The organism is Streptomyces sp. NPDC001663 (genome assembly GCF_042893105.1).
Lineage (GTDB): Bacteria > Actinomycetota > Actinomycetes > Streptomycetales > Streptomycetaceae > Streptomyces.
In genome coordinates, this window is record NZ_JBIAUR010000008.1 from 329,801 (window position 1) to 386,467 (window position 56,667).

A 56,667-nucleotide genomic window follows, 5' to 3' on the forward strand; every position below is an offset into this window, starting at 1 on the left:
AGATCACCCGGCGGCGCAGGTCGGGGCGGAAGACGAAGCGGGCGCCGCTCTGCTCGAAGTACTTGTCGCGCAGCTCCGGCTCCAGCTGTCCGAGCGCCTTGGCCGGATACAGACCGGAGCGGGCGTCGCGCAGCGCCTCGTCGTCGACGTCGGTGCCGTAGATCTTGACCCGTTCGAGTGTCTCCTCCAGGCCCAGTGCCTCGGCGAACATGATCGCCAGCGAGTAGGCCTCCTCGCCGCTGGAGCAGCCCGCGCTCCACACCCTGATCTCCTCGTCGGACCCGCTCTGCGCGAGCAGTTCGGGCATGACCTCGCGCTGTAGGAACGTCCAGGCGTCGGGGTCGCGGAAGTAGGACGTGACGTTGATCAGGATCGTGTTGAACAGCGCGTTGAACTCGTCCGCGTTCGTCTCCAGGCGGTCGCGGTAGTCGGTGTACGACGTCACGCGCGCGTCCGCCATGCGCTTACGGATGCGCCGGCCCAGCGAGGACCTCTTGTAGCCGGTGAAGTCGAATCCGCGGGTGTCCCGCAGGAAACCGAGGAGCTCCTCCAGTTCCTCGTCGGTCTCCAGGTCCGGTTGTCCCTCGCCCATCGCTGCTGCCACCACTTCTCTGCTACTGCCTCTTGGTCCCGACCAGTCCGCGGATCACCGCGGCGATCTCCTCCAGAGGTAGCACGAAGTCCACTGTGCCCGTACCCACCGCCGCCTCCGGCATGCCTCTGAATTCGGCTGTCGCCGGATCCTGGACGATGACGGTGCCGCCGCGCGACTTGACGGCGTCCACGCCCATCGCGCCGTCCCGCCCGGTCCCGGTGAGCACGCACGCGATGGCCCTCGGCCCGTACGCCCCCGCGACCGACTCGAACAGCAGGTCGGCGGAGGGCCGCACGAAGTGCACCAGCTCGCTGTCGGTGAGGGTGAGCAGGCCGCCGGGGCGGACGAGCAGGTGCCGGTCGGGGGGTGCGATGTAGACCATGCCGGGGCTGGTCTGCTCGTGGTCCTCGGCGAGTTTCACCGGCAGCGGCGTACGGCGGCCCAGGACCTCCGCGATGACGGTGCGGTGGCGGGGGTCCAGGTGCTGGACGATCAGGACCGGCACCGGCAGGTCGGCGTCCAGGGCGCCGAGCAGGGTGCTCAGGCCACCGATGCCGCCTGCGGAGGAGGCCATGGCGACGACCTCGAAGCCGTCGGGCAGGGGTGCGGAAGGCTCCACTCGCCCAGCGTAGGCCCGGACGTCACACTTCGGGCGCCGCCGTGACCACACCGGCGGCCACCGCGGCGCCCAGGGCCGCGTGGTCCTGCACCGTCTGGTCGGCGTAGCCGAGGGCGAAGTCGGCGACGGCCTGCTCGAAGGTGTCGGCGCCGCCCAGGTAGGCGGCGATGGCGATGCGGTCGCCGGAGCGGGCGTGTGCGCGGGCCAGGGCGGTGCCGCACAGGCGGGCGTAGGCCAGGAGGGTGGTGGGGTCCATGCCGGCGACGTCCGCGGAGCCCTTCATGTCCCGCAGCTGCCGCCAGTAGTAGGCGCGGCCCTGGGGTCCGCTCATCCAGCCAAGGAAGATGTCGCTGGCGGCCTGCAGCAGCCGCTGACCTGCGACGACCCGATGCCCGGGATGGACGTAGGGCCCGTTCGGCAGATGCTCCTCCAGTACGGACTTGCGGGCCTCCTTGATCTGCAGGAACAGCGGGTCGTCGGCGTCCCGTCCGGCGAGCAGTACGACGAAGCAGCGCAGGCCGACGCTGCCGACGCCGACGACCTTGCGGGCGGCGTCGACGAAGCGGTAGCGGTCCAGGAGCAGGCGGCGCTCCTCGGAGAGGGTGGAGCGGTAGTCGCTGAAGATCTTGCGCAGGGAGGCCATGTCGGAGGCGCCGGCGGGTTCGAGGAGCGGCGGGTCGTTGATGATCCGGCGGCGCCCGTCGACGACCTCGGTCAGCTTGCCGAGGGCGTGCAGGCTGGTGCGGCGGCGGGCCCTGGTCAGGCTGGAGGCGACCTGCCGGCGGCGGCGCGCGGAGCGGGCCAGTGGCAGCAGGCTCTCGGCGTCGATGCGCTCGTACCAGACCTCGAGCTCGCCGCGCCGGGCCAGCCGCCGCAGGGTCGTGCGGTACGCGGCCGCCGATTCCACGGCCGCCCGGCGGACCTTGTCCTCGGCGTGCCCGTTCTCGCGGGCGGCCACGGCCACGCTCGCCGCGAGGCGCTGGACGTCCCACTCGAAGGGGCCGGGGAACGTCTCGTCGAAGTCGTTGAGATCGAAGAGCAGCGCCCGTTCCGGGGAGGCGTACAGCCCGAAGTTCAGCAGGTGGGCGTCGCCGCAGAGCTGCACGGTGAGCCCGGTGTGCGGCCGGGAGGCGAGGTCGGCGGCCATCACGGCGGCCGAGCCGCGCAGGAAGGCGAACGGCGACGCGGCCATCCGCCCGTACCGGATGGGCAGCAGCTCCGGCAGCCGGTCGCGTCCCTGCCGCTCCAGTACGGCGACGGGGTCGGACCGGTCGACGGGCGGGACCCAGTGGCCGTGGGCGGAACGGGGCACGCGTTTGCGGGCGGCCTTGCCGACCTCGGCACGGACCACGGGCGTGGTCATCGCACCCACCGACGCATGCCGCGCTTGCCCATCACGCCTCCGGTTCCGTGGCCGCCCTCTCCTGATCGCAGTGAAGGCGGGCCCGGGGGTGTGCGCATGCCGGGTACGGCGATCGGGTGACGGCCCGTTGTCAGTGGGGTCCTGCAAGATGGGGGCACGGGTGATGTGACGGGGAGGCCGGGATGGGCGAGGGCATGCGGTACATCGGGGTGGCCGAGCGGCGGGCCCGGCTTGCATTGCGGCAGCGGCTGGCTCCGGTGGCGCGGGCGGGGAGCCCGGAGGAGGTCGCCGGCACGCTGGTCGCGCTGCACGGGTCGGACCCGGCGACGGTGCATCTGGCGGTGGGCGCGCGCCTCGCGGACTCGGCGCAGACCGTGACGGAGACCGAGCGGGCGCTGTACCGGGACCGGACGCTGGTGCGTATGCACGGCATGCGGCACACCGTGTTCGTGTTCCCGACGGACCTGACCGCCGTCGTGCACGCCTCGACCGGCCTCACGGTCGCCGGGCGCGAACGGGCCTCGCTGCTCAAGGACATGGCGAAGGCCGGGGCACCGGACGCGGCCTGGCTGAAGGACGTCGAGGAGTCCGCGCTGGCCGCGCTCGAGCGGCGCGGGCAGGCGACCGCGGCCGAACTCGCCGAGGACGAACCGCGGTTGAGAGAGCAGTTCGCGTACGCGGCCGGCAAGAGCTACGCGGGCGTGCACACCGTCTCCACCCGGCTGCTGAGGGTGCTGGGCGTGGAGGGCAAGGTCGTACGGGGACGGCCGCTCGGCTCGTGGACGTCCAACCAGTTCCGCTGGGCCGTCGCGCCGCCGCACCCCGAACTCGACGTGGCCGAGGCGCAGTCGGCGCTGCTCGGCCGCTGGCTCGCGGTGTGCGGACCGGCCACGGAGGCGGACCTGAAGTGGTGGACGGGCTGGAAGGTCACGGACGTACGGCGTGCGCTGGCGGCGATCGGCGCGCAGGCGGTGTCGCTGGACGAGGGCACGGGGTACGTCGTCGACGGCGACGTCGCTCCGGTGGCGGGTCCCGCCCGGCCGTGGGCGGCCCTGCTGCCCGCGCTGGATCCGACGGCGATGGGCTGGCGGGAGCGGGACTGGTATCTGGCCCCGGAGTTGCGGCCGCCGCTGTTCGACTACAGCGGCAACGTGGGACCGACGGTGTGGTGGAACGGCCGGGTGGTGGGCGGATGGGCCCAGCGTCCCGACGGCGAGATCGTCTGGCGCCTGCTCGACACGGACGGCGTGGGGCGTGAGGCGGAGGCGGCGATCGCGGCCGAGGCGGAGCGGCTGCGGGAGTGGGTGGGGGCGACGAAGGTGACGCCGCGCTTCAGGACACCGCTGGAGAAGGAGCTGGTGGCCTAGGAGTCGGGGCGCGCCGGGTACCCCGCAAGCAGGGGGCACCCGGCGCCACGCTCACCGCGTGTACCGCATCAGCGCCCGCACCATGTGGCACGTCGTGTCCGACGGCGGGTGCACGCCGATCAGTTCGGCCGTGGACCGTATCGTCTCGTTGCGGGCCTGGTTCGGCATGTAGACCCCCGAGTCGAGCAGCGCGATGGCGAGCCGCATCGCCTTGAGGCGGCGGTTGTGGCTGACATACCACTCGCGCGGCCGGCCCGGCGGCAGCGGACGCTTCTCCACGGGGTCGTACGGCAGGTCGAGCAGGACGGGGTGCTTGGCGGTGGACTGGGTCGGCTTCGGCTTCAGTGCGGCAGCGGGCACAGGCATCCTCCTGTCGCGGTGAGGGTGTCGGAACGGGGGCTTCGGCGACCCCCCAACACCCTCGAACACTTCTTCTAGTGTACCGCCCGGCACTGACAATCGCCCCTGGCCACAAGGCCTTTCGGGGCTCCTCAGGGGTACCGTGGGCCACATGGAGATCTGGATCAACCCCGCTTGCTCGAAGTGCCGCAGCGCCATCAGCGTGCTCGACGCCGAGGGCGCCGACTACACCGTCCGCCGCTACCTGGAGGACGTACCGACCGAGGACGAGATCAGGGCCGTACTCGAGCGTCTCGGTCTGGAGCCGTGGGACATCACCCGCACCCAGGAGGCGGCGGCGAAGGAGCTCGGCCTCAAGGAGTGGGCGCGGGACGGGACTTCGCGCGACCGGTGGATCAAGGCGCTGTCCGAGCACCCCAAGCTGATCCAGCGCCCGATCATCACGGCGGACGACGGCACGGCGGTGGTCGGACGCTCGGAGGAGGCCGTGCGGGATGCCCTCTCCCGTTAACACCCGTGTGACGTACGTTACTTCAGTGACTTCTGCGACCGCTGAGTAACCTCGTTCGGTATCTCGTACATAGCGGCGTACGCTCCCCTACCTCGCAGGAGGCGCGCATGTCGCGTAGGAGAAGTCTCGGTACGAAGAAGAAGATCGCGCTGCTGGTGAGCGCGGCGGCGGTGGCGGGAGGCGGGGCCTTCGTCATGGCGAGTACCTCGAACGCCGCGCAGAGTCCGGGGCCCAAGACCCTGTCCGCCGCGGACTCGAACGTGTGCCAGGGGCTCGCCACCGCCCTCGGCAACAACCAGAAGTTCATCGACGGGCAGAAGGCCAACCCCGACGCCCAGTCCGCGGCACGGATCGCCAACCGCGAGGCCGTCATCGCACAGATCAAGGTCCAGCAGAAGGCGTCCGGTTGCGCCGTTGGGGAGTCGGCTCAGGACTCCCAGGCGACGCAGCCGGCGCAGAACGGTGCGGGACAGCAGGCGGGCGGTGCGCAGCAGTCCGCGCAGCCCTCGCAGACGGCCTCCGCGGGAAACGGGAACGCGGGTGGCGCTGCCGCCTCGGGGCAGCAGGTGTGCAACGGCTCCACCGTCACCCTCTCCGGCGAGGGCGGCGCACCTGCCGCCTCCAGCAACCAGTTCCCGGCCGGGACGACGCTGAAGGTCACCAACCTGGACAACAACAAGTCCACGACGGTGAAGGTCACTTCGGTCTCCGGCAGCTGCGCCCTGCTCAACAACGCGGCCTTCGAACAGGTCCGGGAGCCCGGCAAGTTCCTCATCCGCCGTGCACTGATCGAGAAGGTGGGGTGAGGCTCAAGGACTCAGGAACTTTGTGAGGCGGCGGCCCAGTTCGGGGGGTGCGGCCTGCGGCAGCGCGTGGTGCGAGACGTCGGGGACCACGTCCACCTCCGCGCGCGGCAGCAGCACACCCGCCCGTGCCGCCACCTCGTACGTGTCATGTGTCCTGCTGTTCCCGGCCAGGAGCAGCAGGACCGGCACGTTCAGCCCGCGCAGTGCGTCCGGTGCCGGGCGCGGACCGGTCACCGGCTTCGACACGGAGGGGAAGCCGGCGGCCGCCTCCTGCAGGCGGAGCCAGTCGGGGTCGAGGGGGGCTCTCCCGCTCTCCCACTCCAGGAAGGCACGGACGCGGTGCGGCGCGGGCCGCAGCAGCATCGGCAGGGCGTGCAGGAGATACGCCGGCCGGTAGCCGGCGAAGCACTGGGTGGGGTCCAGCAGGAAAAGGCGGCGTACACGCGCGCGTGCCTGCAGGGCGTGGTGCAGTGCGATCCAGGCGCCGTACGAGTGCCCGCCCAGGTCCGTTTCCCCGAGGCCGAGGTCGTCGAGGACCGCGTCCAGCCAGGCCACCAGGTCGGCGACCGTACGGGGGTGACGGTCGCCGGCCTCGGCACTGCGGCCCGGGGCGCCGATCAGGTCGACGGCGAAGACCCTGTGGGTTCGGGCGAGTTCGGCGGCCTGCGCGTACCAGGACGCGGAGGTGGCCCCTCCGCCGCCGGGCAGCAGGACGACCGGGGGGCCGTGGAGCGGACCGCATGCGTTGACGTGCGTCACGCCGAAGGGCGTCGGCACGGTCACGGCCTCGCGCTCGGCGGGCCACTTGGCCATGACCTTGTCGTACGCGGCCAGGAAGCCGTCCATGTCGTAGGAGCTACGAGCGCTCACGACACCTCCTCTATTATCTCGTTCAGCGAGATACTTGTTGAGCGAGATAATAGTAGGAGGCCGATGTGCGCAGCCCCCAGGGGCCCGAGATGGAGGTCGTGCACCTGCTCCGTGCGGTGACCGTCGAACTCGGCCTGCACAGCGCCCGGTTCGCGAACCGCAACGGCATGCACCCCACGGACGTACGGGCCCTGATCGCCCTGATGGACGCCTCGCGTGCGGGTGAGGAGATGACGGCCGGGCGGCTCGGTGCGGTGCTCGGGCTGAACTCGGCCGGGACGACCGCACTCGTGGACCGGCTGGAGCGGGTCGGGCATGTGCGGCGGGTGCGCGGGGAGGCGGACCGGCGGCGGGTCGTGATCGAGGTGGACGCGAAGGCCGTCGAGCTCGGGTGGGCCTTCTTCGGGCCGTTGATCGGGCGCTCCGTGGAGCTGCTGCGAGGGTACGACGAGCGGGAACTGGCCGCGATCAGAGGGTTCCTGGAGGGGGTGCGGGAGGCGGCCGCCGAGGAGGGGTGAACGGCCGGCGCCGGAGCACGGCTCGCCCACTCCCATCGCATACGAGCCGTCGTACGCCCGTGCCGTCTGCGCCTGCGAACGGCGGCCCGCGGGTGTCTTCCTGTCGACTTGCTGTCCCCTGCCCGCCCTCACAGCGTGAATCGCGCCACACCAACGCCAGGTAACACGGGGTTCACATTCGAGCAATGGACGGGAAATCGCCTGTTGACAGGCTCGCGGGCAACAAGAGCGGCGCCCCAGTGCCGCAGCGCCGCAGCACCCGCAAGTGCGCCCAGACACACCCCGAAGGAAGTGGCTCGTGACCTTCAAGGCTGAGTACATCTGGATCGACGGCACCCAGCCGACGGCCAAGCTCCGTTCCAAGACGAAGATCCTCGCGGACGACGCCAAGGGTGCCGAGCTCGGGATCTGGGGCTTCGACGGGTCCTCCACGAACCAGGCCGAGGGCCACTCCTCGGACCGTGTCCTCAAGCCGGTCTTCTCCTGCCCGGACCCGATCCGCGGCGGCGACGACATCCTCGTCCTGTGCGAGGTCCTCAACATCGACATGACGCCGCACGAGTCCAACACCCGTGCCGCGCTGACCGAGGTCGCCGAGAAGTTCGCCGCGCAGGAGCCGATCTTCGGCATCGAGCAGGAGTACACCTTCTTCAAGGACGGCTACCCGCTCGGCTTCCCCAAGGGCGGCTACCCGGCCCCGCAGGGCGGCTACTACTGCGGTGTGGGCGCGGACGAGATCTTCGGCCGTGACGTCGTCGAGGCGCACCTCGAGAACTGCCTGAAGGCGGGTCTCGCCATCTCCGGCATCAACGCCGAGGTCATGCCCGGCCAGTGGGAGTTCCAGGTCGGCCCGGTCTCGCCGCTCGAGGTCGCCGACCACCTGTGGGTGGCCCGCTGGCTGCTGTACCGCACCGCCGAGGACTTCGGTGTCTCCGCGACGCTGGACCCGAAGCCGGTGAAGGGCGACTGGAACGGCGCCGGTGCGCACACCAACTTCTCCACCAAGGCGATGCGCGAGGGCTACGACGCGATCATCACCGCGTGCGAGTCGCTCGGTGAGGGCTCCAAGCCGCTCGACCACGTCAAGAACTACGGCGCCGGCATCGACGACCGCCTGACCGGTCTGCACGAGACCGCCCCGTGGAACGAGTACTCCTACGGCGTGTCCAACCGTGGCGCCTCGGTCCGCATCCCGTGGCAGGTCGAGAAGGACGGCAAGGGTTACATCGAGGACCGCCGTCCGAACGCCAACGTGGACCCGTACCTGGTGACGCGCCTGATCGTCGACACCTGCTGCTCCGCGCTGGAGAAGGCCGGCCAGGTCTGATCCGACTCGGCTTCCCGGAAGGGGCGTTCACCGTTCGCGGTGGGCGCCCCTTTCGCGTTGTGCCGGGGGCGTTGTCAGTGGGGCATGCCAGGGTTGCGGCATGGAGATCGACGAGGGCCTCGCCATCAAGGTCAGGGCCGAGAGCGGACAGACGCACGCGCGGATTTCGGCGGAGCGGCTGGGAGAGCTGGTGCACCGGATCGGGAAGGAGGGCGACCACTTCCTGGTGGTGCAGCGGATACCGGACATCCCGAACGTCTTCGCGCAGGTGTGGCACGAGGAGGGCGGGGACTACCGACTGGAACACCGGCGCGGCAATGACGACTTCTTCGGTACGAACGTCACGGACGCCGGGCGGGTGGCGGATCTGCTGACCGGTTGGGCGCGGCAGAAGGCCGACTGGGACGCGGGGCTCGTCTGGGAGGCGGTCGGACTCCCGCCGCGGGAGGAGGTTCCCGCCCTCGATCCGGAGGCCGCGGTCCGGACCGAGGGGTACGTGCGCGAGCTGCTCGCCGACGGATACCTGGGCATCGACGAGATGGTCCGCGAGACGGTCTACCTGATGGAGGACGGCCTCTCCTCCGCGCAGGCCCGTGAGGTCGTCGAGCGGCTCTGGCTGGAGCGGCTGGACGAGCAGGAGGGGTGGACCGGCCCGACCGATCCGGACCGTCTGGAGCGGGCCTTCGCGGCGCTGGAGGGCGACGGCGTCGTGGCCCGGGAGAACTTCACCTGCTGCCGGTCCTGCGGCATGACCGAGATAGGCGCCGAGGCGGACGGCAAGGAGGGAGCGCGGGGGTTCGTCTTCTTCCACCACCAGGGCACCCGCAGCGCGGCAGAAGGCCACGGACTGACGCTCTACTACGGCGGGTTCGACGAGTCGGCCGAGACGACCACCGCCGTCGGACACACCGTCGTCGCCGCGCTCGCCTCCGCCGGGCTGTCCGCGATGTGGGACGGCAATCCGGACAAGGCGATCGAGGTCACGCCCCTGACCTGGCGCAAACGCCTGGTGGGGTGAGGTACGCAACGCCGCCTTCGCATCAAAGTTGCGTCCAAGCAGTGAGAGGAGGGTCCTGTTGCGGGCAGGTGTCTGCTTCAATGGGCGCATGGCCAGCTTCCAGAACCACACCGCGACGGGTCGCCACGACCTCGAGCCGTTCTGGCCTTCCCGTCAGCACCACGACTTCGACCGGGTGTGTTGCCGCGCGATGAACGCGCCGGCCCTCTAAAGCCGTACACCCCGGCCTTCGGCCAGCGCGAAACGACGTACGTCCCTCGACGAGCCCGACCACGAATCGCGGCCGTCGTCCTCCCAGACGAACTCCTCGCGCGAAAGAGCTGACCTCTCATGGCGACCACTCGTTCTTTGTCCACCGCCGCCCTCACCACCGCCCCGTCCCAGAACGCCGGCGCACGGCACCGACTGCGCGCCGTCGACCGGGACGAGGTCGTCGACGTCGCGGACTTCCTGCCGCCGGGTGCCACCTGGCTGCCGGCTCCGCAGCACACCCTGCCCACCCTGCCGGGCCAGCCGCCGATGATCGGCTACCTGGTGCTCGTCCCGGCCGACCAGCAGCCGCCGTTCCTGCCGGTGGCGGTGCCCGACCGCATCGACACCGGCGCCGACCCGCTCGTCCGCATCGACTCGGTGCAGCGCACCGCCGAGGTGGACGGCCACGAACTCGACCTCACCTACCTGGAGTTCGAGCTGCTCGCCCACCTCGTGGCGCACCCGCACCGGGTGCACACCCGCGACCAGCTGGTCACCACGGTGTGGGGCTACGGCCACGTGGGCGACGGCCGCACCGTCGACGTCCACATCGCCCGGCTGCGCCGCAAGCTGGGGGCCGAGCACCGCAACACCATCCAGACGGTGCGGCGGGTTGGGTACAAGTACGCCCCGCCGACCGGCCGTTGACCGCTCCCCGCGGCTGATCCTCTGCTGACGGCAGATTGCCGTTCCGTCCCGCGGGCCGACCGGGCAGAGTCACCGGCATGAGACTTCTGGTGCTGGGTGGTACGGAGTTCGCGGGACGGGCCGTCGTGGAGGCGGGAGTACGGCGCGGCTGGGACGTGACCGTCTTCAACCGAGGGCGGCACGAACTTCCCTCCGGGGTAAGGGCGTTGCAAGGTGACCGCACCGCGTCCGAGGGGCTCACCGCCCTCGCGGAGGGCACCTGGGACGTCGTCGTCGACACCTGGTCGGCGGCGCCCCGGGCGGTACACGAGTCGGCGCGTCTGCTGCGGGGGCGCGCCGGGCGGTACATCTACGTGTCGAGCCGCTCGGTGTACGCCTGGGCGCCGCCCGCCGGGTACACCGAGGACGCGCAGCCGGTCGAGGGCGCCGAACCCGAAGCCGACAAGACCGACTACGCGCGCGACAAGCGGGGCGCCGAGATCGCCGCGGTCGACGCCTTCGGCGCGGACCGCTCCGTGCTCGTACGGGCCGGGCTGATCCTCGGCCCGTACGAGAACGTCGGGCGGCTGCCGTGGTGGCTGGGCCGGATCGCCCGTGGCGGGCCTGTCCTCGCGCCGGGGCCGCGGGATCTTCCGCTCCAGTACATCGATGTGCGGGACATGGCCGAGTGGATCCTCGGTGCGGCGGAGCGGGAGCTGAGCGGGCCGTACAACATGACCGGCCCTCAAGGGCACGCCACGATGGGTGAGTTGCTCGAGGCGTGCGTGCGGACCACGGGTGCGGCGGCCGAACTGCGCTGGACGGAGCCGGAGGTGATCCTCGACGCGGGGATCCAGCCGTGGACGCAGCTGCCGGTGTGGGTGCCGCCGGGCAGCGACATGCACGACGCGCTGCACGCCTCGGACGTCACGCGGGCGGTGGCGACGGGGCTGACGTGCCGGCCCGTACAGGAGACGGTCGCCGACACCTGGGCATGGCTGCAGGACATCGGCGGGACGGCACCGCTGCGACCGGACCGGACGGTCAAGGGACTCGACCCGGAGGTGGAGGCGAAGGTCCTCGCCAGCATCGGCGGAGGTGTACCTGGCACCACCCCCTGACCGGGGACCTCGGCCCCGTGACCCCCCGTGCCCGCTCGGCCAGACTGCTGCCATGAACACCAACACGAAGAACGGCTCTCTTTCCACGAGGGCCCGGGCCGTCGCGCTGGCGGCGGGGCGGGGGTTCGTGCTGGCCCTGGTGAGTCTTCCCGGAGCGGTACTCGGCTTCACGCTGTCCCTCTTGTCCATCGCGCTCGTTCCGATCGGCATCGGGCTGGTGACGACGCCGTGGGTGCTGACGGGGGTGCGGGCGTTCGCCGACTGGCGGCGGGTGCTCGCGGCCCAGTGGGCCGGGGTGCGGATCGCGTCGGCGTACCGGCCGATAGCGGGGGACGCCAAGCCCTGGACGCGTACGTACGCGATGCTGCGGGACCCGGCGACCTGGCGGGATCTGCGGTGGCTGCAGGTGGACATGACGGCGGGGCACATCACCGCGCTACTGCCGGCGGTGCTGCTCTTCTACCCGCTGGAGGGTTTCGCGGTCGCGGCCGGGCTGTGGCGGCCGCTGTCGGAGTTCGGCGGGTACTGGTACGGCTTCGTGCATGTCACCGACCAGGGCTCCGCGCTCGGCGCCGGTGTCCTCGCCGCGGCGATACTCGCTCTCGCCTTTCCCCTCGCGCCGCGTCTGCTGACCGTCCATTTCCGGCTCACCAAGGCCGTGCTCGGCGCCAGCCAGGGCGAACTGGCCGAGCGTGTGCGGGTGTTGACCGAGACCCGCCGGGACGCCGTCGACACCTCCGCCGCCGAACTGCGCCGTATCGAGCGGGATCTGCACGACGGAGCGCAGGCGCGGCTGGTGGCCATGGGCATGGACCTGGGCACCATCGAGATGCTCCTCGACAAGGACCCCGCGAAGGCCAAGCAGCTGCTCGCGCAGACCCGCCAGTCCTCGGTGGACGCGCTCGCCGAGCTGCGCGACCTGGTGCGCGGCATCCACCCGCCGGTGCTGGCCGAGCGCGGACTCGGCGACGCCGTAAGGGCGTTGGCGCTGCGGATGCCGCTGCCCACCGAGGTGAACGTCGAGCTGGCGGGCCGGGCGGACGCGCCGGTCGAATCGGCCGCGTACTTCGCGGTCAGCGAGGTGCTCACCAACGCGGTCAAGCACTCCGGCGCCGACCGCATCTGGATCGACCTGCACCACGTGGAAGAAGCCGACGGCATGCTGCGCATCACCGTCACCGACAACGGCAAGGGCGGCGCGGTGATCGGGGCCGGTTCGGGCCTGGCCGGGGTCGAGCGGCGACTGGGTACATTCGACGGCGTCCTGGCCGTCAGCAGCCCCGCGGGCGGTCCCACCATGGTCACCATGGAGATCCCTTGCGCGTTGTCCTAGCCGAAGACCTCTTCCTGCTGCGCGACGGCCTGGTCCGGCTGCTCGAGGCCCACGACTTCGAGATCGCCGCGGCGGTCGAGTCCGGCCCCGAGCTCACCCGGGCGCTGGCCGAGCTGGAGCCGGACGTCGCCGTGGTCGACGTACGCCTGCCGCCGACGCACACCGACGAGGGGCTGCAGTGCGCGCTGCGGGCCCGCCGGGACAGACCGGGGCTTCCCGTGCTGGTGCTCTCGCAGCACGTGGAGCAGCTGTACGCGCGCGAGCTGCTCGCCGACGGGAGCGGCGGGGTGGGGTATCTGCTGAAGGACCGGGTGTTCGACGCGGAGCAGTTCGTGGACGCCGTACGAAGGGTGGCGGCGGGTGGTACGGCCATGGACCCGCAGGTGATCCAGCAGTTGCTGTCCCGGCGGGCCGCCGACGACCGGCCGCTGGGCCGGCTGACGCCCCGTGAGCTGGAGGTCATGGAGCTGATGGCGCAGGGGCGCTCCAATGCGGCGATCGCCGCTCAGTTGGTGGTGACAGAACGGGCGATCGCCAAGCACACCTCCAACATCTTCGCCAAACTGGACCTGGAGGTGTCGGACGACGACAATCGTCGCGTTCTGGCCGTCCTCGCGTATCTGGACCAGGGCCGGTAAGCGGTTGCTGATTTTCCGTAACCTCCGCTGCTCAGGCGGCCGTTGAGGCCGGGCTGCCGATTAATCCTCTGATTTGTTTGTGGGGCTGCTGAACACCCCTGGGACCCCGTCCGTATGAGATGGAGCCGCTTCACTCCTGTCGGGCGCCTCGATGCCCCGCCAAGCCCGCAAGGAAGTCAGAGGAGTTCCATGGGACGCAACACACGAAAACGCCGTACGCCGCTGGCCACCAAGGCCATAGCCGCATCGGCGGCCCTAGCGCTCGGTGGGGGCGGGCTGATCTGGGCGAACTTCTACGCCTCGGCGCACGAGTCGAACTCGGGGCAGAACCAGACCAAGGCCGCCACCGGTCAGGTGGCCACGATCGCCTGCCCGGACGTCCAGCAGAAGCTGACGAACGTGCCCGAGAAGGCGCGTCAGGGCGTGGCGACGGAGCTGGCGAACCTCGACAAGCAGATCACCGAGGCCTACGCCCGGCTCGCCTCCACGCGCCAGGCGCAGACGCAGGACGCCAACTTCGTGCAGAACGCGATCGTCGGCCCCCTCAAGGAGAAGCGGTCCGCGACCCTCGACCGGATCCGGATCGACATCCAGCGAGTGGGCGGCCAGGTCGACGCGGCCGGGCTGAGCGCACTCGCCGCCTGTACGACGCAGACCGCCAACCAGACCAACGCCGGCGGCCAGCAGCAGAACGGCGGTCAGCAGCAGAACGGTGGGCAGCAGCAGGGCGGCCAGAACAACGGCGGCCAGGCCTCTGCCAGCCCGAGCGCCGGCGCCGGCGCCGGTCAGAACGTCGGCGGCCAGGCCGGCAACGGCCCCGTCGCGGCCGACTTCGTGGACATCACGAAGGTCGCCGCGAACGTCCAGGGCAAGCCGCAGGCCTCTGGCAACGCTTCGAAGGGCACGTTCACCACCAGGTGTGGCGTGAACGCGAACAAGAACCACAACACCGACAACGTGATCGTGGCGCCCGGCGTGACCAACGGCGCGCACCACCTGCACGACTACGTCGGCAACCAGAAGGTCGACGCGTTCGCGACCAACGACTCGCTGATCGCGGACCAGACCAGCTGCCAGAACCAGAGCGACCTGTCGGCGTACTACTGGCCGGTCGTCCGTATCCAGAACGGCACGCAGGACTTCGACCAGAACGCGGACGGCGGCGGCAAGGAGGGCAACGTCGGCAAGATCCTGACGCCGGTCCAGGCGCAGATCAAGTACGTCGGCAACCCGCAGAGCAAGGTCGTCGCGATGCCGCAGTTCCTGCGCATCATCACCGGTGACGCCAAGACCACCACCAACGGTCTGGCGAACGCCAACGCGCACTGGAGCTGCACCGGCTTCGAGAACAAGGTCCAGCTGACGACGCAGTACCCGATCTGCCCGCAGGGCAGCAACGTGGTGCGCACGTTCGCCTTCCAGTCCTGCTGGGACGGTCAGAACATCGACAGCGCCAACCACCGCACGCACGTCGCCTTCGCCGACCCGGCGAGCGGTGCCTGCGGGAACGGCTTCAAGGCCATCCCGCAGCTGACGATGCGCCTGGTGTACAAGATCACCCCGCCGACCCTGCAGAACGGCCAGGTGAAGAACGCCTACGCGGTGGACGGCTTCCCGGAGCAGCTCCACAAGCCGGCGACGGACCACGACGACTTCATCGCGGTCTTCAAGAACAACCTGGCGAACAAGATCGCCAACTGCATCAACAGCGGTCAGAAGTGCCAGTGACACTCCACTAGGAAAGCGGGCGGTGGGAATCTCCCACCGCCCGCTTTTCGTATGTGCCGCGAAGCTCAGCCGCTGTGCGAGGAGCCGTGCGAGGCGCTGTGCTCGCTGTGGTTGGTGCCGATCTCCTCCTCGCCGCCCAGCGTGCCCTGCAGCGCCTTGACGACCTTGTCCTCGCCGACGGCGACCCACTTGCGGCCGACGAGGTAGAAACCGCCGTAGTCCTTCGCGTCGTTGATCCACTCGCGCTGGCCGCGGTCGGTGGCGAACGTGGCGAAGACGTACTTGCCGTCGGAGGTCTTGCAGATGGCCTGGCGGACCTCGTCGGAGTCGATCTGCATGTCCGGCTTGCACTTCACCTTGGCCGCCAGGCTCTCCAGACTGCCGGTGGCGGTTGCGGGGATCTTGGCGGCCGCGTCACTGTCTCCGGATCCACAGCCCGCCAGCGCCAGTACGGCCGCGGCGCCGGCCACGGCGAGCATCGGTCGGGTCAACCTCATCTGTTCCTCCGGGTCGCTGTACTGGCCCTACGCGGGCCCGTCCCCTTCGATACGGCTGTGAACTCCGGCATGCTCAAAAATACGGCCGTGACCCGTGCACGTGTGTGCGAGGGTATGGCCCGTGAACCAAGACTGGGAAGATCGTGTGACCGCCGCCTGGGCCACCCTCGACGACTATCCGGAAGAGAAGGCGGCCGACTTCCGAGCCGTGATCGACGCACTCGTCGCCGAGCTGCCGGACGGCAGTCCGCTCGGCCCCTTCGAGCAGGCCAGTGCCTGGGACTCGACGGGCCACTCGGACAAGGCGGTTCCGCTGTACCGGGAGGCGCTGGCGCGCGGGCTGAGCGAGGCCAGCCAGTACAAGGGCCGCAGAGCGAAGATCCAGCTGTCCAGTTCGCTCAGGAACACCGGGCAGGCCGAGGAGGGCGTCAAGCTGCTGACGCCCGAGCTGGACGCTCCTTCCGACGAGTTGGACGACGCGGTACGGGCCTGTCTGGCGCTGTGTCTGTCCAGCCTCGGCCGCGACCGCGAGGGCCTCTCCCTCGTCCTCGGCGCCCTGGCCCCCCATCTGCCGCGCTACCAGCGGTCGATGGCGAACTACGCGCGGGCGCTGGTCGAACCCGAGGGGTCTCCACCTGCTGGTCTTGATGTCGGGTAAGTGAGCGTAACCATGTATGAGTGAGTGTCGTTGTCAGAGCGTGAATCTGACGGAATGGGCGAAGACGCAGGGCGTGCATCCGCAGACCGCGTATCGCTGGTTCCGTGAGGGGACGTTGCCGGTACCGGCTCAGCGGGTCGGGCCGCGCACGATCCTGGTGAACATCGACGCGAACACCACGACCGAGGCCATCGGTGGTCTGGGCCTGTATGCCCGCGTGTCCTCGCACGATCAGAAGACCGATCTGGAACGCCAGGTCGCTCGGCTGTCGGCGTGGGCAGTGAAGACCGGTCACCGAGTCGTTCGTGTTGAGGCGGAGATCGCTTCCGGGATGAACGGCTGCCGTTCCAAGGCTCAACGTCTGCTGGCCGACCCGAACGTGACCACCGTGGTGGTGGAGCATAAGGACCGGCTCGGCCGGATGAACGTCGAACTTGTCGAGGCCGCCTTGTCCGCGACGGGCCGTCGCCTGCTGGTGGTGGCCGACGGCGAGGTCGAAGACGACCTGGTGCGGGACATGGTGGAGGTACTGACGTCGTTCTGCGCCCGTCTGTACGGGCGCAGGTCGGCGAAGAACCGCGCCCGCAAGGCACTGGAAGCGGCCGAACATGGCTGACCTCCGCCCGATCGCCGCGCCGTTCGTCGCTCTCGGCCCCTCCGGTGTGACGGTACGCACCCGGCTGGGGGACCTCACGCCCGCGGATGAGAAGGTTCTGCGCTTGGTGGGTGCGCACCTGGGCTCGCTCGCCTCGAAGGACCTCAAAGCGCGTTGCGCCGACGGCCTGGAGCACTCCACCGAGTCATGGGCGGCCCGGAAGCGGGACCTGACGGCCGAGTCGTCGTCCAGGTGGGCCGGGTCGATCACGAAGGCCACGCATGACCAGTGGGCGCTCGCCCGGCGCGGCCAGGCCGCGCACGTGAAGTCCCTCGAAGCCGGTATCACGACGATCCGGCACCGGCTGTCGCTGCCGGTCGGCCAGAAGGGCAGCAAGCGGGCTCCGGGCGGCTACCGCTCCGCGCACGAGTGGTTTAACAAGACGCGACGGCTGCATGTGTTGGAGGACCGGCTCGAGCAGGTTCGGGCCGACCGGGAGGCGGGCCGGGTGCACGTCGTGCGTGGCGGTAAACATCTGCTGGGCACCCGCCACAACCTCGACAAGGCGCAGCTCACCGAGGCCGAGTGGCACGAACGCTGGCATGCCTCACGCTGGTTCCTCCAAGCGGACGGCGAGTCGGGAAAAAGGTTCGGCAACGAGACGATCCGCATTACCCCCGAGGGCGAAGTGTCGATCAAGCTCCCCGCCCCGCTCGCCGACCTGGCCAACGCCAAGCACGGCCGGTACGTACTCGCTGCGCGGGTACGGTTCCCCCACCGGGGGCAGGAGTGGGCCGACCGCGTGGAGGCGAACCGGGCCGTGGCCTACCGCATCCTCCCCCACTCTCGGCTTCGCTCGAGCGGGGGCACCCCCATCGGCACGGGACGCGGGCGCTGGTACGTGGACGCCTCCTGGCAGATCCCTCCCACCAAGACCGTCCCACTTGAAGCCGCCCTCGCCGCTGGCGTGATCGGCGTGGACACCAACGCCGATCACCTCGCCGCATGGCGCCTCGACACTCACGGCAACCCGACTGGCCGGCCGCGCCGGTTCTCCTACGACCTGTCCGGCACCGCCCAGCACCGCGACGCCCAGGTACGGCACGCCCTCACGCGGCTGCTGAACTGGGCCAAGACCTGCGGCGTCAAGGCCATCGCAGTCGAAGACCTCGACTTCCAGACCGAGAAAACCAGAGAGAAGCACGGGCGCAAGCGCCGATTCCGGCAACTCATCTCCGGCATGCCCACCGGCAAGCTCCGCGCCCGGCTGGCCTCCATGGCCGACGCCACAGGTATCGCGATCATCGCCGTGGACCCGGCCTACACCAGCAAGTGGGGCGCCCAGCACTGGCAACAGCCGACGGCCGGCCCCACCGTTAAGACCACCCGGCACGATGCGGCGAGCATCGCGATCGGACGACGCGCCCAGGGACACCCGATCCGGCGACGGACGACACCGCCCCGTGCACACCAGAGCGATGTGCACGGGCATCGGACCATCCAGGCCGACCGGTGTGCCCCTGGGCGTGAGGGACCCCGCCCCCGCATCCCCGGACCACGGACACGATCCGTGCCGCCGGACGCGGCGAGTACGCGGGCAACCAGGACATCCAAAACCGTTCGGGGTGTCCGCAGTGACCAGGTATGGGTCCAAGACTCACTCCTGCTCACTGATTAGGAACGGTAATTCACCCGGGTGGCGGTGACCAACCAACGATTCGCTCGTTCTGCTGAACGTGCAGTCACAGGATGTCGCCCCGAGCCCCGCGCCCTCCCCCGTCGACCCGGTCGTCGACGTCGAGCAGGCCGAGGCCGCGCTCGTCGAGCACTACCCGCGACTGGTCCGGCTCGCCTACCTGGTGCTGCCGCCGAGCCTCGGCCGCAACCGGCGCGTGGTGACCGCACACTCCCTCACCCAGCGCGCCCTGCCCAGGGGCCGCGCCCAGGCCCCTGTGATCCCGGCCCAGTCGACCGGCCGGGACGGCGACCCCGGCTACGCCTTCGTCCGCCTCCAGGTGCTGCGTACGGCACTGGAGGCGGGCCTGCCGCTGAGGCGGGCGGCGTGGCCCAGGCGGTCCCAGCTGCCGCCGCTGCTGCCCCAGGTGTGGGGCCTGCGCCTCTTCCCGCGCTCGGGCGGCGCCGACGAACTCGCCCTCGACCAGCACCTGTCCGCCCTGTCGGGCCCCGCCCGCGCCGCCTACGTCCTGCGCGGGCTGGAGAAGCTCCCCGACGCCGACGTACGCCATGTGCTGACCGCCGCGGGCTGCGAGGACCCGGACGAGGCGCTCACCCAGGCCGACGACGTACCCGCTAAGTACGCCCTGCTCGACTCCCCCGAGTTCGACCCCTGCTCGCTGCAGGCGCGGCCCACCGACCTGATGCGGCGCAGACAGCACACCAGGGCCGCGCTCGCCGCCGCCGCGGCGCTCGCCGTGTGCGGGGCGCTGCTCGGCCTGCCCGGCGACGGCTGGGGCCCGGACGGCGCGGCCGCCCCCGCGTACGCGCAGAACCCGGCCGCCGAAGCAGCCCTCGACCCCGCCAAGCTGGCCCGGGTGCCCGCCACCGCCTGGGAGGCGGCCACCCGCACCGACTTCTCCGTCTGGCCCGCCCGCGGCGACCTCACCGACGACACCGCACTGCTGCGCCGCGCCCTCGCCGTCTGGGCCCGCCCCGGCGAGCGCGTCCAGGTCTCCGCGACCCCCGGCACCCCGTCCGGCGGCCCCGCCGGCCCGCCCCAGCTCCTGTACGCCGGGACCGTCGACAACGCGCACGTCGTGCTCCTCTACGACGGTCTGCGCATCGCCCGGTACGCCGAGCCGACGGACGGCTCGAAGGGCGCCGCCCTCGACTTCGCGCGGGTCGACGGCGCCGGCCGGGCCGAGGCGAGCGCGGTGGTGCTGGGCCGGGCCGACGGCAACGTCCGCTATCTGACGGCGCCCTGGGTGACCAGGGCCGCCGAGCGGGACCTGCTCAAGCCGGGCGCCGGTGCGATGGACCTCCACCCGTCCCACGGTGTCACGGCGCCGCTTGCCAGCCCGGCGGCGCAGACCGGCCCCTGCACGTCCTGGAACGCACTGCAGCTGACGGACTCCACCGGTAGGCGTCTGATGACCGACCTCGGCGAGCTCGTCCCCGCCCGTCTCACCACCGGGCGGCCCGGCTCGACGCGTGAGGCGGCCGGCGCCGAGGCGCTGCGTACCTGGTCGCCGTACGCCTGCTCGCTGGCCTCGATGCGGGCGGCGGGCGTGCGCGGTGTGAACGCCTGGGCGTACGCCCGGCAGCCGCTGCCCGAGGCGAGCGGCTCGGCGGACTGGGTGTGCACGCGGGCCGAGACCTGGCGGGGCGGCGGGACGCGGGTGCTGGCCGAGTTCCGTACGCAGGGCGGGACGTACGGGGCGGTCGCGGCGAAGGCCGAGAACGTACCGGCGTGCGGGGCGAAGGATCCGCATGTGCTGGCCGGGGTGCTGTGGAAGTCGGAGGCGGGCAACTGGTACCTGCTCGCGGCCGGCAGCCGCGGGACTGCGTCGATCGGCGCGACGGGCGGGACGACCGCCGACGCCGAGGGCAGCCTGCTGGCCGTGAAGGCCAAGCAGGGGACGCGGGCCGAGCTGAAGGGGACCCTGGACGACGGGCGGTCGATCAGCGGGCTGCAATGACACCGGGAGCTTGCTGACATCGGCGTCAACAAGTCTCCGCACGGGGGTTTCCCCGGGACTTACCCGTCAGTACATTGACGCCATGTCTAATACGCAGGTCCACCTCAAGGCCCGGAAGGTGTCCTTCTCCTGGGAGGGCACTCCGCTGCACTGGGTGCCCGGGGACCCGTTCTCCACGCACACCATCAATGTGCTGCATCTGCTGCTGCCCGCCGGTGAGCGGTGGTTCGTGCACGTCTACAAGCAGGTGCTGCCGTACATCCGGGACGAGCGGCTGCGTGCGGACGTCATCGGGTTCATCGGGCAGGAGGCGATGCACTCACAGGCCCACGACGAGGTGCTGCCGCATCTGAAGGAGCTCGGCCTCGATCCGACGCCGTACACCGCGCAGGTCGACTGGTTCTTCGAGAAGCTGCTGGGCGACCGGACGCTGCCGCCGGGCCGGTCGCGCAGGTGGTGGCTGATGGAGCGGGTCGCGATCATCGCGGCGATCGAGCACTACACCGCGTTCCTCGGCAACTGGGTGCTGAACGCCGAGGAGTTGGACCGGCGGGGCGCCGACCCGACGATGCTGGACCTGCTGCGCTGGCACGGCGCGGAGGAGGTCGAGCACCGGTCCGTCGCCTTCGACCTGTTCATGCACGTCGACGGGAGCTACCGGCGGCGTGTGCGCACCTGGGCCACGGCGTTCGCGGCGCTGGTGTTCCTGTGGCAGCGCGGGGCCCGCTTCTTCATGGCGAACGACCCGACGCTGACCGAGGGCCGGGCGAGCTTCAAGGAGTTCTACGTCCGCGGCAGGCGGGGCACGCTGCCCGCGACCGGGGACATGCTCAGGTCCATCCCGCGCTATCTCAGCCGGGACTACCACCCCTCCCAGGAGGGCTGCACCGAGCAGGCCGTCGCCTATCTCGCCTCCTCCCCCGCCGCCGTCGCCGCGGAAAGGAGAGCCGCCTGATGCCGAAGCTGCGTACCGTCGCCGTCCTCGCCGGGGCCGCATTCCTCACCCGGCGCGAGCTTCGCCGCCGCGTGCAGGCCTCGCCGCTGTGGCCGATGCCGGCGCTGGACCCGCCGATCTCCGGCCGGCCCCGGTCGCGGGCACTGCGGCTGCTGGTCGCCTCGCACGAGACCGTCGCCGAGGGGGTCGTACAACTGCGCCTGGAAGGAAGGGACTTGCCGCGCTGGGAGCCCGGTGCGCATCTCGATCTCGTGCTTCCGTCGGGGGTCGTGCGGCAGTACTCGCTGTGCGGGGACCCGGAGGACGCCCAGGCGTACACGGTCGCCACCCGGCTCGTCGAGGACGGGCGAGGCGGCTCCCGCGAGGTGCACGAGCAGGTGCGGGAAGGGATGGAACTGGAGGTGCGGGGGCCGCGCAATCGGTTCCCGCTCGTCGAGGCCCAGTCGTACGTCTTCATCGCGGGGGGAATCGGAATCACGCCAATCCTCCCTATGCTGCGGGCACTTGGGGACGGTGTGGAGTGGCGGCTGCTGTACTGCGGGCGGTCGCGGGAGTCGATGCCGTTCCTGGCGGAGGTCGAGAAGCTCGGCCGCAACCGCGTCACCGTGGTCGCCGGGGCGCCGGATCTCGACGCGCTGGACGTGCCCGAGGAAGCCGCCGTCTACTGCTGCGGGCCGGAAGGGCTCATGGCGGCGGTGGAGGAGCGATTCCCGCGCGTGCGCATCGAGCGCTTCACACCCCGTACGTCCGCCGGGGGCGACACCGCCTTCGAGGTCGAACTCCGGCGCAGCGCACGGTCGTTGACCGTGCCGGCCGACTCGAGTGTGCTGGCCGCCGTGCGCGCCGTGCTGCCGGGCACCGCCTACTCCTGCGAGCAGGGCTTCTGCGGAACCTGCGGGCAGCGGGTCCTGGAGGGCGAGGTGGAGCACCGGGACGAGCTGCTGACGGACGCCGAGCGCGCCGATTCGATGCTGATCTGCGTTTCGCGGGCGCGAAGTGAGCGACTTGTGCTGGATATGTGAACACCCTTGGCCGGTCCGGCCCGTTCGGGGCCGGATCCGATCGGTAAGGTGTTCGTATGACTACCGGGGTACGCCGCAGAATGGGAGTCGACGAGCGGCGGCAGCAGTTGATCGGCGTCGCGCTCGAACTGTTCAGCCAACGCTCGCCGGACGACGTCTCCATCGACGAGATAGCGTCCGCCGCGGGCATCTCCCGCCCGCTGGTCTACCACTACTTCCCCGGCAAACTCAGCCTGTACGAGGCCGCGTTGAAGCGTGCCGCGCAGGATCTCGCGGGACGGTTCGACGAGCCGCAGGAGGGCCCGCTCGGGGACCGGCTGCGCCGGGTGATGCGCCGCTTCTTCGACTTCGTCGACGACCACGGGCCCGGCTTCGCGGCGCTGATGCGGGGCGGCCCGGCGGTCGGCTCCTCGGCGACCAACGCGCTCATCGACTCCGTACGGCAGGCCGCGTACGAGCAGATCCTGTCGCATCTGGGCATCGAGGACCCGCCCGCGCGACTGGAACTGGTCGTACGCTCCTGGATCTCGCTCGCCGAGTCGACCGCGCTGATCTGGCTGGACGGGCGGCGCATCCCGCGCGCCGAACTGGAGTCCCAGCTGGTGCACGACTTCGCCGCCCTGGCCGCCGTCAGCGCCGCCTACGACGAGGAGATGGGCGCGCTGCTGCGCCGCATGCTCAAGCACGAGCCGCCGGAGGGGCCCTTCGCGGACCTGGTGACCCGGCTGATCGCACTCGCCTCGTAGGACAGGCCCTAGCGCTCGAACTTCCGGTACGACGGGTCGAGGTCGCGCACCTCGGCGGAGGCGTGCAGGACCTCCGCGCCGTCGTCCTCCACATGCTTCTTCAGCAGCTCGAGGACGGTCTCGGTCAGCTTCGCCTTCGTCTCTTCGGTGCGGCCGGCGAGCAGTCCGATCATGACGTGGACGACGGCGTGACCGTCGTCCAGCGGGTCCTCGTAGCCGAACGCGGTGACCTCGGACGCGCGGAACTGCGTCTTGCAGGCCTCCGGCTTGGCGGCCGCGATCTCGACGAGCGCGGTGTGCAGGTCGTGGGCGAAGGCCTCCCGGTCGAAGGTGATCGTCTTCGAGTGGTCGACGGTGATCTGCGGCATGGGCACTCCTGTTCTACGGCAGCGACAGGGCAACCCTAATTCCTCACTGGTTCCTCAGCTGCAGTGCGAGCATCGCGATGTCGTCCTCGCGGTCGTGGCCGAAGCAGGCCAGGAGGGTGTCGCACAGGGCGTCCAGGCCGGGCAGGGCGCCGACGGCCGCCGAGCGGAGGTGTTCCATCGAGACCGTCAGGTCCGTGCCGCGGGTCTCGATCAGGCCGTCGGTGACCATGAGGAGCCGGTCGGTGGGTTCCAGGAACAGCTCGGTGGGCGGCGGGTGCGGCAGGCCCACACCGAGCAGCGGACCGGCGGCCTTGACGTACTCCGCGTCGCCGGTGCTGCGCAGGATCAGCGGCGGGATGTGGCCCGCGTTGGCGATCCGGGTGCGCCCGGTGGCGGGGTCGATCTGGGCCAGACAGACGGTGGCCGTCACGTCGGAGTGGTAGTGCTGGAGCATCCGGTCGAGGCGCTCGGCGAGCACGGCGGGGTCGCTCTCCTCGACGCAGTAGGCGCGCAGCGCGTGCCGGATCTCGACCATGACGGTGGCCGCCTCCAGCGAGTGCCCGACCACGTCGCCGACCGCGGTGAGCGCCCCTTCGCCGGTGCGCAGGGCCGCGTAGAAGTCACCGCCGATCTCGGTCTCCTGGGACGCGGGCACGTAACGGACTCCGACGTCGATGCCCGGCAGCTCGGGCAGCCGGTGCGGCTGGGGCAGGAAGCTGTGCTGCAGGGTGAGCGCGACATGCCGCTCGACCTGGTACATGAGCAGCGGCTCGGCGGCCAGCGCGGTGGCCTGCGCCAGCTGGGCCAGCAGTGCCTCGCCCTCGGGACTGACCCGGCGCATCCCGCGGGTGGGCGTGGCCAGGCACACCGGGGCTCGGCCGTCCTGCGTGAGGACGAGCGCCAGGCGGGCGTCGTGCTGCACGCCGGGCCGGAAGAACCCGGCCGGCCACAGCGGCGCGGGCACCGTGGTGATCTGCACCCCGGCCTGCCCGCGGGTGAGGCGCCGCAGCAGCGCACCCACGGCCCGGTGGGCACCCCCGTCCGGCAGGGCGAGGGAGGTGCGGTCCCGGGACAGACCGCGGTAGAGCTCGTCGTCCGGGCCCAGGACGAAGACGGCGGCGGGGCACCCGATGAGCCGCGCCGTCCCGTCGGCGGCCGCGTCGGCGAGTTCCTGCAAGGAGCGCGCCGACTGAATGGTGACGATCGCCTGCGACAGCAGCGTCAGCCGCCGTACCAGCGCCTGGTCGTCGGCGCGCAGCCGGGCGGTGCGCACCGCGGAGCGGACCACCGCCTCGATCTCCTCGGGCTCGGCGGGCACCGTCAGATACGTCTCGGCGCCCGCGTCCAGCCCCTGGCAGCGGCCGCCCGGGGGCACGGCGGCCGCCGAGAAGTGCACCACGGGCAGGCCCGCCATGTGTGGGCGCTCCTTGAGCCGACGGCACAGTTCGAAGCCGCTCATGTCCGGCAGGTCGACGTCGACGAGGGCCACGTCGGGCAGGATGCCCTTGCGCAGCCGTACGTCGAGTTCGACGAGCGCCTCGTTGCCGCTGGCGACCGGTACGACCTGGTGTCCGGCGCGGCGCAGCACGGTTCCCATGGCGTACCTGCTGGCCGCCACGTCGTCCACGACCAGCACGGTCGTGTCTGTCAGCTTGCCGTTGACGTCCATCTTCCAGCCCTTGGCCAACGCCGGTGGGGCAGACCGTCGTTCGAGGTCTGCCCCACCAAAGTAATGCCCGTATCAGGAGATCCGGGAGAATATCGCAACAGTGCGCCCCGGAACGGCGAACGTGCCCGATTCCCGCTCATAGGAAGAGTTCTTGACGATAGGGTCTGCGCCCGCCGTCTGCACCGGGTGCAGCCGGTAGCCGGTTCCGGCCAGGGCGCCGATCCGCTGCTCCTGCTGTTGTGGGGTGGCGTTGAAGACGACGACGAGGTCACCGAGTTCCATGGTGATCACGCCGGGCGTCTCGTCCTTCCCGGACAGCGGGAACGACAGCTTCGACTGCACCTGCGCGGCCGTACCGAGCGAGAAGACGCTGTCCGTCGTACGGATCTTCAGGAGATCCCGGTACGCGGCCGAGGCGCCCTCGATCTGCGAGCAGCCCACCTTCACCGTGCTCAACAGGGGCTTTGCGTACGACCACTTGGACTCGTTGTCGGCCGCCATCGGCAGCCCTCGCCCGAAGCCGTTGCCGTCCGCGCAGTTCCAGTGGACGGCGTTGAACCAGTCGCCGCTGTCGAAGGAGTTGCGGTCCAGGGACTTGGAGCGGAGCAGGTCGGTGCCTGCCTGGGAGAGGGCCGGGCCCTGCGAGAGGGTGGCCGTCGCCATCGCGAGGACCTGCATCCGGGCCCGGTCGGTGGCGGAGGTGTCCTTCGGCAGTTTGTAGGTGAGGGCGTCGAACAGCGACTCGTTGTCGTGCGCGTCGACGTAGGCGAGGGCGTCGCCGGGCGCGTCCGCGTATCCGGCGGCCTGGCCGTTGTAGTCGACCTCGGAGCCGGTGACCTCCTTGCCGGCGGTGTCGGTGAAGCGGTACTTGGCGAGGTTGCCGGAGAGCCCGACCTTGATCAGGTCCTGGTAGTGCAGCAGCCGGGACTTCTGCTCGGCCGAAGTGCCGTTGGCGGTCGAGGAGTTGGGGTCGGTGTACAGACCGGAGGCGAAGCCCTGGACGCCGGGGTCGGAGTCGAAGGGGCTGCCGCCGCGCACGGCGTCACGGGCCCGGTCGGAGAAGGTGGCGATGCCGGTTCCGGCCATGTTCTTCTGCGTGGCCTGCACGAAGCGGGCGTCGTCGGCGACCTCGCCGAAGTTCCAGCCCTCGCCGTACATGATGATCTTCTTGCCGTCGACGCCGTCCTTCGCGAGGGTCAGCGCGTCGAGGGCCTTGCGGACGGCGAGGATGTTGGCTTTCGGCTGGTGTCCCATGAGGTCGAAGCGGAACCCGTCGACCTTGTACTCCTTGGCCCAGGTGACCACGGAGTCGACGACCAGTTTGCCCATCATGGCGTTCTCGGTGGCGGTGTTGGCACAGCAGGTGCTGTTCGCCACCGAGCCGTCCGCGAGGAGGCGCTGGTAGTAGCCGGGTACGACCTTGTCGAGGACGCTGGTGTCCGCCTGGCCGCTGGCCGCGGTGTGGTTGTAGACGACGTCCATGACGACCCTGAGGCCGTCCTCGTTCAGCGACTTGACCATCCTGCGGAACTCGACGGTACGGCCGGTGCCGTCCGGGTCGGTCGCGTACGACCCCTCGGGGACCGTGTAGTGGTACGGGTCGTAGCCCCAGTTGTAGGCGTCCTTCGCGGCGATCTTCGCGACGCACTCCTGCTGCTTGTCGGAGTCGGCCGGGTAGGAGGCGAGGTCGCAGTCGGTGGTCGCCTGGTCCGCCTTCTTCTCGGGGATGGTGGCGATGTCGAACGCGGGCAGCAGATGGACGTACGACGTCCCCGACTTGGCGAGCTCACGCAGGTGCTTCGAGCCGTCGCTGCCCTTGTCGGTGAAGGCGAGGTAGGTGCCGCGGTGCGCGGCCGGGGTGCTCTTGTCCGCCACCGAGAAGTCCCGGACGTGCAGCTCCTGGATCTGCGCGTCCTTCAGGGGTACGGCCTTGGGCTTGACGTAGCCCGACCAGCCGCTCGGGGCAAGGGACCTGTCGTCGAGGTCGACGAGGAGACTGCGCTCGGAGTTCGCGGTGAGGGCGACCGAGTAGGGGTCGGTGACCTTGTTGGTGACGACCTTGCGGACGCTCGGCGCCCACACCTTGACGACGTACCGATAGGGCTTGTTCTTCCAGGACCCCGGGCCGGTGACGGACCAGACGCCGGTGGCGTCGTTGCGGTGCATCGGCTTTACATCACCGTCGAGCTCGAGTGACACCTTCTGCGCCGTCGGCGCCCAGACGGCAAGCGTGGGACGGCCGTTGTGGAACGTGGGGCCGAGTGCGGACTTCGTCGCGTCGGCGTACAGGTCGTCGAGCACGCCCGCGATCTGCACGCCGGTCGCCGCCAACACCGCCCCGTTCGCGGCCCGTTGGGAGGCGACGAGCTGGCCGTCGAGGGCCTCGCGCACACGGTCCCGGTCGCGCGGGTCGACGGACCAGGCCGTGTAGTCCTTCAGGTACGGGAACTTGGCCTTCTGGGCGTCGGTGAGCGTGGTCCTGCCCAGCCGCAGCCAGCGCTCGTCGTCGCTGGTCAGCGCGCCGTCCTTCACGGCGATCGAGCCGTCGTGGGAGTAGAGCAGCTGGGTGGAGGCGGCGGCGTCGGAGCCGTTCCAGGCGACGGTGTTGCGGTCGATCCAGACCGCCTTGGAGGTGGTCAGGTCGAGCGCGGCGGCCGAGCCCGCGGGCTGGGGCAGCAGGTACTTCTCCTGGCCGTTCAACAGCCACACCTCGTAGCCGTTGGACTTGAGGTCCAGCGACTGGTCGGCCGGGAGGTCCTTCTCGTCGCCCTTGTGGATGATGTAACTGAGGCTGGTGGCACCGTCGCCCAGCGGCACCTCGAAGACCGCACCATAGGCGTCAGTCTTCACCGGCTTCAGCGGGCTCGACCAGTCGGTGGGGTTCGCGGCGCCGGTCCAGACGTGCAGTCCCCAGCCGTCGTAGTTCCCGTCGGCGCGGTGGTAGTGGATGACCGCCTTGGCCTTGTCCTGCGCCGGGTAGTCCGGCCGCGTGGTCTGTACGGCCTCCTTGCCCTGCTCGATCCAGACCTCGCCGGTCTTGGTGACGTCGATGGTGCGGTCGGTGGAGACGTCCTTGTTGCCGTCCTTGTCGACGACCAGGAAGCCGACGCTGGAGGCGCCGGGCTTCAGCTTGACGTAGGCGAAGGCGCCGTAGGCGTCACGGCCGATGAAGGGGTGGCCGGCGGGCCAGGTGGTCGACTCGCCGTCGGCGAGGTCGCCCCAGGCGTACAGGCCCCAGTTGTCGTAGTCGCCGTCGGTGCGCTTGTAGTGGACGATCGCGTAGTCGCGGGAGGAGGCGGTGGGTGTCTCCTCGGCGGGCGGGGTGCCGGTGGTGCTCTGCGCGGTCGCGCTCGAGGTCCGTCCGGCCGAGTCGATGACAACTGCCTTGTAACGCAGGGCAGTTCCTGACGGTACGTCCTTGCCGATGGCCTGCGTGACTTTGTACGGGGCGTGATCGGCGGAGCCGAGCGTCTTCCACTTGCCGTTACCCACCTGGGCGGCGAAGACGACACGGTTGAGCCGGCCGCCGTCGACGTCGGCCGACAACTCGACCGTGCCGGTGGCGCCCGCGTCGGGGACCTTGAGGGTGAGCGTCGGTGCGGTGGCCGGCTTGGCGAGCTTGCCGGCCGCCTTGAAGACGACGGCGGACCCGGCCGGGACGGTGACCGTGACCTTCTTGTCGCTGTCGGAGGTGACATCGGCCGAAGTGCCGTAGATCCCACGGAACTTCATGCCCGCGGAGCCGGTCGCGAAGGTCGCCGTCTTGGCCTCGTCGGCGTTGTTGAGGGCGACGACGTACTCGGTCCTGTCGCTGCCGGTGCTCGTCCGGGAGAAGGCGTAGATGCCCGAGCCGTCGGCCGCGTACCGCTGCGTCTGCACCCCGTCCGTGAGCGCGGGGTTGTCCTTGCGCAGCTTGCCGAGAGCGGCGATCTGCTTGTAGAGCGGGGCAGTTGTGTCGTACGAGTCACTCGCGTGCGTGCGGTCGGTGCCGATCTCGTCGTCGTCGAGGTAGTCGGCGACCTTCGAGGCGAACATCGTCTGGCGGGCGTCCTTGTCGCCGCCGGCGCCGGTGAAGCCCTGCTCGTCGCCGTAGTAGACGACCGGGTTGCCGCGGCTGAGGAACATCACCTCGTTGGCGAGCCGGTCCTTGGCGAGCAACTGGGCGTCCGTGGCCTTCGGGTTGTCCTGCTCCAGGAAGTACCCGATGCGGCCCATGTCGTGGTTGCCGAGGAAGGTGACCTGCTCGTAGGCGTTGGCCTTGTCGGTCGTGTACTTGTAGTCGTCGCCGAAGACCGAGGCCAGCTTCTGCGCGCTGCCGCCCTGGGAGGCGTAGGTGCGGGCGGCGTCCTGGAAGGGGAAGTCGAGGGTGGCGTCGAGGCGGCCCTGGGTGACGTACGGCGACGTGATGGAGGTGTCGGCGGAGTAGACCTCGCCGAACATGAAGAAGTTCTTGCGCCCCTGCTTGGCGGCGTACGCGTCGAGGGCGGTCGCCCACTGGGTCCAGAAGTCCATGTCGACGTGCTTCACGGTGTCGATCCGGAAGCCGTCGATGTCGAAGTCGCGCACCCAGCGCTCGTAGATCTTCTCCATGCCGCTGACGACCTCGGGACGCTCGGTCCACAGGTCGTCGAGGCCGCCGAAGTCGCCGTACGTGGAGCTCTCGCCGGCGAAGGTGGAGTCACCGCGGTTGTGGTACATCGTCGGGTCGTTGAGCCAGGCGGGGACCTTGGCGTTCTTGTCCGCGGCGGCGACGGTCGGCATGCGGGGGAAGGAGTCGGCGTCGACGGCCGGGAACTTCTTGCCGCCGTCCGCGTAGTCGGCGTCGTCGAAGGGCCGCCCGTCCTTGGTCAGGTACGGGAAGGCGCCCTTGGAGAGGTAGTCGTAGGACTTCTCCGCATAGTCGACGACGTCGGCGGTGTGGTTGGTGATGACGTCGAAGAAGACCTTCATGCCCTTGGCGTGCGCCTTGGAGATCAGGGTCTCGAGGTCCTTGTTGGTCCCGAAGTGCGGGTCGACCTGGGTGAAGTCGGTGATCCAGTAACCGTGGTAGCCGGCCGAGGCGTTGCTGCCGGTGCCCTGCACGGGACGGTTCTTGAAGATCGGGGCCATCCAGATGGCGGTGGTGCCGAGGCCCTTGATGTAGTCGAGCTTCTTCGTCAGGCCCTTGAGGTCACCGCCCTGGTAGAAGCCCTTGTCGGTGGGGTCGTAGCCGGTGGACAGGCGTGAACCCGTAAGTCCGCCCCTGTCGTTGGCGGTGTCGCCGTTGGCGAAACGGTCCGGTATGACGAAGTAGAACTGCTCGCGGGTGTCGTCGTGCCGGGCGGGCTGAGCGGCGAGCTTCGCGTCGGAGGGTGGCGGAGGCGGGGAGTCCGCGTGGGCCGCGAGCGGCTGCACGAGGGCTACGGCGAGCGCGGCGACGGTGACGGCCGCGACCCGTCTGGCGTGGGCGGTTCGGCGCGTCCGGGGCGCCGGCCATCTCGGTATCACAGGCGGGAACTCCTTGCGATTACGGCTCTCTGGGTCCGACCCCGCGCGACCGTATCGCTAACGCAAGGTTTACAGCAAGAGACTTGAAACTCATAGCAAGAACTTTCACGAGCAACCTTGACGCACCTCCCCAACGGCCCCACTCTCACCACTGGTTGACCTTTGGTTGAAACCCAAACACCTTTCATCGGAGCCGCACATGATCGGACACCGACCCCCGGGTGTCTTCCGGCGCACGGCAACTGCCGCGGCCGCCGGCGCGCTGGCCCTCGCGGGCGCCGTCGCGCTGCCCGCCACGACCGCACACGCGGACACCACCGCCAAGGGCGACGTCATCGCCAACCTCTGGGAATGGAACTGGGACTCCATAGCCTCCGAGTGCACGAATGTCCTGGGTCCCGCCGGCTACGGCGCGGTCCAGGTCGCCCCGCCCGCCGAGTCCCTCAAGCAGTCGTCGTACTACTGGTGGGACGTCTACCAGCCCTACTCCTACGACCTGAACAGCCGCTTCGGCACGGCGGCGAAGTTCGCGTCGATGATCACCGCCTGCCACAACGCCGGCGTCAAGGTGTACACGGACGCGGTGATCAACCACACCGCCGCACAGACCGGCACCGGCTACAACGGCACGACGATCACCAACAAGTACGACACCCCGGAGTGGGACCGGAGCGACTATCACGACTCCAGCAGCTGCCCGACCTCCGACCTCACCATCCAGGACTACTCGAACCTCACCCAGGTCCAGAACTGCGAACTCCTCGGCCTGCCCGACCTGAAGACCGGCTCGGACACCGTCCGCGCGGGTATCGCGGACTTCCTGAACTCCCAACTCGCCCTCGGCGTCGACGGCTTCCGGGTCGACGCGGCCAAGCACATCCCCGAGACCGACCTCGCGGCGATCGAGTCGAAGCTGACGAACACGACGTCCGGGACGGCGCCGTACGTCTTCCAGGAGATCTATCCCGGCTCGACCCCGCAGCCCAGCGACTACTACTCCTCCGGCGACGTCCTCGACTTCACGTACGCGAGCAAGATGAAGTCGGCGTTCCAGGGGAACGTGAGCGACCTGGGGTCCCTGTCGTCGTCCGGCATCCTCCCGGCCGCCAACTCGGTGTCCTTCGTGACCAACCACGACACCGAGCGCAACGGCCTGCACATGAGCTACAAGGACGGCGACACCTACAAGCTCGCCAACCTCTTCCAGCTCGCCTACAAGTGGTCGACGCCCACGGTCTACGCCAGCTGGGAGTGGACCCAGAGCGACCAGGCCCCGCCGAACTCCGCCGGCTTCGTCACCGACACGGACTGCGACAGCGGCTCCTGGTACTGCCTGGACCGCGACACGGCGGTCGTCGGCATGGTGGCCTGGCACAACGCGGTCGACACGGCGGCGGTCTCCGACTGGCAGACCAAGTCGTCGAGCGTGATCGGCTTCGGGCGGTCGGGCGCGGGCTTCTTCGCGCTCAACAACGGTTCCTCGTCGGCGACTTACACCTTCACGACGGGCATGGCCGACGGCACGTACAGCAACGTGATCGACGGCGGCACGACAAAGGTGACCGTCTCCGGCGGCAGCGCGTCGATCACCATCCCCGCGAAGAGCGCGGTCGCCTTCTACAACTCGTCGTACACCTGCACGGTGGGCTGCGGCGACACGGGCGGCGGCTCGTCCGGTTCGACGGTGAGCGCGACCTTCAACGAGTACGCGTCCACGACGAGCGGCACGAACGTCTACGTGGTCGGCTCGATCTCGGCGCTTGGCAGCTGGGACACCTCGAAGGCGATCCAGCTGTCGTCGACCGGATACCCGATCTGGTCGGGCGAGGTGAGTGTGCCGATCAACACGTCGTTCACCTACAAGTACGTCAAAAAAGACTCGTCCGGAAACGTCACCTGGGAGTCGAACGCCAACAGGTCGGCCACCACGACGACTTCGGCGATCTCCCTGAACAACTCCTGGAACGTGGCGGACGCCGACGCCACCGACGTCACCTTCAACGAGTACGCGACGACTGACTGGGGCACCAACGTCTACGTCGTGGGCTCCGTCGCCTCCCTCGGCTCCTGGAACACGAGCGACGCGATTCCGCTGTCGTCGGAGTCGTACCCGACGTGGAGCAAGCTGGTGATCGTCCCGAAGAGCACGGCCTTCACGTACAAGTACGTCAAGAAGGACAGCTCCGGGAACGTGACCTGGGAGTCCGGGACGAACCGCTCGTACACGACGGGCAGTTCGTCCGGATACTCCACCAGCGACACCTGGAAGTGAGCGGGCTCTATCGCCTGACGATGTAGGTGACCAGAGACCGAGCCGGAACCGTGGCGGTCAGCGAACCCCCGCCGACCGCCACGACCGGCTGTTTCTGAGTCCGCGCTGCATGGTGCTCCCTTCACAGGAACGCATGGGGGCGCACATGGGAGCGCTCCCATAGACAGCAGGGAACGTAGGACGACACTCTGCGAGCGTCAATCCCACGTTCCCCTTTGGTTACTCAGCCGCTCAGCAGCTCGACTTGCCCGCGTAGATCGCAAGGGCGGTGTTGGAGCCGAGCGTTGCGGTGAACTGGCCGCTGGAGTTCACCGTCACGCTCGTGTTGTTCTGCACGTTGCAGTACGTCCCCGCCGGCAGCGACGTCTGGTACGTCCGGCTCAGCGAGCCCGACTCGTGGTTGATGGCCACAAAGCCCCTGCTGCCCCGCCCGAAGGCGATCGCATCGCCCCCGTTGTCCCACCAGTTGGTCACCGACTCGCCGCGCGTGGCGTTGCGGAAGGCGACCATGGACTTGATCTCCGGCCAGGCGTGCTGGCACTTCCAGCCGTCCTGCCAACAGGCGGTCACGGAGCCGTTGTTGGGCGGTCCGGCGTCCGAGTCGGACCACTCGTAGCCGGAGTTGATGTCCGGGGCGCCGTACGGGTAGGCGAGCATGAAGACGTTGGCGAGGGTGTAGTTCGCCCCGTCCTTGTAGTTGAGGGTCGAGCCGTTGCGCTCGGTGTCGTGGTTGTCGACGAAGACGCCGGCGACCGAGCTGTTCATGTAGCCCCAGCCCTCGCCGTAGTTCTTCAGGTAGGCGAGGTTCTCGTTGTTGAAGACGCGCTTGAGGTCGTAGGCGTAGCGGAACTCCTGGACGTCGCCGTTGCCCGTGTACTCGGTGGGCTGGACGGCCTCTCCGCTGCCGTAGATGACCTCCTGCTTCCAGTACACCGACGGGTTGCTCAGCCGGGACTTGATGTTGGCGAGGTCGGCGGTGTCGATGTGCTTGGCCGCGTCGATGCGGAAGCCGTCGACGCCGAGGGTGAGCAGGTCGTTCATGTACCCGGCGATGGTCTTGCGGACGTAGTCCTCGCCCGTGTCCAGGTCGGCGAGGCCGACCAGTTCGCAGTGCTGGACGTTCCAGCGGTCGCTGTAGTTGTTGACCAGGGATGTGCAGTCGTCGAAGTCGTACGAGGAGTACAGGCCCGGGTAGTTGTACTTCGTGTACGACGATCCGCCGGTTCCGGTCCCGCTGCCCGCGGACATGTGATTGATGACCGTGTCGACGACGACCTTCACTCCGGCCGTGTGACAGGTGTTCACCATGTTCTGGAAGGCCGTACGGTCGCCGAGCCGGCCCGCGATCTTGTAGCTCACCGGCTGGTACGAGGTCCACCACTGCGAGCCCTGTATGTGCTCGGCGGGTGGGCTGACCTGGACGTAGCCGTAGCCGGCGGGACCGAGGGTGTTGGTGCACTCCTTGGCGACGGAGGCGAAGTTCCACTCGAAGAGGACGGCGGTGACGTCCTTGGTGCCGGGCGGGGAGGCGTGCGCGAGGGTCGGGTTCATGACAAGGGCGGCGGCCGCGAGGGCGACGGTCACCGAGAGGGTTCTGCGTGCCATGTGGGGGCTCCTTCACCGTTGAAGGGTCTTGCTGCAATCTTTCAGCAAACTTGCGGTGACGGAGATGTTAAAGGCCCGCCGCCTGAAAAGGCAGCGGGCCGTGTGAAGTTGATGCAAGAACTTTCAGAGACGCCGTCAGGCGCCCGGCAGTTGGGTCAGGCGGTGGTGAACCACACCGTCGTGTCCGCCGGCACCTTCGTCTCGCCGTCCGCCTCGGTCACCTCGCCGCTGGTGAGCAGGACGCGGCCGTACGCCGGAGTCGTCACCGACTCGCCGCTGGTGTTGGCGACGCACACGAACTCCCCGCGGCGGAAGGCGAGTACGCCCTCGGGGGCGCGCAGCCACTCGACCGAGTCGCCCGCGCCGAGGTCGGGCTGTTCGCGGCGGACGGCGAGGGCGGCGCGGTACAGCTCGAGGGTCGAGCCGGGCACGCCGGTCTGTGCCTCGATGCTCAACTCGCCCCAGCCCTCCGGCTGCGGGAGCCAGCTGCCGCCGTCGCCGAAGCCGTACGAGGATCCCGTCCGGGTCCACGGGATCGGCACCCGGCAGCCGTCGCGGAAGCCGTCCTGGCCGGCGCCGCGGAAGTACGCGGGGTCCTGGCGGACCTCGTCCGCGAGGTCGACGACGTCGGGGAGGCCGAGTTCCTCGCCCTGGTAGACGTACGCCGAGCCGGGCAGCGCGAGCATCAGGAGGGTGGCGGCGCGGGCCCGGCGCAGGCCGAGTGCGCGGTCGCCGGCCAGGCGGATCTGGGTGCCGAGGCCGGGCGGGTTGGCGAAGCGGGTGGCGTGGCGGGTGACGTCGTGGTTGGAGAGGACCCAGGTGGCGGGGGCGCCGACCGGGCGCATCGCGTCCAGGGTGCGGTCGACGACCTTGCGGAGCTCGGCCGCGTCCCAATCGGTCGACAGGTACTGGAAGTTGAAGGCCTGGTGGAGCTCGTCGGGGCGGACGTAGTTGGCGGTGCGCTCGACCGTCGGCGTCCATGCCTCGGCGACGAAGATGCGCTCGCCCGGGTACTCGTCGAGGATCAGGCGCCACTGGCGGTAGATCTCGTGCACGCCGTCCTGGTCGAAGAACGGCATGACATCGTTGCCCAGTAGCTTGAGTTGCTCGTGGGAGCCGAGGTCGGGCAGGCCGTCGGCCTTGACCAGGCCGTGGGCGACGTCGATGCGGAAGCCGTCGACGCCCATGTCGAGCCAGAAGCGCAGGATGGAGCGGAACTCGTCGCCGACGGCGGGGTGTTCCCAGTTGAGGTCGGGCTGCTCGGGGGCGAAGAGGTGCAGGTACCACTCTCCGTCGTCGACACGTGTCCATGCCGGGCCGCCGAAGATGGACTCCCAGTCGTTGGGCGGGAGTTCGCCGCTCGCACCCTTGCCGGGGCGGAAGTGGTAGCGGTCGCGCAGGGGCGAGCCGGGGCCTTCGCGCAGGGCCCGCTTGAACCACTCGTGCTGGTCGGAGGAGTGGTTCGGGACGAGGTCGACGATGATCCTCAGGCCCATTTCGCGGGCGTCGCGGATCAGTGCGTCGGCGTCCAGGAGGTTGCCGAACATGGGGTCCACGGCCCGGTAGTCGGCGACGTCGTAGCCGGCGTCGGCCTGCGGGGAGGCGTAGAAGGGGCTGAGCCACACGGCGTCCACGCCGAGGTCGCGCAGATACGGGAGTCGGGAGCGTACGCCTTCCAGATCGCCCATGCCGTCGCCGTTGCTGTCGGCGAAGCTGCGCGGATAGACCTGGTAGATCACCGCGTCCCGCCACCAGTCGCGGCGTCTGGCGACAGTGGCCGTGGCGGTCGTCGGGGCCGGGTCGGCTGCGGAGTGCTGCTGGCTCATGGCGTCCTTGATACGTGACGGAGGTGGGGTCATGGGCTTTGTGCGTACGGCGGCGGGTGACGAGGCGGCCGCGGTGACAGCGGGGTCGGATGGACACTGCGGCCGCCTCGGGTACTGGGGGGCGTCAGCCCTTCGTGCCGCCCGCGGTGAGGCCGGTCACCAGGTTCTTCTGCACGAGGTAGAAGAACACGGAGACGGGTATCGCGATCAGCACCGCGGTGGCGGCCATCAGGTTGCGCTGGGCGTCGTGCTCGCTGACGAAGGTCTGCAGACCGACGGCGAAGGTGTACTGGGTGTCGGACAGCATGAACGTCGACGCGAAGGCGACCTCGCCGAAGGCGGTGAGGAAGCTGTAGAACGCGGCGACCGCCAGGCCCGGCTTGGCGAGCGGGAGGATCAGTCGCGCGAACGTGCCGAAGGGGGTCAGCCCGTCGACGCGTCCCGCCTCGTCGATCTCGAACGGGATCGTGTCGAAGTAGCCCTTCAGCAGCCAGGCGCAGTAGGGCACCGCGGTCGAGCAGTAGACGAGGACGAGTCCAAGGTAACTGTCGATGAGCTGCAGGTCCGACAGGATCTGGTACATCGGCACCATGAGTACGGCTACCGGGAACATCTGGGTGACCAGTAGCACCCACATGAACTTCTTGTAGCCCGGGAAGCGCATGCGGGAGACCGCGTAGCCGGTGGTGGCGGCGATCAGTACGCCGATGACGGTGGTGCCGAGCGAGACGATGAGCGAGCTCTTCAGCCAGTCGAAGAACTCCGTGTGCTGCAGCACGAAGGAGTAGTTGGAGAACGACATCTTGCCCCAGATGCCGCCGGGGTGGAGGTAGTCGTCCTTGTCCGGGCCGAGGGACAGATAGATCAGCCAGGCCACCGGGAAGAAGGCGATCAGGCTCGCGACGATCAGGATGCCGTGCGAGGTGAGGGAGGCGGCGAGGCCGTGCTCGCCGCGCCGGCGCGCCTTGCGGGGCGGGGTGGCCGCGGAGTCCTGGTCGGTCACGGCGGCGGAGGTCTCGACAGTGGTCGTACTCATGGGAGCTCCTGCCTCAGATCGCGAGCTGCTGCTCATTGCGGTTCAGCCAGCGGCGGTAGAAGGAGGTGAAGACGATCAGGATGGCCAACAGCAGCATGCCGTAGGCGGCCGACTGTGCGAAGTCGCGCGGTTGCTGTCCGAAGCCGAGGTAGTAGGCCCAGGTGACCAGGATCTGGGCGTCCGCGGCGGTGTTGCCGAACAGCAGGAAGATGACGGCGAACTGGTTGAAGGTCCAGATGATGCCGAGCAGTACGACGGTGGAGCTGACGGACCTCAGGCCCGGCAGGGTGACGTAGCGGAAGCGCTGCCAGGCGGTGGCGCCGTCCATCTCGGCGGCCTCGTACAGGGAGGCGTCGATGGACTGCAGTCCGCCGAGCAGCGAGACCATCATGAACGGCACACCGCACCAGGTGTTGACCATGATGGCGGCGAACCGCTGCCAGAAGGTGCTCTCCAGCCAGTCCGGCTGCGGCAGATGAAGGGCGTCCAGGGCGACGTTGATGATGCCGCCGTCGGCGAGCATGAACCGCCAGCCGAAGACGGTGACGAAGGTCGGCACGGCCCACGGCAGGATCAGGATCAGCCGGTACAGGGTCCGGCCGCGCAGCTTCTGGTTGAGCAGCAGGGCGAGGCCGAGTCCGATCGTGTAGTGCAGGGCGACGCACAGTGCCGTCCAGACGATCGTCCAGATGAAGTGGGACCAGAAGCGGTCGTAGGCCGTCGGGCCGAACAGGATGTCCTTGTAGTTGTCGAGCCCGATGAACTTGTAGGTGGCGTCGATGTGGTTGACGCCGATCGTGCGCGCGGTGTTGAGGCTGTTGGCGTCGGTGAGGGTGAGGTAGAGGCCGTACACCAACGGGTACAGCACGAGGACGCCGAGCACGACGATCACCGGGGCGATCATCGCGTACGCGTACCAGTACTTCTGGTAGCTGTTCTTGAAGCGCCCGCCCAACCCGGGCCGCGGCGCGCGGTCACCGCGGCGCTTGCCGGTGGCGCGGTCGATGGCGACTGTCATGTTCGACACCTTCTGGAAGTTCTACGGCGCTGGGAAGAGGCTGGGCACAGGCCGGTGACCGCCGGGTCCGTCCCCCCATGAAATGGGGGCACCCCCTCTGGGGAAGGACCCGACGGCCACTCGGGGCTTACTTGCTGAAGTCCGGCACGAGCTTGGCGATGGCCAGTTCGACGTTGCTCAGGCCCTTGTCGAGGGACTCCTTGCCGCCGGCGATCTTCGGCAGCTCGGTGTCCAGCGGGCCCCACAGGGAGCTGTACTCGGGCAGCGCCGGGCGCGGCTGGGCGGCGGAGAGGACGCCCTGGTAGCCGGCGATGCCCGGGTCGGCCTTGACCTCGGCGGTGTAGGCGTCCTCGCGGGTGGGCAGCGTGGAGTTCTTCAGGGCGATCTCCGTTTGGGACTTCGCGGAGGTCATGAAGTTGACGAACTTCAGCGCGGCCGCCTGGTGGGCCTTGTCGGAGCCGGCGTAGACGGACAGGTTGTGGCCGCCGGTCGGGGCGCCCGCCTTGCCGGCGGAGCCGGCCGGGACGGTGGCGATGCCGAGGTTGGACTTGTCCTTGAAGGCCGAGCCCTTGTAGAAGTTCGTGATCTCCCAGGGGCCCTGGATGATCGAGGCGACCTTGCCGTTGACGAACGCGTCCTGGATGTGGGAGTAGGCGTCGGCGGTGGTGTCGGCCTTGTGCAGGCCCTGCCCCTTGAACATGCTCAGCCAGGTGCCGTAGGCCTTCTGCGCCTCGGCCGAGTTCACGGTGATCTTCTTGGCGGCGGCGTCGACGGTGTCGGTGCCCTCGCCGTAGAGGAAGGTCTGTGCGTAGTAGGCCTGGGTGGAGCCCCAGTAGCCGTAGACCTTGGCCTTGGAGTCGATCTTGGCGGCGTCGGCCCTGAGCTCGTCCCAGGTCTTGGGGGCCTCGGTGATGCCGGCCTTCTTGAAGAGGGCCTTGTTGTAGACGAGGGCGAGGGTGTCGGTGACCAGCGGGACGCCGTAGGTCTTGCCGTCGTACTGGGCCTGCTTGATCAGGCTCGACTGGAACTTGCTCTGGTCCTTGAGGGCGTCGGTGCCGTCCAGCGGCAGGAAGAAGCCCTTCTTGGCGAAGGCGGGGGTCCAGCCGACCTCGGAACGCAGCACGTCCGGAGCGCCCTTGGAACCGGCGGCGGTGTCGAACTTGTTCTGCGCCTCGCTGAAGGGGACGTTGACGTACTTGACCTTGATGTCCTTGTTGGCGGCCTCGAACTGCTTGACCAGGGCCTTGTACGTCGGCGCCTCATTGGTGGCGTTGGAGGTGTCCCACCAGGTGATGGTGACCGGACCGTCGGCCTTGTCGCCGCTGTCGCTTCCGCCGCAGGCCGTCGCCGCGAGGGCGAAAGACGCCACCAGCGCGGTGGCCGCTATGCCACGCCGCATGAGTTCTCCTTGAGGGTGAAAGCCCGTGTTGTGCAGGAGGGGCCCCGTCTGCCGCTCCCGCCGACTTGCCGACTGCGCCGTTGCGGCCGCCGGGCGACGAGAACGTAACAGCGATGTAAGCGGCACCGAAAGACCTTGCAGCAAAAAATTGCAAGAAGAGCCGAGAGTTACCCGCCCGTGACCTCCCCTCGACCCCCGCGCAACCGCGTATTGAAGAGGGTGAGCGGGCAGAGGGATGCTTGTGCAAGACTCTGCAAGCTCTTGCCGTATACGTCGGCGCCGACAGAACACGAGGGACCGCGATGACGCAGCAACCCGCACGGGGCCGTGCAACCGCTCGTGCCCGGCGCCCGATTGGTGTGCAAAGTGACAGTCGGCCGGTACAGTCCACCCCTGTGACCACACGGCTTGCCGATATCGCTGCTCAGGCGGGGGTGAGCGAAGCGACCGTCAGCCGCGTCCTCAACGGGAAGCCGGGCGTCGCCGCCACCACCCGTCAATCCGTGCTCGCAGCGCTCGACGTCCTGGGCTACGAGCGCCCGGTGCGGCTGCGGCAGCGCAGCGAGGGCCTGGTGGGCCTGATAACCCCGGAGTTGGAGAACCCGATATTCCCGGCCCTGGCCCAGGTGATCGGCCAGGCGCTGACCAGGCAGGGCTACACCCCGGTGCTGGCCACCCAGACCCCGGGCGGTTCGACGGAGGACGAGCTGACGGAGATGCTCGTCGACCGCGGGGTCGCCGGCATCATCTACGTCTCCGGACTGCACGCCGACACCACCGCCGACATGGAGCGCTACGAGCGGCTGCGCGCGCAGGGCGTGCCGTACGTGCTGGTGGACGGCTTCTCGCCGAAGGTGCAGGCGCCGTTCATCTCCCCCGACGACCGCGCGGCGATGACCCTGGCGGTGACGCATCTGGTGTCGCTGGGGCACACGCGGATCGGTCTCGCGCTCGGCCCGAAGCGGTTCGTGCCGGTGCAGCGCAAGATCGAGGGCTTCGTCCGCGCGATGCAGGACCAGCTGGGCCTGAGCGCGCAGACCATCGAGACGGAGCTCGTCCAGCACTCCCTCTACACCCTGGAGGGCGGCCAGGCCGCCGCCCACGCGCTGATCGACCGCGACTGTACGGCGGTGGTGTGCGCGAGCGACATGATGGCGCTGGGTGCGATACGGGCGGCCCGGCAGATCGGTCTCGAAGTCCCGCGGGAGATCTCGGTGGTGGGCTTCGACGACTCCCCCTTGATCGCCTTCACCGATCCGCCGCTGACCACGATCCGCAAGCCGGTGCCGGCGATGGGCCAGGCCGCGGTGCGTACGTTGCTGGAGGAGATCGGCGGAACGCCTGCGCCGCACAGTGAGTTCGTGTTCATGCCGGAGCTGGTGGTGCGTGGTTCGACGGCCTCGGCGCCTGGGGACCGGACTCGTCCGTAGGGCGGAGAATCCGTGTTTTCGTGCAGTGCCCTGGGAGTAGACGGTGACGTCTTGGCGTTGTAGGAAATGCGAGGCGAACCCGACCGGGGGATGATCGGTCGGGGAAGGCAAATCTGGCAGACTTTGTGCCCATGGGTGACGCGACTGTGACCAGTCTGGAAGACCGTGATCAGACGGCCGTTCCGGACCCCAGTACGGCCCAGAAGCGACCGGAGTTCCTGCACCGGCTGCGCACCCCGCGCCGACCCCGTCTCTGGTTCGAGATCCTTCTGATCGCGGTGAGTTACTGGACGTACTCACTCATCCGCAACGCGGTTCCGGAGCAGCGCGGCAAGGCGCTGCGCAACGCCGACTGGATCTGGAAGACCGAGCACCAACTGGGCATCGCCGTCGAGGAGTCCGTCAACCACGCGGTGAACTCGGTGTCTTGGCTCATCGTCGGCATGAACTACTACTACGCGACGCTGCACTTCGTGATCACGCTGGGTGTGCTGGTCTGGCTGTTCCGCAGCCACCCCGGCCGCTATGCGGCGACCCGCCTGGTCCTGTTCGCCACCACCGGTGTGGCGCTGGTCGGTTACTACCTGTATCCGCTCGCTCCCCCGCGCCTGATGAACGGCAGCCGCTTCATCGACACGGTCATGGTCCACCAGACCTGGGGTTCGATGGCCTCGGGCGACCTGAAGCACATGTCGAACCAGTACGCCGCGATGCCGTCCATGCACATCGGCTGGTCGCTGTGGTGCGGCCTGACGATCTTCGCGCTGGCCAAGGTGCCGTGGGTGCGGGTGCTGGGACTGATGTATCCGGCGGCGACTCTGATCGTGATCGTCGCCACGGCCAACCATTTCTGGCTGGACGCGGTGGGCGGCATCCTGTGCCTGACGTTCGGGTTCACGGTGGCACGTGTCTGGTACGGGCGCCTGCCCTACGCAATGCCGCAAATGGTGCCGGCAAGAGGGGCCGACGCCCCCCTCCTGCCCACGAAGGTCTGACCTGCCTCACTCCCCGCGGTGCACCACATACCCCCCGGTCACCGTCAGCCGCACCGGCGCCTGCGCCACCTCGTCCGCCGGAGCCTTGACCGGGTCCAGGGCCAGGGCCGTCAGGTCGGCCCGGTGTCCCACGGCGATGCGGCCCGCCACCTCGGCCTCCCCCGCCGCCCGTGCCGCGTGCGTCGTGCAGCCCTCCAGGGCCTCCAGGCCCGTCAGGCCCGCGCGCGCCGACGCCGCCCCTCGCGGTGCGCGGGCCGTCGCGAGCACGGCCCGTACGTCGTAGTGGGCGATCGGCCAGTCCGAGCCCAGGGCGACCGTGGCGCCCGCGTCGCGCAGGTCCCGTAGCCGCCAGGCGTGGCCGGCGCGGGCCGTGCCCAGGCGGCGGGACCACTCGTCCGTGCCGTCGGCCCGGGTGTACGCGGTGTGCGGCGGCTGCATCGACGCCGCCACCCCCAGCTCCGCGAACCGCGGCAGGAGGTCGTCCGGGGCGGTCTCGATGTGCTCGACGCGATGCCGGTCCCGGCCGCTGGGGCCGAGCCCTGCCACCACGTCCAGGACGTGCCGTACCGCCGCGTCACCGATGGCGTGCGTGGCCGTGCGGACGCCGGCCGCGTGCAGGTGCCGTACGGCAGCCCCGTATGCCTCGGGATCCGGCCAGAACGCCTCGGTGCCCTGGCCGTGGCAGTCGGCGTGCTCCAGCCAGGCCGTGCCGCCCTCCACCGTGCCGTCCATGAAGAACTTGACCCCGCCGACCTGCCAGTGCCGGCCGCCTCGGCCCTGCGCCGCGACCAGCTCCTTCAGACCCGCCTCGGCCACGCCCGGCATGCACCACGGCGCGAACCGCAGCCGCACCGGCAGCACCGTCTCCCGGGCGACGGAGTCGACCAGCTCCGCATCGCCGGCGTCCATGACGTGCGCCCCGGTCAGGCCGGTCGCCGCCATTGCCGAGAGCAGTTCGACGAGGCGGGCGCGGCGGGCCGCGTAGGACGGGCGGGGCATGACCTCCGTCAGCAGGTCCATGGCCGCGTGCTCGACGAGGTGGCCCGTCGGCCGTCCCTCGCCGTCGCAGACCACCTCCGAGCGCTGGGCGAAGGACCGCGCTCCCGTCACGCCCGCCGCAGCGAGCGCCGCGCCGGTCGCGAGGGCCGAGTGGCCGTCGTAGAGGCGGAGGAAGGCGGGCGCGCCGGCGAGTACGTCCTCGACGAGGGCGCGGTCGATCGGGCGGCCCTCGAAGGCGTTGTGGTCGAGGCCGTGGCCGATCACCCAGCCGTCGATGCGCTCGGCGGTGGCGAGGGCCGCCTTCAGGCCCGCCAGGTCCGTCACCCCCGACAGATCGACTCCGGTCGCCATGTCCAGCCCCCACACCGGGTGACTGTGCGCGTCCACGAGCCCGGGCACGAGGTGCGCCCCCTCCAGCGCCACGACCTCGGTGCCCGGCCCCCGCCACTCGCGTACGTCGCCCTCGTCACCGACCTCCGTGATCACCCCGCGGCGGACGGCGACGGCGGTGGCGTACGGCCGGGCGGGGTCGAGGGTGCGGACCTCGGCGCCGGTGAGGATCAGGTCGGGGGTGGGCATGAGCGGGTGAACTCCCTTGTTCTGTCGGGTTATTCGGCGGGTTCGGCGGCGAAGTCGGCGTACACGTGCGGCCGTTCGCGGCGCAGCCACCACGCAAGACCCAGGCCCACGAGGAAGACGGCGGGCGCCGTGACGATCAGGACGGTGTTGACGGTGGTCGAGGCGCCGGTGAACAGGTCGATGTGGGTGATGACGAGCCCTATCGCCGTCGCGAGCAGCACCGCGGCGGCGACAGGGGCGACGACCGTGCGCAGGGTGCCCTCCTGGTGGCTCACCTTCCTGAAGTAGCAGGGAACGGCGATCGCGGCGAGCAGCTGGAGCGTGAACAGGCCGATCATTCCAGGGGTGTTGACCCACAGAAGCAGCTGTTGGTACGGGTCGGCGCCGGCCGCCCAGAAGGCGACGACGACGACCGCGCCCAGGGCGGTCTGGGCGATTCCGGCGACGTACGGGGAGCGGTGGCGCGGGTGGATGCGGCCCAGCGCCTTCGGCAGGACGCCCTCCTCGGCGAGGGCGAGGGCGTACCGGTTGATCGCGTTGTGGAAGGCGAGGAGGGAGGCGATGACGCTGGTGACGATGAAGATGTGCATCAGGTCGGCCGCCCAGCCGCCGACGTAGGTGGTGATGGCGGAGAAGAAGAGACCGCCGGGGTCCTTGGCGGCGGCCGCGATCACCTCCTGGTTGCCGAAGGCCTGGATGACGATCCAGACGATGAAGGCATAGAAGAGGCCGAGGAAGCCGATGGCCACGTAGGTCGCGCGCGGCACCGTGCGCTCGGGACTGCGGGCCTCGCGGCGGTAGATGACCGTCGACTCGAAGCCGGTGAACGCGGCGAAGGCGAAGGCCAGGACGACCGCCGTACCGGACACGAACACGTTGCCCGGCGCGAAGGAGGCGCCCGACAGCCCGTGCGCACCGCCCTTGACCAGCACGCCGCCCGCCAGCAGCGCCAGGATGCCGGTCTCGGCGAGGAGCAGGACGCCGAGGAGTTTGGCGCCGAAGTCGATGGAGCGGAAGCCGCCGTAGCCGATGAGGAGGAGGCCGACGAGGGAGATCGGCAGCCAGGGGACGTCGGCGGAGAAGAGGGCGTGCAGGGTGTCCTTGGTGGCGGTGGCGAGCAGGCCGTAGACGCCGATCTCCATGCCGTTGTAGCCGATGAGCGCGAGCAGGGCGGCGCCGATGCCGACGGGTCGGCCGAGGCCGCGGGTGATGTACGCGTAGAACGCGCCGCCGCTCTTCACATGGCGGCTCATGGTGGTGAAGCCGACGGCGAAGACGGCGAGGGTGATGCCGGCGATGAGGTAGCCGGCCGGGGCGCCGATGCCGCCGAGCAGGATCGCGAGCGGGGCGACGCCGGCCATGACGGTGAGCGGGGCGGCGGCGGAGACCACGAAGAAGGCGATGTCGGCGGTGCCGAGGGAGCCGGAACGGAGGGTCGCGGTGCCGGGCGGCGTGCTCTCCTCGGAGGCATCGGGGGTGGTGACGGACATGGGCGAAGCCCTTCGAGCGCGGCGGACGGGGAGGGTTCCGGGCGTGCGGGGTGGCCGGCGGTCCCGGAACACGTGGTCGTGTCGGAGCACGTGGTGGTGTCCGGGCCCGTAAATCTAAAGGCTTTCGGTTTCGGCAATGTAGCCTCCTCCTGGGCATCCGGGAAGCCCCATCTCGCACCTTCAGGGGAGAGCACACGCATGGGACGGCCGCGCACACCGCTCCTCGACCGTGAGCGCATCACGGCGACGGCGCTGCAACTCGTCGACGAGCAGGGCGACTTCAGCGTGCCGCAGATCGCCAAGCGGCTCGGGGCGCAGACCGGCTCGGTGTATCACCATGTGGACGGCCGGGACGGGATCGTGGAGCTGCTGCGCGAGCGGGTCGCCGACGCGATCGACCCCGGGACGCTGGACCTGACCCCGTGGGACACCGCCCTGGAGGCCTGGGCCCGCTCCTACCGCGCCGCGTTCGCCGCCCACCCGAAGGCGATCCCGCTGCTGATGACTTCACCCGTACGAGCGCCGCGGGTCCTGGAGCAGTACGAGCGGGCGGTGACGCTGCTGCTGGACGCGGGCTTCGCGCCGGCGGACGTGATGCCGCTGATCATCGCGCTGGAGAACCTGGTGCTGGGCTCGGCCCTCGACCTCGCGGCCCCGGAGACCATGTGGGAGCTGACCGAGGAGGCACCGACGCCGCGCCTGGCGGAGGCCCTGGCGGCGGTCGGCGAGGGGCGGGCGGACCGGGCGTTCGAGCTGGGGTTGGAAGGGTTCCTGAAACATGCGGGATTTCTTCGGGGGGCGTGACGCTCTCCGGGGTGCCTACGCCCCGTAGAACAGCACCTCCACCACGGCTCGCGCCCTGCGCGTCGTACGGCGATACGCGTCCAGCATGTCCCCCACGTGTCCGTCCGCGTACCCCAAGTACCGCCCCACCGCAGCCAGTTCGCGCGCGCCCGAGGGGAACGTGTCGCCGGCCCGGCCTCGCACCAGCATCACGGCGTTGCGCACCCGCGTGGCCAGTACCCATGCCTCGTCGAGGATGGCCGCGTCCTCGCCCGAGATCAGCTCGGCCGCGCGTGCCGCCGCCAGGGCCTCCCGGGTGCGTGTCGTGCGCAGGCCCGGCTCGGCCCAGCCGTGCTGCAACTGCAGCAGCTGCACGGTCCATTCGACGTCCGACAGTCCGCCGGGGCCGAGCTTGGTGTGCAGCTTGGGGTCGGCGCCGCGCGGCATTCGTTCCGATTCCATACGGGCCTTCAAGCGCCGGATCTCGCGTACGGCGTCGTCGCCCAGCCCTTCCGCCGGGTACCGCAGCGGAGCGATCAGATCGATGAAACGGCCGCCCAGGTCCTCGTCGCCGGCGACCGGTTCGGCCCGCAGCAGTGCCTGTGACTCCCAGACCAGGGACCAGCGGCGGTAGTAGGCCTCGTAGGAGTTGAGAGTGCGGACGAGCGGGCCGGACTTGCCCTCCGGCCGCAGGTCGGCGTCGATCAGCAGCGGCGGGTCCGCGCTCGGGATCTGCAGCAGCCGGCGCATCTCGGAGACGACCTTGTTGGCCGCCTCGGAGGCTTCGCGCTCCGCCACGCCCTCCCACGGCTCGTGCACGAACAGGACGTCCGCGTCGGAGCCGTAGCCCAGCTCGTGTCCGCCGAAGCGGCCCATGCCGATGACCGCGAAGCGGGTCGGCAGCGTGTCGCCCCAGCCGTCCCGCACCACCGCGCGCAGTGTGCCCGCGAGGGTGGCCGCCGTCAGGTCGGAGACCGCGCCGCCGACGCGCTCCACCAGCGCGCCCTGGTCGGCCTCGGCGGGCTGGGTCTCGGTGCCGTAGGAGCCGACGATGTCGGCGGCGGCCGTACGGAACAGCTCGCGGCGGCGGACGCCGCGGGCCGCGGTGACCGCCTGCTGGGCGTTCTCGGCGCGGCCGACGGCGGCCAGGATCTCCTGCTCCAGCTGGGCCCGGCCGCGCGGTTCGAGTCCGCCGCCGTCGCCGTCGCCGAGCAGGGCCACCGCCTCCGGGGCGCGCATCAGCAGGTCGGGGGCGAGGCGGCCGGCGGACAGCACGCGCGCGAGGTTCTCGGCGGCGGCGCCCTCGTCCCTGAGCAGCCGCAGATACCAAGGGGTCTTGCCCAACGCGTCCGACACCTTGCGGAAGTTGAGCAGTCCGGCGTCCGGGTCGGCGGAGTCGGCGAACCAGCCGAGCAGGACGGGCAGCAGGGTGCGCTGGATGGCGGCCTTGCGGGTGACGCCGGAGGCCAGGGCCTCCAGGTGGCGCAGGGCGGCGGCCGGGTCGCCGTAGCCGAGCGCGACCAGTCGCTCGCGCGCTGCCTCGGGGCTCAACCTGGCCTCGCCGGGGGCGAGTTGGGCGACGGCGTCGAGCAGTGGGCGGTAGAAGAGCTTCTCGTGCAGCCGTCGTACGACACCGGCGTGCCGTTTCCACTCGCGGTTGAGCTCGGCGACCGGGTCGACGCGCAGCCCCAGGGAGCGGCCGATGCGGCGCTGGTCGGCCTCGTCCTCGGGGACGAGATGTGTACGCCTCAGCCGGAAGAGCTGGATGCGGTGCTCCATGGAGCGCAGGAAACGGTACGCCTCGTCGAGCTGGGAGGCGTCCGCGCGGCCGATGTAGCCGCCGACGGCGAGGGCCTGGAGGGCGTCGAGCGTGGTGCCGCTGCGCAGGGACGCGTCCGCCCGGCCGTGCACCAACTGCAGCAGCTGTACGGCGAATTCGACGTCTCTGAGGCCGCCGGGGCCGAGCTTGAGCTGGCGGTCGATCTCTGCGGCGGGGATGTTCTCGACGACCCGGCGGCGCATCTTCTGGACGTCGACGACGAAGTTCTCCCGCTCGGCGGCCTTCCAGACGAGGGGTTCGAGGGCGCTGACGTACTCCTCGCCGAGCTCGATGTCGCCGGCCACCGGGCGAGCCTTGAGCAACGCCTGGAACTCCCAGGTCTTGGCCCAGCGCTGGTAGTAGGCGAGGTGGCTGGAGAGGGTGCGCACCAGCGGGCCGTTCCTGCCCTCGGGACGCAGATTGGCGTCCACGGGCCAGATGGACCCCTCGACGGTCGTCTCGGAGCAGATCCGCATCATGTGCGAGGCGAGCTTGGTGGCGGACCTGAGGGCCTTGCCTTCATCAGCCCCGTCGACGGCCTCACCGACAAAGATCACATCGACGTCGGAGACGTAATTGAGCTCATGGCCGCCGCACTTGCCCATCGCGATGACCGCGAGCCGGCACAGCGCGGCGTCGTCGGGGGCGGCGGCGCGGGCGATGGCGAGTGCGGCGCGCAGGGTGGCGGTGGCGAGGTCGGCGAGCTCGGCGGCGGTCTCGGCGACGTCGGTGGTACCGCACACGTCACGGGCGGCGATGGACAGCAGGCAGCGGCGATAGGCGACGCGGAGGGAGACAGGGTCGGTGGCCTCGGCCAGCCCCCGCTCGAACTCCTCCACTCCCGGATGCAGGTCCCGCGGCTCGTACGTGACCAGCGCCTCCCAGTCCCTGGGGTGCCGGGCGAGGTGGTCGGCGAGCGCGGCGGAGGCGCCGAGGACACCAAGCAGCCGGTCGCGCAGCGGCTTGGCCGCTATCAACGTGTCGAGCAGCTCGCGTCGGGTGGGCCCGGGCTGGACCTCGAGCAGCCGCACAAGACCGTGCAGCGCGAGATCCGGGTCGGCGGTCGCGCCCAGGGCGTCGAGCAGCACCGGGTCGTCGCGCACGGGCATGAGCTCGACGCTGTCCAGCAGCCGCTCGGCGGCCGACGGATCGGTGAAGCCGTGCCGCAGCAGCCGCGTGAAGGTACTGCTCCTGCGCCCCGGCGCCGTCATCCCGGCCTCCCGTCGGATCAAGGTCGTACTGGCCCCGAGCCTAACCGCAGACACTGACAGAAGCGCTGGGGCGGGACGGGGGTTTCGGCGGGTGGGCAGGGCGGGGGCGGATCGGCGGGGCGGGGACGCCTTGGCCTGTTTCTGATGGGCACCACGAGGGTGAGTGGATCGGCGGGCGCCGCGACGATGCGCCTTTGGGCCTCACCGAGTCACCACCGCCGCGCCCGGCCGGCTCAGCGGGCGACCACCACCGTGGCCGGGCGGGACGGGTCCAGCAGAGCCCGTTCGCCGGGGCCAGGGGCCGGGGGCGTGTCGGCGGCCGGGGACGGTAGTGCGGCCACCGCGGTCGGGCGGGCGGCGAGGGGGATCAGGACCTGGTGGACCGTGCCGGGGCGGCCGCTGTCGGGGCGGGAGGTGTACTGGATGTCGAGGCACAGGGAGCTCAGCCGGCCGAGGGCTTTCGGGACCGTCGAACCCGCCTCGATGTCCGGGAGGGTCGCGCGGCGGGCGGCCGTGGCGTCGTCGTCGGAACGTGTGCACGCGCGCGTGCCCGGCGGTCGTACGGGCTGTCCGGACCGACCCCCGTACGGTCCGGACAGCGTCAGGTGGGTGACGTCGCCGACGGCTGTGTTCGTGGCGTCGACGCGGATCGTGTCGCCGCGCAGCCACTGCAGCTCGGCGCCGTCCAGGTCGGCCCGTACCCAGCCCGCGGTGTTCACGACGAACGCGGTCTCCACGGCCGACTCCTCCGGCGGCCTCATCCGAGGCAGTCGTCCCCGTGAGGCCCGCTCGATCCGGGCCGCGGGCCAGTGCCGCAGAACGACGAGCAGCCTGCCCTCCGGCCGGGTGAACCGGTGCGCGCGGCCCGCGGTCACCGTGTGGCTGCCGGCGGGCCTGACCGCCGAGCGGGACATCCCGGAGAGCTGGACGTCTCCCCCGGGGCCGCCGACGGTGAACCGCACGGTCGAGAAGGGCGCCCTCGCCCCCGCCGAGGCCGTGGCGGCCGTACCGTCGCAGCCGGTGGCCAGCATGACGGCAGCCAGGACGCCGGCACCCGCGGCGAGGGCCGCACCGCGTGGATTCAGGTGGGTGTGCATGGGGTGGCCTCCTTACGAGGACGAGGACGCCGCCGACCACGGCCCCGCCGGTGCCCGTCCCCGTCGACAGTGCACGCCCCGACCGCCCCGCGCCCATTCGGCATTTGGCGAATACCGGACCCCGCAGGCGAACGCGGCGTAGCGTCGTGAGAGGGCCCGAATCGGCGTACCGGGAGGCCGAGATGACGCCACCCTTCACCACGGCCGAGGCTCATCTGCGGCGCATGGCAGACGTCCTGGACGAGGCCCGCCACGACCCCTCCGAGGACGTGCCGCCGATGTCCCTGCTGTACGGCCTGCAGCGGCTCGTGCCCTGTGCGTGCGTGAGCTTCTCGGAGCTGGACGTCCCGGCCAGGATCGGGTTCAACGAGCGCGAGACCCCGTGCGACGAGGACGAGGCCCCGATGGAGGCGTACTGGCGCTGGCGCCGCCAGCACCTGCAGTGCGAGCAGGTGTCGCGGCCGCACGACAGCCCCGAGACCACGCAGATGGCGGACTTCCTGTCCGTGCGCGAGCTGCGCGACCTGCCGATCTACACCGAGTTCCTGCGCCCGTTCCCCACCATCGCCGACATCGCCCTGCCCACCGCCCCGGGCCGTACCCGCGTCTTCCAGTTCTTCCGCGCGGACACGAAGCCCTTCACCGACCACGAGATGACCACGCTGCGGCTCATGGCGCCCCACCTGTACGAGATCTACCGGGAGGGCGCCCGACGGCGCCGCCCCCCGGTCCGCCTCACCCACCGCGAACTCGACGTCCTGCGCTGCGTGGCCCGCGGCCTGAGCACCCCGGAGATCGCCGAACAGCTCGTCGTCGCCCCCAGCACCGTCCGCAAGCACCTCGAGAACGCCTTCGAACGCCTGGGCGTCTCCAGCCGTACGGCCGCGGTGGCCCGGGTGTTCCCGGAGGCGGAGGCGATCTGACCGGACGACCGATGAGTTCGCGCGGCCGGCGGGGTCCCTTCTTCATACGGCTTCATTCGTCTTCGTACGTCTTCATACGCGTACGTCTTCATACGGTGAGGAGGACGGCCCATGGCGGACACCATCCCGCAGACCTGTCTCGACACCCGCTACAGCGACCCCCGGGCCACCGCGACCGACTGGTCCGAGGCCGAGGCACGGCTCGCGGAGGCCGAGCTGTTCTGGATCTCGACGGTGCGGCCGGACGGGCGGCCCCATGTGACCCCGCTGCCGGCGGTCTGGTCGGACGGCGCGCTGCATTTCTGCACGGGGCCCGAGGAGCGCAAGGCGAAGAACCTCGAAGCCAACGCGCACGTCGTGCTGACGACCGGGAGCAACACCTGGGACAAGGGCTACGACCTGGTCGTGGAGGGCGAGGCGGTGCGCGTCGCCGACGAGGACAGGCTGCGTGTGCTGGCCGCCGCATGGGAGGCGAAGTACGGCAGCTTCTGGCACTTCGAGGTGCGGAACGGAGCCTTCCACCACGGCGCCGGGGCCGCGTTCGTCTTCTCGGTGGCGCCACGCACCGTTTTCGGCTTCGGTAAGGGGGAGCCGTTCAGCCAGACCCGATGGCGATTCACCTGACGCACGACCGACGCATGACCGACGTACGACGAAGGAGTCGTTCCATGGACATGACCCTCGAAGTGATCCTGCTGCCGGTTTCCGACGTGGACCGGGCCAAGGAGTTCTACCGGGACAAGGTCGGCTTCCACGTGGACCTCGACGGCGAGGTGATGGAGGGGGTGCGGATCGTGCAACTGACCCCGCCCGGGTCGGGCTGTTCGATCGCGCTCGTCGACGGGCTCCAGGTACCGACGGGCACACCGCAGCCGGGCACGTACCACGGGATGCAGCTGTGCGTGACGGACGCCAAGGCGGCGTACGACGAGCTGACCGCCCGCGGTCTCGAGATCAGCGAGCCGCAGCAGTTCGCGCCGCAGGACGGGGCCACGTTCATGTACTTCAAGGACCCGGACGGCAACGGCTGGGCGATCCAGGAGTACCGCAAGCGGGCGACCCAGCCCCTGCACCAGCTGCTGACCGAACTGGCCGCACAGCAGGGTTAGTTCATCCGGCCGTAGTTCATCCGGCAGTAGTTCATCCGCTCTTCATCCGGCCGGTTGGATGAGGTGGGGCGGGGGCATCTTGACGTGTGCATGCTCTGTCCGCACCGCCGCCCCCGTCTCTCCCCCCACCGGAGGTTGAAGTGTCCGGCAGCCCTGCCAGTTCGACGTATCGCCGCGGCCGCGCCGCGATCGCATCCGCGCTCGCCTTCACGGCGGCGGCCGTCGGCCTGTGGACCGGTCTCGGCGGCTCCTCGTCCGCCGCGGCCGGTGTGCCGACCCCGGACCACGTGGTCGTCGTGGTCTTCGAGAACCACGCCTACAGCCAGGTCATCGGCTCCTCCAGCGCCCCGTACATCAACTCGCTGAAGACCGGCGGCGCGAGCCTGAGCCAGTCGTACGGGGAGACCCACCCGAGCCAGCCCAACTACTTCGCGCTGTTCTCCGGCTCCACCCAGGGCATCACGGACGACAGCTGCTACACCCCGGGCTTCTCCTCGGCCGCCAACCTCGCCTCGGAGCTGATCGCCGCCGGCAGGACCTGGGCCAGCTACAACGAGACCCTGCCCAGCCAGGGCTCCACGACGTGCAGCAGCGGCAACTACGCGCGCAAGCACAATCCGTGGTTCGGCTTCAGCAACGTACCGACGTCGTCCGCCAAGACCTTCGCGCAGTTCCCGGCCGACTACTCCACCCTCCCGGACGTGTCCTTCGTCGTCCCCAACCTGTGCAGCGACATGCACGACTGCTCGGTGTCGACCGGTGACACCTGGCTGAAGAACAACCTCGGCGCGTATGCCACCTGGGCCAAGACCCACAACAGCCTCCTCGTCGTCACCTTCGACGAGGACAACCGCCTGTCCGGCAACCGCATCCCGACGGTCCTGTACGGCCAGCCGGTGACGGCCGGGTCGACCAGCTCGACCACGTACAACCACTACGACCTGCTGCGCACCCTGGAGGACTCGCAGGGCCTGACGTCCCACGCGGGCAACGCGGCCTCCGCCGACGACATCACGGGGATCTGGGCCTCCTGACATGTACGTAGCGGACAGCCGCGCGAGCACACCAGATGCGCCGGCGTCCGTGGAAGATACCGCCCGGCGGGTTGCCGCCGGGCGGTACCGCACCGCGGTCGCCCCCACGGTCCTCGCGCTCGGCACGGTCAGCCTGATCACCGACGTGTCGTCGGAGATGGTGACGGCGGTGCTCCCCCTGTACCTGGTGGCGGGCCTCGGCCTGTCCCCGCTGGGCTTCGGGCTGCTGGACGGCATCTACAACGGCTTCTCGGCGCTCGTACGCCTGGCCGGCGGCCACCTCGCCGACCGCGGCGGCGGCCGCCACAAGTGGGTGGCGGGGCTGGGCTACGGCATCTCGGCGCTCTGCAAGCCGCTGTTGCTGCTGGCCCATTCGCTCACTCCCATCGGTCTGGTCCTGGCCGCCGACCGCACCGGCAAGGGCCTGCGCACGGCCCCGCGCGACGCGCTGATCTCGCTGTCGTCCACGCCTCGGACGCGTGGCCGGGCCTTCGGCGTGCACCGTGCGATGGACACGGCGGGCGCGCTGCTCGGCCCGCTGGTGGCGTTCTGGATCCTGCGGGCGACCGTGGACGGCTACGACGCGGTGTTCACGGTGAGCTTCTGCGTGGCGGTGGTCGGGGTGCTGGTCCTGGTGCTGTTCGTGCCGGGTTCGTCCTCGGCACCGGCGATCGAGCAGGCCGTACGCCCCACCCTGCGCGCCGCCCTCGGCCTCCTCCGCCGCCGGGACCTGCGCCGCATCACGATCTGCGCCCTCCTCCTCGGCCTCGCGACGGTCAGCGACTCCTTCGTCTACCTCCTCCTCCAGCGCCGCCTCGGCGTCCCCGACCGCTGGTTCGCGCTGCTTCCGCTGGGCACGGCGGCGGCGTTCCTGCTGCTGGCGGTGGTGCTGGGGCGGCTCGCCGACCGGGTGGGCCGGTGGCGGGTGTTCCTGGCGGGCCACGGCTCGCTGCTGCTGGCTTACGTCCTCCTCCTCACCTCCTGGCACGGGGCGGCGCTGCCGTACGCGGTCCTCGCCCTGCACGGCGGTTTCTACGCGGCCACGGACGGTGTGCTGATGGCGGCGGCCTCGGAGTGCGTGCCGGAGGAGCTGCGCTCGTCGGGACTGGCCGTCGTGCAGACCGGGCAGGCCCTGACCCGTTTCGCCTGCTCGCTCCTCTTCGGCGCGGCATGGACCCTGTGGGGCGACCGTACGGCGCTGCTGGCGTCGACGGCGGCGCTGGCGCTGTGCGCGGCCGTGTCGCTGGCCTTCCTGCGCCCCACCGCTTCGGCGAACGCGGAGGCCGCCGCATGACCGTACGCAACCGCATCCTGATCCTGCTTGCGGCCGTGACCGCACTCGCGACGGTCTCGGACACGTACCGGGCGGCCGTACTCGACGCGCACCTTCATGTGAAGGCCCGCTACGACGTACCCGGCATCCCGTCCCGCGCCCGCGTCTCCCCGACCGGCCACTTCGCCGCCTGGACGGCGTTCGTCGGCGGCGACTCCTACGCGGGCACGAACTTCTCGACGCGGGCGGCGATCGTGGACGTACGGACCGGGAAGCTGACCCCGTCCCTGGAGACGTACCGCATCATCAAGGACGGCCACGCCTACCGCGCGGCGGACGTGAACTTCTGGGGCGTGACCTTCGCGTCGGACGACCGCACGTTCTACGCGACGCTGGCGACGAGAGGGAAGACGTACCTGGTCCGCGGCGACCTGCGCACACGGACCGTAACCACACTCCACACGAACGTCGAGTGCCCGTCCCTCTCCCCCGACGGCACCCGCATCGCCTACAAGAAACGCGTGCAGGGCCTCCCGAAGGACGCCCCTTGGCACCTGTACGTCCTCGACCTGCGGACAATGCGCGAAACCTCGCTCGCCGAGCCCCGAAGCGTCGACGACCAGGCGGTCTGGCGCGACGACCACACCCTGGTCTACGCCCTGCCGGGGGATTACGGGGCGGACCTGTACACGGTGCCGGCGGACGGCACGGGCGCGCCGCGGCGGATCAGCACCGCGGCCGTATCCCCCGCGTACATCGGCATGCCATGATCTGACCAATGTCAGCCGGGGGGTTCATTGATCAGAGACCCGTGGGGAATTGCCACCCTTGTCTTCTTGGCGACCGTGGTCCTATCGGCGATCGGCCTGGCATGGAAGACGAAACCAAGATTCCGAGTCAAAACGGCAGGATCGGAAACCGAACCGGACCCGTTCTCCGACGCCGTGTTCGTCGACGATGAATTAAAGGGCTGGCTGAAGGTGCACTACGCTCGAACCCACCCCGTCCTCTCGGTGTGGCAACGCAGGGCGTGGATCTACGGCTGGATGCACTATTACGCGGTCACCTGGACCACACTGATATCACTTTCGCTCCCCTTCCTCATTCCCTACAGCTCCCACGGCTTCTACCAACGAGTCTTCACCCAGGTGGTTTCGGCGTTCGGTGCAACGGTGTACGGGATGCACGAGGCATTCAAGATCCGCGATAATTACGTCAGGTTCAGAATGCACGAGTCCAACGTCTACACCCTGATCCGCCGTATCAAGGATGCGCCGGGGACATTCGGCGACTCGAACGAAGAAATATTCGGACGCTATGCACGCGAGGTGGAAGCGGTCCGCGAACAGGCACGCGCCGACGAGCTGGGAAACGTAGCAAAGATCACCAAGATGGACCGTGGTTGAGATGCCGAAATCCATCACCGCATTCATCAGCTACCCGCGCGCGCTCGAGCACGTGGCAGCCGAAGTGGCCAGCCAATTGCGCACCAATGGGTACAGCGTCTGGATCGACGTGAACAATTTCGACAAGGCAGCCGACGCACGCTCACAGCTCAAGAAGGCGATCGAAGGCTGCGACTACTTCCTGTCGATAACCCCACCCGTCGGCGAGCAGTCGTACTGGGTCAGGTTCGAGAACGCAATCGCAGCACAGACCTGTACGGTTCTGGCGGACTCCTATTTTTTTCGAGGCAACCGGCTCGAGGTGTGGCGAAAAGAGGACGTCGGGGCGGAGCATCCCGACGCCGTCATCCTCAATTCGCTGAAGCAGATCGAGGCGACGAGCGCACGATCCCTGTGACACAGGTAGGGCCGACGGTTCTCAACCGTCGGCCCTACATGCCGTTACGAGAAAGCGCGCCGGCTCTCGCCTACAGCACCGGCAGATTCTTCCGCAGCTCGAACGCCGTGACCTCCGAGCGGTACTCCTCCCACTCCTGCCGCTTGTTGCGCAGGAAGTGACATGCGTCCGGAGCGACCTCGTGCGATCGCCGTTGGCGCAGCGCTGACCTGCAGCCGAACCCCGTCAGTGGTCGTTGTTGGTCGCTGTGGGCCCCCTGA

47 protein-coding genes and 2 pseudogenes (1 of these 49 running past the window's edge) are annotated in these 56,667 nt (G+C 69.9%); 30 read left to right on the top strand and 19 right to left on the bottom strand.

Annotated elements, in window-relative coordinates:
* The 3 genes from ACFY1L_RS26685 to ACFY1L_RS26695 all read right to left on the bottom strand — a co-directional run.
* Positions 1-604: the beginning of a CheR family methyltransferase gene (locus ACFY1L_RS26685; RefSeq protein ID WP_388829252.1), read on the bottom strand. Its footprint begins 1,277 nt before the window's first position; the window shows 604 of its 1,881 coding nt (coding positions 1-604); it begins with the start codon at positions 602-604; its stop codon lies beyond the left edge, outside the window.
* A gap of 10 nt (positions 605-614) precedes the next feature.
* Positions 615-1,169 (bottom strand): chemotaxis protein CheB, encoded by a 555-nt coding sequence (locus ACFY1L_RS26690; RefSeq protein ID WP_388829878.1) that lies wholly within the window; start codon positions 1,167-1,169, stop codon positions 615-617.
* A gap of 67 nt (positions 1,170-1,236) precedes the next feature.
* A complete protein-coding gene (locus ACFY1L_RS26695; protein WP_388829255.1) occupies positions 1,237-2,577 on the bottom strand; it encodes a DUF2252 domain-containing protein in 1,341 nt (446 codons plus the stop codon).
* 182 nt (positions 2,578-2,759) lie between these two features.
* Between ACFY1L_RS26695 and ACFY1L_RS26700 the strand changes: the two genes are divergently transcribed.
* The gene (locus tag ACFY1L_RS26700) at positions 2,760-3,944 is read left to right on the top strand and encodes a winged helix DNA-binding domain-containing protein (RefSeq protein WP_388829258.1); all 1,185 of its coding nucleotides are present in this window, start codon (positions 2,760-2,762) and stop codon (positions 3,942-3,944) included.
* Positions 3,945-3,995: 51 nt separating this feature from the next.
* Here ACFY1L_RS26700 and ACFY1L_RS26705 read toward each other — a convergent pair whose 3' ends face one another.
* A complete protein-coding gene (locus ACFY1L_RS26705; protein WP_388829261.1) occupies positions 3,996-4,304 on the bottom strand; it encodes a hypothetical protein in 309 nt (102 codons plus the stop codon).
* A gap of 151 nt (positions 4,305-4,455) precedes the next feature.
* Between ACFY1L_RS26705 and ACFY1L_RS26710 the strand changes: the two genes are divergently transcribed.
* Both ACFY1L_RS26710 and ACFY1L_RS26715 read left to right on the top strand, forming a co-directional pair.
* Complete coding sequence (locus ACFY1L_RS26710; RefSeq protein ID WP_388829264.1) at positions 4,456-4,815, top strand: arsenate reductase family protein; 360 nt, start codon at positions 4,456-4,458, stop codon at positions 4,813-4,815.
* Between the two features lie 107 nt (positions 4,816-4,922).
* The gene (locus ACFY1L_RS26715) at positions 4,923-5,621 is read left to right on the top strand and encodes a hypothetical protein (protein WP_388829267.1); all 699 of its coding nucleotides are present in this window, start codon (positions 4,923-4,925) and stop codon (positions 5,619-5,621) included.
* A 3-nt stretch (positions 5,622-5,624) separates the two neighbouring features.
* Here ACFY1L_RS26715 and ACFY1L_RS26720 read toward each other — a convergent pair whose 3' ends face one another.
* A complete protein-coding gene (locus ACFY1L_RS26720; RefSeq protein WP_388829270.1) occupies positions 5,625-6,491 on the bottom strand; it encodes an alpha/beta fold hydrolase in 867 nt (288 codons plus the stop codon).
* 89 nt (positions 6,492-6,580) lie between these two features.
* Between ACFY1L_RS26720 and ACFY1L_RS26725 the strand changes: the two genes are divergently transcribed.
* From ACFY1L_RS26725 to ACFY1L_RS26760, 8 genes are all read left to right on the top strand, one after another.
* Positions 6,581-7,009 (top strand): MarR family winged helix-turn-helix transcriptional regulator, encoded by a 429-nt coding sequence (locus ACFY1L_RS26725; RefSeq protein WP_388829881.1) that lies wholly within the window; start codon positions 6,581-6,583, stop codon positions 7,007-7,009.
* Between the two features lie 298 nt (positions 7,010-7,307).
* Positions 7,308-8,336, top strand: a complete 1,029-nt coding sequence (gene glnII, locus ACFY1L_RS26730) for a glutamine synthetase (protein WP_388829273.1) — start codon at positions 7,308-7,310, stop codon at positions 8,334-8,336.
* A gap of 100 nt (positions 8,337-8,436) precedes the next feature.
* Positions 8,437-9,354 carry a DUF6891 domain-containing protein gene (locus ACFY1L_RS26735; RefSeq protein ID WP_388829276.1) on the top strand — a complete coding sequence of 306 codons (918 nt, stop codon included), beginning with the start codon at positions 8,437-8,439 and terminating at the stop codon, positions 9,352-9,354.
* Between the two features lie 330 nt (positions 9,355-9,684).
* Positions 9,685-10,254, top strand: coding sequence for a winged helix-turn-helix domain-containing protein (locus tag ACFY1L_RS26740; protein ID WP_388829279.1), 570 nt, complete (start codon positions 9,685-9,687; stop codon positions 10,252-10,254).
* Between the two features lie 77 nt (positions 10,255-10,331).
* Positions 10,332-11,354, top strand: coding sequence for an SDR family oxidoreductase (locus ACFY1L_RS26745; RefSeq protein WP_388829282.1), 1,023 nt, complete (start codon positions 10,332-10,334; stop codon positions 11,352-11,354).
* A gap of 52 nt (positions 11,355-11,406) precedes the next feature.
* Positions 11,407-12,687 carry a sensor histidine kinase gene (locus ACFY1L_RS26750; protein ID WP_388829285.1) on the top strand — a complete coding sequence of 427 codons (1,281 nt, stop codon included), beginning with the start codon at positions 11,407-11,409 and terminating at the stop codon, positions 12,685-12,687.
* Entirely contained in the window at positions 12,672-13,325 is a 654-nt protein-coding gene (locus ACFY1L_RS26755; RefSeq protein ID WP_388829288.1) for a LuxR C-terminal-related transcriptional regulator, read from the top strand. The genes ACFY1L_RS26750 and ACFY1L_RS26755 overlap by 16 nt, the downstream gene beginning before the upstream one ends.
* Before the next feature lie 189 nt (positions 13,326-13,514).
* Positions 13,515-15,053, top strand: coding sequence for a DUF1996 domain-containing protein (locus tag ACFY1L_RS26760; RefSeq protein ID WP_388829291.1), 1,539 nt, complete (start codon positions 13,515-13,517; stop codon positions 15,051-15,053).
* A 65-nt stretch (positions 15,054-15,118) separates the two neighbouring features.
* On the opposite strand, the gene ACFY1L_RS26765 is transcribed toward ACFY1L_RS26760, so the two are convergent.
* On the bottom strand, positions 15,119-15,550 hold the full coding sequence (locus ACFY1L_RS26765; RefSeq protein WP_388829294.1) for a hypothetical protein: 432 nt from the start codon (positions 15,548-15,550) through the stop codon (positions 15,119-15,121).
* A gap of 121 nt (positions 15,551-15,671) precedes the next feature.
* Between ACFY1L_RS26765 and ACFY1L_RS26770 the strand changes: the two genes are divergently transcribed.
* The 7 genes from ACFY1L_RS26770 to ACFY1L_RS26800 all read left to right on the top strand — a co-directional run bounded on the left by ACFY1L_RS26770 (position 15,672) and on the right by ACFY1L_RS26800 (position 23,182).
* Positions 15,672-16,208 carry a tetratricopeptide repeat protein gene (locus ACFY1L_RS26770; protein ID WP_388829297.1) on the top strand — a complete coding sequence of 179 codons (537 nt, stop codon included), beginning with the start codon at positions 15,672-15,674 and terminating at the stop codon, positions 16,206-16,208.
* 40 nt (positions 16,209-16,248) lie between these two features.
* Entirely contained in the window at positions 16,249-16,824 is a 576-nt protein-coding gene (locus ACFY1L_RS26775; protein WP_388829300.1) for an IS607 family transposase, read from the top strand.
* Complete coding sequence (locus tag ACFY1L_RS26780) at positions 16,817-18,481, top strand: IS200/IS605 family accessory protein TnpB-related protein (RefSeq protein WP_388829303.1); 1,665 nt, start codon at positions 16,817-16,819, stop codon at positions 18,479-18,481. Before ACFY1L_RS26775 ends, ACFY1L_RS26780 begins: the two co-directional genes overlap by 8 nt.
* Positions 18,482-18,539: 58 nt before the next feature.
* Positions 18,540-20,459 (top strand): hypothetical protein, encoded by a 1,920-nt coding sequence (locus ACFY1L_RS26785; RefSeq protein WP_388829306.1) that lies wholly within the window; start codon positions 18,540-18,542, stop codon positions 20,457-20,459.
* Between the two features lie 82 nt (positions 20,460-20,541).
* On the top strand, positions 20,542-21,414 hold the full coding sequence (locus ACFY1L_RS26790) for a metal-dependent hydrolase (protein WP_388829308.1): 873 nt from the start codon (positions 20,542-20,544) through the stop codon (positions 21,412-21,414).
* Positions 21,414-22,436 carry a PDR/VanB family oxidoreductase gene (locus ACFY1L_RS26795; protein WP_388829311.1) on the top strand — a complete coding sequence of 341 codons (1,023 nt, stop codon included), beginning with the start codon at positions 21,414-21,416 and terminating at the stop codon, positions 22,434-22,436. The genes ACFY1L_RS26790 and ACFY1L_RS26795 overlap by 1 nt, the downstream gene beginning before the upstream one ends.
* 56 nt (positions 22,437-22,492) lie before the next feature.
* A complete protein-coding gene (locus ACFY1L_RS26800; RefSeq protein WP_388829315.1) occupies positions 22,493-23,182 on the top strand; it encodes a TetR/AcrR family transcriptional regulator in 690 nt (229 codons plus the stop codon).
* Positions 23,183-23,190: 8 nt separating this feature from the next.
* Here the strand turns inward: ACFY1L_RS26800 and ACFY1L_RS26805 are convergent, their stop codons facing one another.
* From ACFY1L_RS26805 to pulA, 3 genes are all read right to left on the bottom strand, one after another.
* The gene (locus tag ACFY1L_RS26805; RefSeq protein WP_388829318.1) at positions 23,191-23,550 is read right to left on the bottom strand and encodes a 5-carboxymethyl-2-hydroxymuconate Delta-isomerase; all 360 of its coding nucleotides are present in this window, start codon (positions 23,548-23,550) and stop codon (positions 23,191-23,193) included.
* A gap of 43 nt (positions 23,551-23,593) precedes the next feature.
* Positions 23,594-25,219 (bottom strand): SpoIIE family protein phosphatase, encoded by a 1,626-nt coding sequence (locus ACFY1L_RS26810; RefSeq protein WP_388829320.1) that lies wholly within the window; start codon positions 25,217-25,219, stop codon positions 23,594-23,596.
* Between the two features lie 72 nt (positions 25,220-25,291).
* Positions 25,292-30,706 (bottom strand): pullulanase-type alpha-1,6-glucosidase, encoded by a 5,415-nt coding sequence (gene pulA, locus ACFY1L_RS26815; RefSeq protein ID WP_388829323.1) that lies wholly within the window; start codon positions 30,704-30,706, stop codon positions 25,292-25,294.
* A 199-nt stretch (positions 30,707-30,905) separates the two neighbouring features.
* Here pulA and ACFY1L_RS26820 point away from each other — a divergent pair, with 199 nt between their 5' ends.
* Positions 30,906-32,978: a carbohydrate-binding module family 20 domain-containing protein gene (locus ACFY1L_RS26820; protein WP_388829326.1), complete on the top strand. Its 2,073-nt coding sequence runs from the start codon at positions 30,906-30,908 to the stop codon at positions 32,976-32,978.
* 231 nt (positions 32,979-33,209) lie between these two features.
* On the opposite strand, the gene ACFY1L_RS26825 is transcribed toward ACFY1L_RS26820, so the two are convergent.
* The 5 genes from ACFY1L_RS26825 to ACFY1L_RS26845 form a co-directional block, all read right to left on the bottom strand.
* On the bottom strand, positions 33,210-34,583 hold the full coding sequence (locus ACFY1L_RS26825; RefSeq protein WP_388829329.1) for an alpha-amylase family protein: 1,374 nt from the start codon (positions 34,581-34,583) through the stop codon (positions 33,210-33,212).
* A 155-nt stretch (positions 34,584-34,738) separates the two neighbouring features.
* Positions 34,739-36,409, bottom strand: coding sequence for a glycoside hydrolase family 13 protein (locus ACFY1L_RS26830; protein WP_388829332.1), 1,671 nt, complete (start codon positions 36,407-36,409; stop codon positions 34,739-34,741).
* Between the two features lie 124 nt (positions 36,410-36,533).
* Positions 36,534-37,445 (bottom strand): sugar ABC transporter permease, encoded by a 912-nt coding sequence (locus ACFY1L_RS26835; RefSeq protein WP_388829335.1) that lies wholly within the window; start codon positions 37,443-37,445, stop codon positions 36,534-36,536.
* A gap of 13 nt (positions 37,446-37,458) precedes the next feature.
* Positions 37,459-38,463 carry a carbohydrate ABC transporter permease gene (locus ACFY1L_RS26840; protein ID WP_388829338.1) on the bottom strand — a complete coding sequence of 335 codons (1,005 nt, stop codon included), beginning with the start codon at positions 38,461-38,463 and terminating at the stop codon, positions 37,459-37,461.
* Positions 38,464-38,590: 127 nt separating this feature from the next.
* Entirely contained in the window at positions 38,591-39,862 is a 1,272-nt protein-coding gene (locus ACFY1L_RS26845; RefSeq protein ID WP_388829341.1) for an extracellular solute-binding protein, read from the bottom strand.
* Between the two features lie 395 nt (positions 39,863-40,257).
* Between ACFY1L_RS26845 and ACFY1L_RS26850 the strand changes: the two genes are divergently transcribed.
* Both ACFY1L_RS26850 and ACFY1L_RS26855 read left to right on the top strand, forming a co-directional pair.
* Positions 40,258-41,292 (top strand): LacI family DNA-binding transcriptional regulator, encoded by a 1,035-nt coding sequence (locus ACFY1L_RS26850; RefSeq protein WP_388829344.1) that lies wholly within the window; start codon positions 40,258-40,260, stop codon positions 41,290-41,292.
* 131 nt (positions 41,293-41,423) lie between these two features.
* Entirely contained in the window at positions 41,424-42,287 is an 864-nt protein-coding gene (locus ACFY1L_RS26855) for a phosphatase PAP2 family protein (RefSeq protein WP_388829347.1), read from the top strand.
* Positions 42,288-42,293: 6 nt separating this feature from the next.
* Here ACFY1L_RS26855 and ACFY1L_RS26860 read toward each other — a convergent pair whose 3' ends face one another.
* Positions 42,294-43,865 carry an amidohydrolase gene (locus tag ACFY1L_RS26860; RefSeq protein ID WP_388829350.1) on the bottom strand — a complete coding sequence of 524 codons (1,572 nt, stop codon included), beginning with the start codon at positions 43,863-43,865 and terminating at the stop codon, positions 42,294-42,296.
* A 29-nt stretch (positions 43,866-43,894) separates the two neighbouring features.
* The gene (locus ACFY1L_RS26865; protein ID WP_388829353.1) at positions 43,895-45,355 is read right to left on the bottom strand and encodes an APC family permease; all 1,461 of its coding nucleotides are present in this window, start codon (positions 45,353-45,355) and stop codon (positions 43,895-43,897) included.
* 198 nt (positions 45,356-45,553) lie between these two features.
* Here ACFY1L_RS26865 and ACFY1L_RS26870 point away from each other — a divergent pair, with 198 nt between their 5' ends.
* Positions 45,554-46,159 carry a TetR/AcrR family transcriptional regulator gene (locus ACFY1L_RS26870; RefSeq protein ID WP_388829356.1) on the top strand — a complete coding sequence of 202 codons (606 nt, stop codon included), beginning with the start codon at positions 45,554-45,556 and terminating at the stop codon, positions 46,157-46,159.
* A gap of 15 nt (positions 46,160-46,174) precedes the next feature.
* On the opposite strand, the gene ACFY1L_RS26875 is transcribed toward ACFY1L_RS26870, so the two are convergent.
* Together ACFY1L_RS26875 and ACFY1L_RS26880 are read right to left on the bottom strand one after the other, a co-directional pair.
* A complete protein-coding gene (locus ACFY1L_RS26875) occupies positions 46,175-49,168 on the bottom strand; it encodes a bifunctional [glutamine synthetase] adenylyltransferase/[glutamine synthetase]-adenylyl-L-tyrosine phosphorylase (RefSeq protein ID WP_388829359.1) in 2,994 nt (997 codons plus the stop codon).
* A gap of 233 nt (positions 49,169-49,401) precedes the next feature.
* Positions 49,402-50,265 carry a hypothetical protein gene (locus tag ACFY1L_RS26880; protein ID WP_388829362.1) on the bottom strand — a complete coding sequence of 288 codons (864 nt, stop codon included), beginning with the start codon at positions 50,263-50,265 and terminating at the stop codon, positions 49,402-49,404.
* A 182-nt stretch (positions 50,266-50,447) separates the two neighbouring features.
* Here ACFY1L_RS26880 and ACFY1L_RS26885 point away from each other — a divergent pair, with 182 nt between their 5' ends.
* The 8 genes and pseudogenes from ACFY1L_RS26885 to ACFY1L_RS26920 all read left to right on the top strand — a co-directional run bounded on the left by ACFY1L_RS26885 (position 50,448) and on the right by ACFY1L_RS26920 (position 56,407).
* The gene (locus ACFY1L_RS26885) at positions 50,448-51,188 is read left to right on the top strand and encodes a LuxR C-terminal-related transcriptional regulator (RefSeq protein WP_388829365.1); all 741 of its coding nucleotides are present in this window, start codon (positions 50,448-50,450) and stop codon (positions 51,186-51,188) included.
* A gap of 111 nt (positions 51,189-51,299) precedes the next feature.
* Entirely contained in the window at positions 51,300-51,812 is a 513-nt protein-coding gene (locus tag ACFY1L_RS26890) for a pyridoxamine 5'-phosphate oxidase family protein (RefSeq protein ID WP_388829368.1), read from the top strand.
* Between the two features lie 44 nt (positions 51,813-51,856).
* A complete protein-coding gene (locus ACFY1L_RS26895; protein WP_388829371.1) occupies positions 51,857-52,297 on the top strand; it encodes a VOC family protein in 441 nt (146 codons plus the stop codon).
* 140 nt (positions 52,298-52,437) lie between these two features.
* The gene (locus ACFY1L_RS26900; RefSeq protein ID WP_388829374.1) at positions 52,438-53,331 is read left to right on the top strand and encodes an alkaline phosphatase family protein; all 894 of its coding nucleotides are present in this window, start codon (positions 52,438-52,440) and stop codon (positions 53,329-53,331) included.
* Position 53,332: 1 nt separating this feature from the next.
* Positions 53,333-54,625 (top strand): MFS transporter, encoded by a 1,293-nt coding sequence (locus tag ACFY1L_RS26905; protein WP_388829377.1) that lies wholly within the window; start codon positions 53,333-53,335, stop codon positions 54,623-54,625.
* A gap of 53 nt (positions 54,626-54,678) precedes the next feature.
* Positions 54,679-55,374: pseudogene (locus tag ACFY1L_RS26910) on the top strand (TolB family protein); the annotation flags it as partial.
* 66 nt (positions 55,375-55,440) lie between these two features.
* Positions 55,441-56,010: a hypothetical protein gene (locus ACFY1L_RS26915; protein ID WP_388829380.1), complete on the top strand. Its 570-nt coding sequence runs from the start codon at positions 55,441-55,443 to the stop codon at positions 56,008-56,010.
* 1 nt (position 56,011) lies between these two features.
* Positions 56,012-56,407 (top strand): toll/interleukin-1 receptor domain-containing protein, encoded by a 396-nt coding sequence (locus ACFY1L_RS26920; protein WP_388829383.1) that lies wholly within the window; start codon positions 56,012-56,014, stop codon positions 56,405-56,407.
* Positions 56,408-56,477: 70 nt separating this feature from the next.
* On the opposite strand, the pseudogene ACFY1L_RS26925 reads toward ACFY1L_RS26920, so the two are convergent.
* Positions 56,478-56,564, bottom strand: a pseudogene (locus ACFY1L_RS26925) (glutamine synthetase); the annotation flags it as partial.
* Between the last annotated feature and the right edge of the window lie 103 nt (positions 56,565-56,667).

Excerpts from the sequence above, each read along its gene's own strand:
- ACFY1L_RS26820 (WP_388829326.1), top strand. The coding sequence starts at position 30,906 with ATGATCGGACACCGACCCCCGGGTGTCTTCCGGCGCACGGCAACTGCC.
- ACFY1L_RS26805 (WP_388829318.1), bottom strand. The coding sequence starts at position 23,550 with ATGCCGCAGATCACCGTCGACCACTCGAAGACGATCACCTTCGACCGG.
- ACFY1L_RS26790 (WP_388829308.1), top strand. The coding sequence starts at position 20,542 with ATGTCTAATACGCAGGTCCACCTCAAGGCCCGGAAGGTGTCCTTCTCC.
- ACFY1L_RS26780 (WP_388829303.1), top strand. The coding sequence starts at position 16,817 with ATGGCTGACCTCCGCCCGATCGCCGCGCCGTTCGTCGCTCTCGGCCCC.
- ACFY1L_RS26825 (WP_388829329.1), bottom strand. The coding sequence starts at position 34,583 with ATGGCACGCAGAACCCTCTCGGTGACCGTCGCCCTCGCGGCCGCCGCC.
- ACFY1L_RS26690 (WP_388829878.1), bottom strand. The coding sequence starts at position 1,169 with ATGGCCTCCTCCGCAGGCGGCATCGGTGGCCTGAGCACCCTGCTCGGC.
- ACFY1L_RS26740 (WP_388829279.1), top strand. The coding sequence starts at position 9,685 with ATGGCGACCACTCGTTCTTTGTCCACCGCCGCCCTCACCACCGCCCCG.
- ACFY1L_RS26700 (WP_388829258.1), top strand. The coding sequence starts at position 2,760 with ATGGGCGAGGGCATGCGGTACATCGGGGTGGCCGAGCGGCGGGCCCGG.
- ACFY1L_RS26830 (WP_388829332.1), bottom strand. The coding sequence starts at position 36,409 with ATGAGCCAGCAGCACTCCGCAGCCGACCCGGCCCCGACGACCGCCACG.
- ACFY1L_RS26870 (WP_388829356.1), top strand. The coding sequence starts at position 45,554 with ATGGGACGGCCGCGCACACCGCTCCTCGACCGTGAGCGCATCACGGCG.
- ACFY1L_RS26855 (WP_388829347.1), top strand. The coding sequence starts at position 41,424 with ATGGGTGACGCGACTGTGACCAGTCTGGAAGACCGTGATCAGACGGCC.
- ACFY1L_RS26735 (WP_388829276.1), top strand. The coding sequence starts at position 8,437 with ATGGAGATCGACGAGGGCCTCGCCATCAAGGTCAGGGCCGAGAGCGGA.
- ACFY1L_RS26810 (WP_388829320.1), bottom strand. The coding sequence starts at position 25,219 with ATGGACGTCAACGGCAAGCTGACAGACACGACCGTGCTGGTCGTGGAC.
- ACFY1L_RS26695 (WP_388829255.1), bottom strand. The coding sequence starts at position 2,577 with ATGACCACGCCCGTGGTCCGTGCCGAGGTCGGCAAGGCCGCCCGCAAA.
- ACFY1L_RS26765 (WP_388829294.1), bottom strand. The coding sequence starts at position 15,550 with ATGAGGTTGACCCGACCGATGCTCGCCGTGGCCGGCGCCGCGGCCGTA.
- ACFY1L_RS26905 (WP_388829377.1), top strand. The coding sequence starts at position 53,333 with ATGTACGTAGCGGACAGCCGCGCGAGCACACCAGATGCGCCGGCGTCC.
- ACFY1L_RS26750 (WP_388829285.1), top strand. The coding sequence starts at position 11,407 with ATGAACACCAACACGAAGAACGGCTCTCTTTCCACGAGGGCCCGGGCC.
- ACFY1L_RS26895 (WP_388829371.1), top strand. The coding sequence starts at position 51,857 with ATGGACATGACCCTCGAAGTGATCCTGCTGCCGGTTTCCGACGTGGAC.
- ACFY1L_RS26795 (WP_388829311.1), top strand. The coding sequence starts at position 21,414 with ATGCCGAAGCTGCGTACCGTCGCCGTCCTCGCCGGGGCCGCATTCCTC.
- ACFY1L_RS26845 (WP_388829341.1), bottom strand. The coding sequence starts at position 39,862 with ATGCGGCGTGGCATAGCGGCCACCGCGCTGGTGGCGTCTTTCGCCCTC.
- ACFY1L_RS26835 (WP_388829335.1), bottom strand. The coding sequence starts at position 37,445 with ATGAGTACGACCACTGTCGAGACCTCCGCCGCCGTGACCGACCAGGAC.
- ACFY1L_RS26715 (WP_388829267.1), top strand. The coding sequence starts at position 4,923 with ATGTCGCGTAGGAGAAGTCTCGGTACGAAGAAGAAGATCGCGCTGCTG.
- ACFY1L_RS26725 (WP_388829881.1), top strand. The coding sequence starts at position 6,581 with ATGGAGGTCGTGCACCTGCTCCGTGCGGTGACCGTCGAACTCGGCCTG.
- ACFY1L_RS26800 (WP_388829315.1), top strand. The coding sequence starts at position 22,493 with ATGACTACCGGGGTACGCCGCAGAATGGGAGTCGACGAGCGGCGGCAG.
- ACFY1L_RS26875 (WP_388829359.1), bottom strand. The coding sequence starts at position 49,168 with ATGACGGCGCCGGGGCGCAGGAGCAGTACCTTCACGCGGCTGCTGCGG.
- ACFY1L_RS26745 (WP_388829282.1), top strand. The coding sequence starts at position 10,332 with ATGAGACTTCTGGTGCTGGGTGGTACGGAGTTCGCGGGACGGGCCGTC.
- ACFY1L_RS26760 (WP_388829291.1), top strand. The coding sequence starts at position 13,515 with ATGGGACGCAACACACGAAAACGCCGTACGCCGCTGGCCACCAAGGCC.
- ACFY1L_RS26840 (WP_388829338.1), bottom strand. The coding sequence starts at position 38,463 with ATGACAGTCGCCATCGACCGCGCCACCGGCAAGCGCCGCGGTGACCGC.
- ACFY1L_RS26865 (WP_388829353.1), bottom strand. The coding sequence starts at position 45,355 with ATGTCCGTCACCACCCCCGATGCCTCCGAGGAGAGCACGCCGCCCGGC.
- ACFY1L_RS26860 (WP_388829350.1), bottom strand. The coding sequence starts at position 43,865 with ATGCCCACCCCCGACCTGATCCTCACCGGCGCCGAGGTCCGCACCCTC.
- ACFY1L_RS26890 (WP_388829368.1), top strand. The coding sequence starts at position 51,300 with ATGGCGGACACCATCCCGCAGACCTGTCTCGACACCCGCTACAGCGAC.
- ACFY1L_RS26880 (WP_388829362.1), bottom strand. The coding sequence starts at position 50,265 with ATGCACACCCACCTGAATCCACGCGGTGCGGCCCTCGCCGCGGGTGCC.
- ACFY1L_RS26920 (WP_388829383.1), top strand. The coding sequence starts at position 56,012 with ATGCCGAAATCCATCACCGCATTCATCAGCTACCCGCGCGCGCTCGAG.
- ACFY1L_RS26885 (WP_388829365.1), top strand. The coding sequence starts at position 50,448 with ATGACGCCACCCTTCACCACGGCCGAGGCTCATCTGCGGCGCATGGCA.
- ACFY1L_RS26710 (WP_388829264.1), top strand. The coding sequence starts at position 4,456 with ATGGAGATCTGGATCAACCCCGCTTGCTCGAAGTGCCGCAGCGCCATC.